38 protein-coding genes are annotated in these 50,008 nt (G+C 74.6%); 12 read left to right on the top strand and 26 right to left on the bottom strand.

Features of this window, described 5'->3' with window-relative positions; all coding sequences use genetic code 11:
- Positions 1-138 precede the first annotated feature (138 nt).
- The 4 genes from ACFWIS_RS28290 to ACFWIS_RS28305 all read right to left on the bottom strand — a co-directional run bounded on the left by ACFWIS_RS28290 (position 139) and on the right by ACFWIS_RS28305 (position 4,015).
- Positions 139-594, bottom strand: a complete 456-nt coding sequence (locus tag ACFWIS_RS28290) for a MaoC family dehydratase (protein ID WP_380458314.1) — start codon at positions 592-594, stop codon at positions 139-141.
- A gap of 72 nt (positions 595-666) precedes the next feature.
- Positions 667-2,166: a long-chain fatty acid--CoA ligase gene (locus ACFWIS_RS28295; protein WP_380458312.1), complete on the bottom strand. Its 1,500-nt coding sequence runs from the start codon at positions 2,164-2,166 to the stop codon at positions 667-669.
- A gap of 40 nt (positions 2,167-2,206) precedes the next feature.
- Positions 2,207-3,100, bottom strand: coding sequence for an amidohydrolase family protein (locus ACFWIS_RS28300; RefSeq protein WP_380458310.1), 894 nt, complete (start codon positions 3,098-3,100; stop codon positions 2,207-2,209).
- A 12-nt stretch (positions 3,101-3,112) separates the two neighbouring features.
- Positions 3,113-4,015 carry an SDR family NAD(P)-dependent oxidoreductase gene (locus ACFWIS_RS28305; protein WP_380458308.1) on the bottom strand — a complete coding sequence of 301 codons (903 nt, stop codon included), beginning with the start codon at positions 4,013-4,015 and terminating at the stop codon, positions 3,113-3,115.
- Positions 4,016-4,138: 123 nt separating this feature from the next.
- Here ACFWIS_RS28305 and ACFWIS_RS28310 point away from each other — a divergent pair, with 123 nt between their 5' ends.
- Both ACFWIS_RS28310 and ACFWIS_RS28315 read left to right on the top strand, forming a co-directional pair.
- Positions 4,139-4,951, top strand: a complete 813-nt coding sequence (locus tag ACFWIS_RS28310) for a PaaX family transcriptional regulator C-terminal domain-containing protein (protein WP_380458306.1) — start codon at positions 4,139-4,141, stop codon at positions 4,949-4,951.
- Positions 4,952-5,273: 322 nt separating this feature from the next.
- The gene (locus ACFWIS_RS28315; protein ID WP_380458304.1) at positions 5,274-5,747 is read left to right on the top strand and encodes a DIP1984 family protein; all 474 of its coding nucleotides are present in this window, start codon (positions 5,274-5,276) and stop codon (positions 5,745-5,747) included.
- Between the two features lie 328 nt (positions 5,748-6,075).
- Here ACFWIS_RS28315 and ACFWIS_RS28320 read toward each other — a convergent pair whose 3' ends face one another.
- The 5 genes from ACFWIS_RS28320 to ACFWIS_RS28340 all read right to left on the bottom strand — a co-directional run bounded on the left by ACFWIS_RS28320 (position 6,076) and on the right by ACFWIS_RS28340 (position 11,930).
- Positions 6,076-6,843, bottom strand: coding sequence for a 3-oxoacyl-ACP reductase (locus ACFWIS_RS28320; RefSeq protein WP_380458302.1), 768 nt, complete (start codon positions 6,841-6,843; stop codon positions 6,076-6,078).
- Between the two features lie 5 nt (positions 6,844-6,848).
- Complete coding sequence (locus ACFWIS_RS28325; RefSeq protein ID WP_380458300.1) at positions 6,849-8,222, bottom strand: aldehyde dehydrogenase family protein; 1,374 nt, start codon at positions 8,220-8,222, stop codon at positions 6,849-6,851.
- A 92-nt stretch (positions 8,223-8,314) separates the two neighbouring features.
- Positions 8,315-9,040: a gamma-glutamyl-gamma-aminobutyrate hydrolase family protein gene (locus ACFWIS_RS28330; RefSeq protein WP_380458298.1), complete on the bottom strand. Its 726-nt coding sequence runs from the start codon at positions 9,038-9,040 to the stop codon at positions 8,315-8,317.
- On the bottom strand, positions 9,037-10,395 hold the full coding sequence (locus ACFWIS_RS28335; RefSeq protein ID WP_380458296.1) for a glutamine synthetase family protein: 1,359 nt from the start codon (positions 10,393-10,395) through the stop codon (positions 9,037-9,039). Before ACFWIS_RS28335 ends, ACFWIS_RS28330 begins: the two co-directional genes overlap by 4 nt.
- On the bottom strand, positions 10,392-11,930 hold the full coding sequence (locus tag ACFWIS_RS28340; RefSeq protein ID WP_380458318.1) for an amino acid permease: 1,539 nt from the start codon (positions 11,928-11,930) through the stop codon (positions 10,392-10,394). The genes ACFWIS_RS28335 and ACFWIS_RS28340 overlap by 4 nt, the downstream gene beginning before the upstream one ends.
- 373 nt (positions 11,931-12,303) lie before the next feature.
- Between ACFWIS_RS28340 and ACFWIS_RS28345 the strand changes: the two genes are divergently transcribed.
- The 3 genes from ACFWIS_RS28345 to ACFWIS_RS28355 all read left to right on the top strand — a co-directional run bounded on the left by ACFWIS_RS28345 (position 12,304) and on the right by ACFWIS_RS28355 (position 14,189).
- Positions 12,304-13,047, top strand: coding sequence for a FadR/GntR family transcriptional regulator (locus ACFWIS_RS28345; RefSeq protein WP_380524029.1), 744 nt, complete (start codon positions 12,304-12,306; stop codon positions 13,045-13,047).
- 182 nt (positions 13,048-13,229) lie between these two features.
- Positions 13,230-13,535: a hypothetical protein gene (locus ACFWIS_RS28350; RefSeq protein ID WP_380458292.1), complete on the top strand. Its 306-nt coding sequence runs from the start codon at positions 13,230-13,232 to the stop codon at positions 13,533-13,535.
- Between the two features lie 321 nt (positions 13,536-13,856).
- Positions 13,857-14,189: a hypothetical protein gene (locus tag ACFWIS_RS28355; protein WP_380458290.1), complete on the top strand. Its 333-nt coding sequence runs from the start codon at positions 13,857-13,859 to the stop codon at positions 14,187-14,189.
- 168 nt (positions 14,190-14,357) lie between these two features.
- Here ACFWIS_RS28355 and ACFWIS_RS28360 read toward each other — a convergent pair whose 3' ends face one another.
- Together ACFWIS_RS28360 and ACFWIS_RS28365 are read right to left on the bottom strand one after the other, a co-directional pair.
- On the bottom strand, positions 14,358-15,911 hold the full coding sequence (locus ACFWIS_RS28360; protein WP_380458288.1) for an alpha/beta hydrolase: 1,554 nt from the start codon (positions 15,909-15,911) through the stop codon (positions 14,358-14,360).
- Positions 15,912-16,374: 463 nt separating this feature from the next.
- Positions 16,375-17,517 (bottom strand): GDSL-type esterase/lipase family protein, encoded by a 1,143-nt coding sequence (locus ACFWIS_RS28365; RefSeq protein ID WP_380458287.1) that lies wholly within the window; start codon positions 17,515-17,517, stop codon positions 16,375-16,377.
- Between the two features lie 270 nt (positions 17,518-17,787).
- Here ACFWIS_RS28365 and ACFWIS_RS28370 point away from each other — a divergent pair, with 270 nt between their 5' ends.
- The 3 genes from ACFWIS_RS28370 (at position 17,788) to ACFWIS_RS28380 (ending at position 21,950) form a co-directional block, all read left to right on the top strand.
- Positions 17,788-19,251: a hypothetical protein gene (locus ACFWIS_RS28370; RefSeq protein ID WP_380458285.1), complete on the top strand. Its 1,464-nt coding sequence runs from the start codon at positions 17,788-17,790 to the stop codon at positions 19,249-19,251.
- 78 nt (positions 19,252-19,329) lie between these two features.
- The gene (locus ACFWIS_RS28375) at positions 19,330-20,574 is read left to right on the top strand and encodes an AAA family ATPase (RefSeq protein WP_380458316.1); all 1,245 of its coding nucleotides are present in this window, start codon (positions 19,330-19,332) and stop codon (positions 20,572-20,574) included.
- Positions 20,571-21,950 (top strand): VWA-like domain-containing protein, encoded by a 1,380-nt coding sequence (locus ACFWIS_RS28380; protein ID WP_380458283.1) that lies wholly within the window; start codon positions 20,571-20,573, stop codon positions 21,948-21,950. Before ACFWIS_RS28375 ends, ACFWIS_RS28380 begins: the two co-directional genes overlap by 4 nt.
- Positions 21,951-22,104: 154 nt before the next feature.
- Here ACFWIS_RS28380 and ACFWIS_RS28385 read toward each other — a convergent pair whose 3' ends face one another.
- The 8 genes from ACFWIS_RS28385 to ACFWIS_RS28420 form a co-directional block, all read right to left on the bottom strand.
- Complete coding sequence (locus tag ACFWIS_RS28385) at positions 22,105-24,939, bottom strand: condensation domain-containing protein (RefSeq protein WP_380458281.1); 2,835 nt, start codon at positions 24,937-24,939, stop codon at positions 22,105-22,107.
- Complete coding sequence (locus tag ACFWIS_RS28390; RefSeq protein ID WP_380458279.1) at positions 24,936-26,720, bottom strand: non-ribosomal peptide synthetase; 1,785 nt, start codon at positions 26,718-26,720, stop codon at positions 24,936-24,938. Before ACFWIS_RS28390 ends, ACFWIS_RS28385 begins: the two co-directional genes overlap by 4 nt.
- 188 nt (positions 26,721-26,908) lie before the next feature.
- Positions 26,909-28,702 carry a non-ribosomal peptide synthetase gene (locus ACFWIS_RS28395; protein WP_380458277.1) on the bottom strand — a complete coding sequence of 598 codons (1,794 nt, stop codon included), beginning with the start codon at positions 28,700-28,702 and terminating at the stop codon, positions 26,909-26,911.
- Between the two features lie 29 nt (positions 28,703-28,731).
- Positions 28,732-29,907 carry an acyl-CoA dehydrogenase family protein gene (locus ACFWIS_RS28400; RefSeq protein WP_380458275.1) on the bottom strand — a complete coding sequence of 392 codons (1,176 nt, stop codon included), beginning with the start codon at positions 29,905-29,907 and terminating at the stop codon, positions 28,732-28,734.
- Positions 29,904-32,990, bottom strand: a complete 3,087-nt coding sequence (locus ACFWIS_RS28405; RefSeq protein WP_380458273.1) for an amino acid adenylation domain-containing protein — start codon at positions 32,988-32,990, stop codon at positions 29,904-29,906. Before ACFWIS_RS28405 ends, ACFWIS_RS28400 begins: the two co-directional genes overlap by 4 nt.
- Positions 32,991-33,250: 260 nt before the next feature.
- Positions 33,251-34,510, bottom strand: a complete 1,260-nt coding sequence (locus ACFWIS_RS28410) for a non-ribosomal peptide synthetase (RefSeq protein ID WP_380458271.1) — start codon at positions 34,508-34,510, stop codon at positions 33,251-33,253.
- Between the two features lie 41 nt (positions 34,511-34,551).
- The gene (locus ACFWIS_RS28415) at positions 34,552-35,973 is read right to left on the bottom strand and encodes an MFS transporter (RefSeq protein WP_380458269.1); all 1,422 of its coding nucleotides are present in this window, start codon (positions 35,971-35,973) and stop codon (positions 34,552-34,554) included.
- A gap of 464 nt (positions 35,974-36,437) precedes the next feature.
- Entirely contained in the window at positions 36,438-37,538 is a 1,101-nt protein-coding gene (locus tag ACFWIS_RS28420; protein ID WP_380458267.1) for a PP2C family protein-serine/threonine phosphatase, read from the bottom strand.
- Positions 37,539-37,877: 339 nt separating this feature from the next.
- On the opposite strand from ACFWIS_RS28420, the gene ACFWIS_RS28425 reads away from it, so the two are divergent.
- Positions 37,878-38,000 carry a hypothetical protein gene (locus ACFWIS_RS28425; RefSeq protein ID WP_380458265.1) on the top strand — a complete coding sequence of 41 codons (123 nt, stop codon included), beginning with the start codon at positions 37,878-37,880 and terminating at the stop codon, positions 37,998-38,000.
- A 266-nt stretch (positions 38,001-38,266) separates the two neighbouring features.
- On the opposite strand, the gene ACFWIS_RS28430 is transcribed toward ACFWIS_RS28425, so the two are convergent.
- Positions 38,267-39,412, bottom strand: a complete 1,146-nt coding sequence (locus ACFWIS_RS28430; RefSeq protein ID WP_380458263.1) for an erythromycin esterase family protein — start codon at positions 39,410-39,412, stop codon at positions 38,267-38,269.
- A gap of 93 nt (positions 39,413-39,505) precedes the next feature.
- Between ACFWIS_RS28430 and ACFWIS_RS28435 the strand changes: the two genes are divergently transcribed.
- The gene (locus ACFWIS_RS28435) at positions 39,506-40,279 is read left to right on the top strand and encodes a TioE family transcriptional regulator (protein ID WP_380458261.1); all 774 of its coding nucleotides are present in this window, start codon (positions 39,506-39,508) and stop codon (positions 40,277-40,279) included.
- Positions 40,280-40,589: 310 nt separating this feature from the next.
- Here ACFWIS_RS28435 and ACFWIS_RS28440 read toward each other — a convergent pair whose 3' ends face one another.
- From ACFWIS_RS28440 to ACFWIS_RS28465, 6 genes are all read right to left on the bottom strand, one after another.
- Complete coding sequence (locus ACFWIS_RS28440) at positions 40,590-43,736, bottom strand: bpX6 domain-containing protein (RefSeq protein WP_380458259.1); 3,147 nt, start codon at positions 43,734-43,736, stop codon at positions 40,590-40,592.
- On the bottom strand, positions 43,736-45,421 hold the full coding sequence (locus ACFWIS_RS28445; protein WP_380458257.1) for a hypothetical protein: 1,686 nt from the start codon (positions 45,419-45,421) through the stop codon (positions 43,736-43,738). The genes ACFWIS_RS28440 and ACFWIS_RS28445 overlap by 1 nt, the downstream gene beginning before the upstream one ends.
- Before the next feature lie 109 nt (positions 45,422-45,530).
- Positions 45,531-45,938: a hypothetical protein gene (locus tag ACFWIS_RS28450; RefSeq protein WP_380458255.1), complete on the bottom strand. Its 408-nt coding sequence runs from the start codon at positions 45,936-45,938 to the stop codon at positions 45,531-45,533.
- Entirely contained in the window at positions 45,935-47,146 is a 1,212-nt protein-coding gene (locus ACFWIS_RS28455; RefSeq protein ID WP_380458253.1) for an AAA family ATPase, read from the bottom strand. Before ACFWIS_RS28455 ends, ACFWIS_RS28450 begins: the two co-directional genes overlap by 4 nt.
- Positions 47,147-47,227: 81 nt before the next feature.
- Complete coding sequence (locus tag ACFWIS_RS28460) at positions 47,228-47,434, bottom strand: hypothetical protein (RefSeq protein WP_380458251.1); 207 nt, start codon at positions 47,432-47,434, stop codon at positions 47,228-47,230.
- Between the two features lie 52 nt (positions 47,435-47,486).
- Entirely contained in the window at positions 47,487-47,819 is a 333-nt protein-coding gene (locus ACFWIS_RS28465; RefSeq protein ID WP_380458249.1) for an NUDIX domain-containing protein, read from the bottom strand.
- Between the two features lie 221 nt (positions 47,820-48,040).
- Here ACFWIS_RS28465 and ACFWIS_RS28470 point away from each other — a divergent pair, with 221 nt between their 5' ends.
- Both ACFWIS_RS28470 and ACFWIS_RS28475 read left to right on the top strand, forming a co-directional pair.
- Complete coding sequence (locus tag ACFWIS_RS28470; protein WP_380458247.1) at positions 48,041-48,271, top strand: hypothetical protein; 231 nt, start codon at positions 48,041-48,043, stop codon at positions 48,269-48,271.
- Positions 48,272-48,423: 152 nt separating this feature from the next.
- Positions 48,424-49,899, top strand: coding sequence for a glycoside hydrolase family 43 protein (locus ACFWIS_RS28475; protein ID WP_380458245.1), 1,476 nt, complete (start codon positions 48,424-48,426; stop codon positions 49,897-49,899).
- Positions 49,900-50,008 lie beyond the last annotated feature (109 nt).

Genomic DNA, 50,008 nt, shown 5'->3' on the forward strand with positions numbered 1-50,008 from the left:
GGCGCCCGACAATACGTTGCCCAATAGGGGCCCGCCCCCGGCCGGCGCCTGCGGGGCTTGAACCCCCCCGCCCCGCCCCGGGAACGGCTATAGCGGCCACCCCGATCGGGGTGGCCGCTCTCGCCGTTCGGGCCGCGCTCAGGCGTAGAAGCGGTAGACGGCCTGGGCCACCACTGCGGGCTTGGCCTCGCCGTCGATCTCGATCGTCAGGTCGACGGTCACCTCGGCCCCTCCCTTCACCTCGGTGACCGAGGCGATCGCGCCATGGGCGCGGATCTTGGCGCCGACCCGGACGGGGGCGGGGAAACGGACCTTGTTGAGGCCGTAGTTGACGGCCATCCCGACGCCCTCGACCTGCAGCAGTTCGCTCCACAGCGGGATGAGCAGCGAGAGGGTCAGATAGCCGTGGGCGATCGGGGCGCCGAACGGGCCACTCGCGGCGCGTTCGGGGTCGACGTGGATCCACTGGTGGTCGTCGGTGGCGTCCGCGAAGGTGTTCACCCGGCTCTGGTCGATCTCCAGCCACCGGCTGTGGCCGAGGTCGGCGGAGCCGAGGGCGAGCAGGTCGGTGAGGCCGTGGACGGTGCGGGGCACGTGGGGTCCTTCCTGACGGGCGCGCCCGGGGCGCGCGAGGAGCGGGTCAGCACTGCCCGTGGGCGGCGCGGGTCAGCCCTGCCCGTGGGCGGCGCGGATCGGCCCCTTGAGGAGCTTTCCCGCGCCACCGTGGGGCAGCGCGTCGGTGAAGCGCACGGATTTGGGGATCTTGTAGCGGGCCAGCCGGCCGTCCAGATGGGCGAGCAGGTCCTCGGCGCTCGCGGTGGCACCGGGCCGCAGGACCACGACGGCGCGGCCGACCTCGCCCCACTTCTCGTCGGGGACGCCGAACACGGCGCACTCGGCGATCGCGGGGTGTTCCAGCAGGGCGTCCTCCACCTCGGCCGGGTAGATGTTCTCCCCGCCGGAGATGATCATGTCCTTGAGCCGGTCCACCAGCCGGATATGACCGGCCTCGTCCTGGACGGCGATGTCACCGGAGCGGAACCACCGGCCGTCGTGGTACGCGTCGGCGGTCTCCCGTGGCAGCTGCCAGTAGCCGGGCGTGACGTTGGGGCCGCTGACCACCACCTCCCCGGGCTCGCCCACCCCGGCCTCCGCACCGGAGGAGGAGAGCAGGCGGACATCGGTGAAGAAGTGCGGCGTGCCCGCGCTGCCCGCGTGCTCCAGGGCGTCCGCGCGGTCGAGCAGCAGCACTCCGGGCGCCGCCTCGGTCATGCCGTAGCCCTGGACGAACGCCAGGCCGAGGTCGAGGTAGGTACGGATGGTGCGCGCCGGTACGGGCGCGCCGCCGCAGAGCAGGTTGCGCACGCTGCTCAGGTCGGCCTCGGCCCAGCCGGGCGCCTGGGCCATCGCCTCGTACATCGCCGGGACGCCGAACAGGCAGGTGACCCGGTGCTCGGCGATCAGCGCGAGGGTGCGTTCGGCGTCGAACCCCGCTTCGAGGACGACCGTGCCCCCCTTGAGCAGGGTCGGCAGGCAGGTCATGTTGAGCGCGGCGGCGTGGAACAGGGGTGCGCTGACCAGGGTGACCTCGCGGCCGGACAGGTCGACGTCGACCACTACGTTGAGGCTGTTCCAGACGAGGTTGCCATGCGTCAGCAGGGTGCCCTTGGGGCGGCCCGTGGTCCCCGAGGTGTACATGATCATGCACAGGTCATCGTGAGTCACCGGCAGGTCGAGCGGCTCGTCGGGAGCGCCTGCGAGCAGCGCCTCGAACTCCTCCCCCTCGACCTCCCACACCTTCGATTCCTGTGCCAACTCTCGCAGTAGGTCTAACTCCTGACGTACGGTCAGGAGAATGCGGCTACCGCAGTCGCGGAGCTGGTAGCTCAGCTCCGGCGGAGCCAGGCGGGTGTTGAGCGGAACCATGACGGCGCCCAACTGCCCTGCGGCGAAGAGGGTCTCCAGGAAAACAGGATGGTTGGGCCCGAGGAACGCCACCCGGTCGCCGCGGCGCACTCCCCGCCGGTGCAGCAGGTGGGCGAGCCGACTCGACCTGCGGTGCAGCTCGGCGTAGCTGGTGGACCGGCCCTCGTGGACCAGGGCGGTGAGGTGCGGCGTCTTGCGTGCCCGGCGCGCGGGCCAGGAACCGATGCCTTCGTTGTGCAACGCGGGACTCCCCCTGTCTGTTTCGGTGCCGCCGGCCGCGTCACTGCCGCTTGTCGAGGCCGAGCAGGCGGGCGGCGTTCTCCTTGAGGATCTTCGGCCGCACCTCGTCCTTGATCGGCAGCTGCGCGAAGTCGGCCAGCCAGCGGTCCGGGGAGATGAGCGGGTAGTCGGAGCCGAACAGCACCTTGTCCTGGAGCAGGCTATTGGCGTACTTGACCAGCTGCGGCGGGAAGTACTTCGGCGACCAGCCGGACAGGTCGATGTAGACCTGCGGCTTGTGGGTCGCCACCGCCAGCGCCTCGTCCTGCCAGGGGAAGGAGGGGTGGGCGAGGATGATCGGCATGCCCGGGAAGTCCGCCGCGACGTCATCCACCAGCATCGGGTTCGAGTACTTCAGGCGGATCCCCCCGCCGCCCGGCGCGCCGGCGCCGATACCGGTCTGCCCGGTGTGGAAGACCGCGATGGCACCGGCCTCCTCGATCGCCTCGTACAGCGGGTAGGCGAACCGGTCATTGGGGTGGAACGCTTGCACGTTCGGGTGGAACTTGAAGCCCCGGACCCCGAACTCCTCCACCAGCCTGCGGACTTGGCGGACTCCCGCCCGGCCCTTGTGCGGGTCGATGCTGGCGAAGGGGATGAGCACGTCGGGGTGGCGGCGGGCCGCCTCGGCGATCTCCTCGTTGGGGACGGCCGGGGTGCCGGTGGCGGCCTCGGCGTCCACGGTGAAGACCACGCAGGCCATCCTGCGCTCACGGTAGTGCGCGGCGATCTCCGGCAGGGTCGGCCGGCGATGGTCCGCGTGGAAGTAGGCGCCGGCCGCGGCGTCGAGTTCCTCGGAGAGCGAGCCCTGGCCGTTCTCCGAGATCTCGGCGTGGGTGTGGACGTCGATGGCGACGAGTTCGTCGAGCAGCAGACGAGGTCCCTGAGAAGTCATCGGGCGGCCGCCTCAGATCCGCGGAGCCGGTATGCCGAAGGTCTCGGGCACCCGTCCGACCGAGACCGGCCAGGCCGCGGCGATCGCGTCGGCGCTCCATCCGCCGTCCGCGTAAGCGACCGAGACCTCCTGCGGGTGCGACCACAGGGCGAGCTTGTCGCCGCCGATGCCGACGCACTGCCCGGTGATCCCGGCGGAGGCGTCGGAGGCGAGGTAGACGACGAGGGAGGCGACATCCTCGGCGGTGCCGAAGCCCTCGCCCTTGCGCAGGCTGTCCGGCAGCGGAGTGCCGTGCTGCTCCAGCGCCTCGACGTACGGGGCGAAGGCAGGGATGGTCCTGGTCATCGCGGTGGCTGCGACCGGGATCACCGCGTTGGCGGTGATCCCCGCCTTCGCCAGCTCCATCGCCCAGGTGCGCACCATGGCCGCGATCCCGGCCTTCGCGGCGGCGTAGTTGGTCTGGCCGAAGTTGCCGCGCTGGCCCGCCGGGGAGCCGGCGACGATGACGCGTCCGCCCTCGCCCTGCTCGCGCATCCGGGCCACGGCGGCCCGGACGCAGGTGAACGTCCCGCGCAGGTGGACCTGGACGACCGTGTCGAAGTCCTCGTCGCTCATCTTCCAGAGCACCCGGTCGCGCAGGACGCCGGCGTTGGTCACCATCACATCCAGCCGACCGAACGCCTCCACCGCGCGCGCGGTGAGCGCCTCGGCGGTCTCCGTGGTGCCCACCGCGCCGACCTCGGCGACCGCGCGCCCGCCGGTGGCCTCGATCTCCTTCACCGCGCCTGCGGCGGCCTCCGCGTCCACGTCGTTGACCACGACCGCCGCGCCTGAGGCGGCAAGCGCCTTGGCGTAGGCGAGCCCGAGGCCGCGACCGCTGCCGGTGACCACGGCGACCTTGCCGTTCAGATCCATGGGGACTTCTCCTTCGGGGCGTGACACTGCGGCTAAACTTAGGCACGTGAATGTCGGCCGTCAAGTAATTGCCTAATATCGGGGTGGTCCGCACAGCACGGGCACTGGTCCTAGGCTGTGCCCGTGATCGACCTTGACCCCGCTCCGCGCCCCCAGTCGCTAATGCTCACCTTCTTCGGCATCCACGTCCTGGGGCGAGACGTCGCCCTGTCCTCGGGCTGCGTCATCGAGATCTTCGGACGGGTCGGCGTCACCGAGGAGGCCGTCCGCTCCACGCTGACGCGGATGGTCAACCGCGGCCTGCTCACCCGGCACCGGCAGGGGCGGAAGATGTACTTCGGGCTCACACCACGCGCCGTGGCCGTCCTGAAGGACGGTCACGACCGGGTCTGGAGCACGGGCGCGGTCAACCGGGACTGGCGCGGGCAGTGGACCCTGGTCGGCTTCTCCCTGCCGGAGGCGTGGCGCCGCCAGCGCCACGACCTCCGCTCCCGGCTGACCTGGGCCGGGTTCGGGCCGCTCCAGAACGGGCTGTGGGTGGCACCGGGCGTGGTGGACGTCGCCGAACTGCTCGGCGACCTCGGCCTCGACGCCCACCTGCGGGTGTTCCGGGGCACGGTGCTGGCGCCGACCGAGGTCTCGCAGGTGGTGGAGTCCGCCTTCGACACCGAGGCCATCGCCGACGGCTACCGCGCGTTCCTGCACCGGTGGAGCGGCCGCACGACCGAATCCGACGACCCCTTGCGCCGACAGCTGCTCGTCCACGCCGACTGGCTCGAACTCGTACGCCGGGATCCACTGTTGCCGGCCGAGCACCTCCCGGCCGACTGGCCCGCGATCCGGGCGGAGGAACTGTTCCACACCATCGCCCGGGAGGTCGCCGACGCGGCGGCCCACGAGGCCGCGCAGCGGGTGGACGCGATCGCCACGACGTGACCTCCCGACCGTCCCCGTAGCGCCGCGCGCTCCGGCCGACCTGATCGAGGGGCTGCTGTCGGACCTGCGAAAGAAGAACGCATGGACGATGTCCGCACGAGCGGGCCAGCTCACCCCCTCGCGGATCCAGCAGTTCCTGAACGCGGCGTCGTGGTCGGCGGACGCGCTGCTGGACGAGCTGCGCGCCCATGTGGCCGTACCCGGCGAGCGGGGGCGGGGTGCAGGTGTTCGTCGATCGGCCGGACCCACCCCCCACCGTGCTGATCCGGCACCGACGTGCATACTTGCCGGACGATCAGTAGGACATAGAGGTGATGACGCGGTGAAACTGGCTGAAGCGCTCGCCCAGCGCGCGGCTGCGACGCGGCGGGTGGAGCAGTTGCGGGCGCGCGTCGTCGGCAACGCCCGCTACCAGGAGGGCGAGGAGCCGGCCGAGAACGCGGCGGAGGTCCTGGCCCAGGCCGGAGAGGTGCTGGACGAGCTGGAGCGGCTGATCCGTCAGATCAACCGGACCAACTCGACCGCCGTCATCGAGGGTGGCGGCACCCTTACCGACGCCCTCGCCCGCCGCGACGTCCTGCGGCTGCGCCACTCGGTGACCACCGCGGCGGCCGACGCCGCCTCCGGACGCGACCAGCGCGGAGCCGTACGGCAGCTGCGGTCCGAACTCAGGATCCTCTCCGCCCTGCCGGTCGCCGAGCTCCACGCCCAGGCGGACGCCCTGGCCAAGGAGATCCGCGAGGTGGACACCCTGATCCAGCGCACCAACTGGGAGATCGACCTGATCGAGGACTGACCCCACGGGCTGGGTGTGGGAAGCAGGTAGTCGCCACGGAGGCGTGCACACACCGCGGGCCGGCGGTTCATCCGGTCCTTGGTGCGCGAAGAGCAGCGCAGGGGTTCGATTCCTCACCGACACTGCAGCTCAGCACCGCGTACAAGTGACGGTGCACACCGCACAGTTCATCACCATGTGCAGATCCGGGCGACGAGGGCGGGAACGGGGCGCCCCACACCCGGAGCGAGGGCCGTGCACACCAGCACGGCCCTCGCTCCTTCTCTCCCGGGAACCCCCGGGAACCCCGGAGCCCCCCGGAACCCCCCGGAGGCCGCGACGACGGGTGCTACTGCGGGGTCACGTAGGCGCCGGAGATGCCGCCGTCGACGAGGAAGGTGTTGGCGGTCATGAAGGAGGAGTCGTCGGAGGCGAGGAAGGCCACCGCGGCGGCGATCTCCTCGGGCTCGGCGAAGCGGCCCAGCGGGATGTGGACCAGGCGGCGGGCGGCCCGCTCCGGGTCCTTGGCGAAGAGCTCCCGGAGCAGCGGGGTGTTCACCGGGCCGGGGCAGAGGGCGTTGACGCGGATGCCCTCGCGGGCGAACTGCACGCCCAGTTCGCGGGACATCGCCAGCACGCCGCCCTTGGAGGCGCTGTAGGAGATCTGCGAGGTGGCCGCGCCCATCACGGCGACGAACGACGCGGTGTTGATGATCGAGCCCTTGCCCTGGCGCTGCATGTGCGGGATCGCGTACTTGCAGCACAGGTAGACGCTGGTGAGGTTGACCTCCTGGACGCGCTTCCAGGCGTCCAGGCCGGTGGTGAGGATGGAGTCGTCGTCCGGCGGGGAGATGCCCGCGTTGTTGAAGGTGATGTCGAGGCGGCCGTACTCGTCGACGGCGCGCTGGAAGAGGTCGCGCACCGCGGCCTCGTCGGTGACGTCGGCCTGGATGAACAGGCCGCCGACCTCGTTCGCGGCCTTGGCGCCGGTCTCCGGGTCGAGGTCGACGCAGACCACCTTCGCGCCCTCGGAGGCGAAGCGGCGGGCGGTCGCCAGGCCGATGCCGCTGCCGGCGCCGGTGATGACGGCCACGCGGCCGTCGAGTCGCTGGGTCATGCTGATCATTCCTCCGTGGAGATGAAGACGTTCTTGGTCTGGGTGAAGGCGTCGAGGGCGTCCGGGCCGAGCTCGCGGCCGAGGCCGGACTGCTTGAAGCCGCCGAACGGCGTGGTGTAGCGCACCGAGGAGTGCGAGTTGACGGAGAGGTTGCCGGCCTCGACGCCGCGCGAGACCCGCAGGGCGCGGCCGAGGTCCCTGGTCCAGAGGGAGCCGGACAGGCCGTACTCGGTGGCGTTGGCGATGCGCACGGCGTCCTCTTCGTCGCGGAACGGGACGACGGCGACGACCGGGCCGAAGATCTCCTCGGTGTAGGCGCGGTCGTCGTGGCGCACGGGGGCGAGGACGGTCGGCGGGTACCAGAAGCCGGGCCCGTCCGGGGCGCTGCCGCGGAAGGCCACGGCCGACGCGTCCGGGACGTACGAGGAGACCCGCGCGCGGTGGGCGGCCGAGATCAGCGGGCCCATCTCGGTCTTCTCGTCGGCCGGGTCGCCGACCCGCACGCCGCGCACGGCCGGCTCCAGGAGCGCCATGAAGTCGTCGAACACGGAGGCCTCGACGAGGATCCGGGAGCGGGCGCAGCAGTCCTGGCCGGCGTTGTCGAAGACGGCGTAGGGCGCGGTAGCGGCGGCCTTGGCGAGGTCGGCGTCGGCGAAGACGATGTTGGCGCTCTTGCCGCCGAGTTCGAGGGTGACGGGCTTCACCTGGGCGGCGCAGCCCGCCATGATCTCCTTGCCGACCCGGGTCGAGCCGGTGAAGACCACCTTGCGCACGTCGGGGTGGGTGACGAAGCGCTGTCCGACGACCGGCCCGCGGCCGGGCAGGACCTGGAGCACGCCCTCGGGGATCCCGGCCGCCAGCGCGAGTTCGGCCAGGCGCAGCGCGGTGAGCGGGGTGAGCTCGGCCGGTTTGAGGATGACGGTGTTGCCGGCGGCGAGCGCCGGGGCGAGGGCCCAGGCGGCGATCGGCATGGGGAAGTTCCAGGGCACGATGACCCCGACGACGCCGATCGGTTCCTGGAAGGTGACGTCGATGCCGCCGGCGACGGGGATCTGTCGGCCGAACAGGCGCTCGGGGGCGGCGGCGTAGTACTCGATGACGTCCCGCGCGTTGCCCGCCTCCCAGCGGGCGTTGCCGATGGTGTGCCCGGCGTTGGCGACCTCCAGGGCGGCGAGGTGCTCGCGGTCGGCGTCGACGGCGGCGGCGAAGGCGCGCAGCAGCCGGGCACGATCGGCGGGGGCCACCCGGCGCCAGGTGTCGAAGGCGGCGCGGGCCCGGGCGACGGCGGAGTCGGTCTCGGCGAGGCCGGCCAGTTCGACGGTGGTGATCACCTCCTCGGTGGCGGGGTTGACGACCTCGAAGAGGTCCGGTTCGGTCATCGGGCGGTCTCCCTCTGGCTGGCGGACTGGCTTGCGGACTGGCCGGCGGACTGGCCGGCGGACTGGCCGGCGGACTCGCTGATCGTGAGGAACTAGCGGGCGGTGACGGACTGGCCGGCGGTGACGAGCGCGGCGGTGACGAGCGTGTGGAACAGGCGCAGGTCGTCCGGGTCGGTCTCCGGGTGCCACTGGACGCCCAGGGCGAAGCGGTGGCCGGCCAGTTCGAGCGCCTCGACCGTGCCGTCGGCGCTGTGCGCGGTGGCTCGCAGGCCGGTGCCGATCCGGTCGACGGCCTGGTGGTGGTAGCAGGAGACCTCGGTGGCGGGCCCCAGGACGGCGGCGAGCCGACTGCCGTCCGCCAGGGCGACCCGGTGTCGGACGTAGCGGGCGGGGGCGGTCTGGTGGCTGTCGTCGGGCAGGTGCTGGAGGAGGGTCCCACCGAGTTCGACGTTGAGCAGCTGCATGCCGCGGCAGACGCCGAGCAGCGGGAGGTCCCGGGCGAGGGCGGCGCCGAGCAGCCGGCTCTCCCAGTCGTCGCGGGCGTGGTGGGGCGGGCCGGTGCGCGGGTGGGGGGCCGCCGCGTAGCGGGCCGGGTCGACGTCCGGTCCGCCGGCGAGGACGAGTCCGTCCAGGGCGTCGAGCAGGTGGCCGGCCGCGCCGGGCTGGGGCGGCAGCAGCACCGGGGTGCCGCCCGCGCGGACGACGGCGTCGACGTACGTCTGGGGCACGAGGGAGGCGCGCTGGTTCCAGACGGACCAGGCGGCGTCGTCCTGGTAGCTGCTGATGCCGATCAGCGGTCGGCGATCCTCGCGGGTCACAGCCGCTCGAATCCGCGGCGCCGCTCCCAGTCGGTCACCGCCCTTTGGTAGGAGGCGAGTTCGGTGCGCCCGGCGTGGGTGTAGTGCCGGACGACGTCCTTGCCGAAGGCCTCGGTGGCGACGGTGCTGCGTTCGAAGGCGTCGACCGCGTCGCGCAGGGTGGCGGGCACCCGGGGCGCGTCGGAGGCGTAGGCGTTGCCGGTGAACTCCGGCTGGAGTTCGAGCTGTTGCTCGACGCCGTGCAGTCCGGCGGCGATCAGGGCGGCGACCGCGAGGTAGGGGTTGACGTCGCCGCCGGGGACGCGGTTCTCGAAGCGCAGCGACGGGCCGTGGCCGACCACGCGCAGGGCGCAGGTGCGGTTGTCGCGGCCCCAGGCGATGGCGGTGGGCGCGAAGCTGCCGGGGACGTAGCGCTTGTAGGAGTTGACGGTGGGGGCGAACAGCAGGGCGAAGTCGGCGAGGCAGGCGAGCTGGCCGGCGAGGAAGTGCTCCATGGTGCGGGAGAAGCCGTGCGGGCGGTCGCCGGCGAAGACCGGGGCGCCCTGCTCGTCGCGCAGGCTCAGGTGGATGTGGCAGGAGTTGCCCTCGCGTTCGTCGTACTTCGCCATGAACGTGAGGCTGCAGCCCTCCTGGACGGCGATCTCCTTGGCACCGGTCTTGTAGACGGCGTGGTTGTCGCAGGTGGTGAGGGCGTCGGCGTACTTGAAGGCGATCTCGTGCTGGCCGAGGTTGCACTCGCCCTTGGCGGACTCCACGGTCAGGCCGGCGCCGGCCATGCCGTTGCGCAGGCGGCGCAGCAGCGGCTCGATGCGCCCGGTACCGAGGATGGAGTAGTCGACGTTGTACTGGTTGGCCGGGGTGAGCCGGGCGTAGTCCTTGTCCCAGGCCTGTTCGTAGCTGTCCCGGAAGACGATGAACTCCAGCTCGGTGGCGGCCTGGGCCTGCCATCCGTAGCCGGCCAGACGGTCGAGCTGGCGCTGGAGGACCTGGCGCGGGGAGACGGCGACCGGGGTGCCGTCGTGGTGGACGACGTCGCACTGGACCATGACGGTGGCGGGGTGCCAGGGGATGGACCGCAGGGTGGCGAGGTCGGGGCGCAGCGTCAGGTCGCCGTAGCCGTTCTCCCAGGAGGAGACCTCGTACCCGTCGACGGTGTTCATGTCGACGTCGACGGCCAGCAGGTAGCCGCAGCCCTCGGCGGCGCCGGGCACGACGTCGTCGAGGAAGTACTCGGCGGCGACGCGTTTGCCCTGGAGGCGCCCCTGCATGTCGGTCATGGCGAGCACGACGGTGTCGACGGACCCGTCGGCGACGCGGCTGCGCAGTTCGTCGAGGGTGAGCCGGGGGGTGGTCATCGGGTCTCCGGTTCGGTGTCGGACGCGGACGGTACGGGCGGTACGGGCGGCGCGGACAGTACGGGCGGCACCGGCGGTACGGACGGCGCGGACAGCTCGGTGCCGAAGTGGGGCCGGGCCCCGAGCTGGGACTCGCCGCCGAGGTGCGGCCCCGTGAACCAGTGCCGGGCGGAGGCCAGCCACCACACGCCGGCGAAGCCGACGACCACGGCCACCGCGACCGGGGTGTAGTTGAAGCTCTCGGCGGTGATCGGGCTGGCGGTGGGCAGCATGAACAGGACGGTGATCACCGCCGTCCAACCGACGGCGACCACGCCGATCGGCCGGCTCCAGCGGCCCAGGTGCCAGGGGCCGCGCGGGAAGTCCTCGCCCTGGCGCAGCCGCAGGTACACCGGGATGACGTAGGAGATGTAGAGGCCGATGACGGAGATCGAGGTCACGGCCGTGTAGGCGGTGTTGTTCCAGAGCGCGGGCAGTCCGAGCAGCAGCGCGCCACCGGTGGCCAGCCAGACCGCGTTGGTCGGCGTCCGGGTGCGCGGGGAGATGCGGTGCCAGAGGCGGGAGCCGGGCAGCGCGCCGTCGCGGGAGAAGGCGTAGATCATGCGGGAGTTGGCGGTGACGGAGGCCATTCCGCAGAAGAACTGGGCGCCGATGACGATGAGCAGCAGGAACTGGGCGCCGCCGGAGCCGATCGCGTCGATGAAGATCTGCGCGGGCGGTACCTGGGTGTCGCTGTTGAGCGCGCCGTCGTAGTCGCGGATCGCGAAGGTGATGCCGAGCAGCAGGATCCAGCCCGCCACCAGGGAGACGGTGATGGCGTTGACGATGCCGCGCGGACCGGAGCGGGCGGCGTCCTGGGTCTCCTCGGTCATGTGCGCGGAGGCGTCGTAGCCGGTGAGGGTGTACTGGGCCATCAGCAGGCCGAGCATCGCGACGTAGAACTGGCTGTGGAAGCCGGTCCGGTTGACGAACTCGGTGAGGACGAAGGAGGCGGAGGCGTGCCGCTCGGGGAGCAGCGCGAGCGCGCCGACGATGATCGCGACGCCGATCAGGTGCCACCACACGGACACGCTGTTGAGGACGGCGACCAGGCGCACCCCGAAGGTGTTGAGCAGGCCGTGCACCAGCAGGATGACCGCGAAGATCTCCATGGTGTGCGCGGGGGTGGCCGCGACGCCGAAGCGCAGCTCCAGGGACGCGTTGGTGAAGAAGGCGGCGCCGTAGTCGACACTGGCGGTCACCGCGACCTGGCCGAGGAAGTTGAACCAGCCGGTGAACCAGCTCCAGGCCGGGCCGTGGCTACGGCTGCGGGTGAGCTTGGCGGACCAGTAGTAGAGCCCGCCGGCCGTCGGGTAGCTGGAGCAGATCTCGGCCATCGCGAGGCCGACGCAGAGCGTCAGCAGGCCCACCACCGGCCAGCCCCAGATGATCAGGGCCGGGCCGCCGGTCTTCATCCCCGTCCCGTAGAGGGTCAGGCAGCCGGACAGGATCGAGACGATGGAGAACGAGACGGCGAAGTTGGAGAAGCCCGACATCGAGCGGGCCAGCTCCTGGGTGTAGCCCAGCTCGCGGAGGCGTTGTTCGTCGGCGGAAACCGGGGAGGAGTCCACCGGAAACACGACGGAGCCAGGGTGGTCGGGTGAGCGTGCGTCGGTCATGGGCACCCCTGGGGGTTGAGGGTGTGCCGGGGTGCGCGCGGCCACGACGGCGTGGCGCACCCGCCCCGGCGGGTTCGACGGTCGAACGGCTCTTCGGAACAGCTCTTCGGACAGCTCTTCAATGGTCTAAAGTCAGACCATTGGGTGGGTGAGCAGCATCGTTCCGGCTGGACGGTGGCCACGTCAAGGGCGGGACGGGAACGAGTGCGGGATATCCGTTCACAGGTACGATTCCGGCGTGGACGTGGACGTGGACGTAGCACGTGAGCAGGCGCGGCTCGACTGGGAGGCCGGGGCGATCTTCCGCCCGATCCGGACCGGCAACGCCTTCGAGGAGACCGTCGAACGGCTGCTCCAGGCGATCAAGCTCGGCGTCTTCGGCCCCGGCGACCGGCTGCCCGCCGAACGCGACCTCGCCGCCCGGCTCGGCGTCAGCCGCGAGACCCTGCGCGAGGCGCTCCGAACGCTCCAGCAGGCCGACTGCGTCGAGCCCCGCCGCGGCCGCTACGGCGGCACCTTCGTCACCTACCGGATGCCCGAACCGGACGTCGCCGACCTGCGCCGCGCCGCCCGCGACCTCGGCGGCGCGCTGGAGGACGCGCTGACCTACCGGCAGGTCCTGGAGGTCGGCGCCGCCGAGGCCGCCGCCCGGCGCCCCCTCTCCCCCGAGCAGCGCGCCCACCTGCAGGACCGGCTGACCGAACTGGACGGGGCCCCGGCGGAGCAGTACCGCCAACTGGACTCGCGCTTCCACCTCGCCATCGGCGAACTCACCGGCTCCCCCGCACTCGCCGCGGCCATCGCCGAGGCCAGGATGCGCCTCAACGACCTGCTGAACGCGATCCCCATGCTGGACCGCAACATCGAGCACGCCGCCGAACAGCACCGCGCCATGGTCCGGGCGATCCTCGACGGCGACGGCGACGCCGCCCGCCGCGCCACCGAGGAACACCTCGCCGCCACGGCCTCCCTGCTGCGCGGCTTCCTGGCCTGACACCCCGGAGCCACCGCCCAGCCGGCCCCGACCGGGGTCCTATCGGCACCGGGCCGGGCAATGACGGTCAAGGCTGAAGACAGGCATCCGCTCGACGCTCCGCTCTCCAGTACTCCAGTACTCCAGTACTCCAGTACTCCAGCCGTGGATCGTGACCTTGTCGGTCCTTCATGATGGTGCTCATGACCGGTGAGCCCTTGTACGTGTCCCTCGCTGAACTGCGCAGGTCGTTCGACGTGCTCCTGAGCCATGTGGAAGCCGCCGCGGCGGGCGATACCGTCGCCCTGGACAAGGACTACTTCTGGTCCATCCCCTCGGACGAGCTGTACGACGTCGCCAGGGAGCCTGGAGCCCCGACGATCGGGCAGCTCTCGGAATCCTGGCAGCATCTGAGGGATCTGCTTGCCGACCAGGACCGTGCTCTGGGATACCACTTGGTGTGGCTCGCCGACGTCCTGCGGGCGATGGGCCAGGACTTTCCGGCGTAGTCGCCTCCGGTCGCAGGGCTTGATCGTCATGGTTGCGGAGCTGCTTGCCGCCGGTAGCGGCTGTCGCGGGCTCGGGCTTGGTGTCGGCGTCGCCACTGCTACGTCCGGCCGACATGTCGGCCGGCACCGAACAGATCTCGCCACTTCAATCGTTCGACCACCATGAGGATTTGACATCACTTTTCCTGTTCAAGGGTCGAACATGGAAGAGTGTTTGCATCGGAATTGCCTCCTTCTGGCCATTTCATCGCAGCCTGCTACCGCCTCCACCATTCGCAATCCTAGGGTTATTCCATCCGATCCATTTGGACGCGAAGGAGGATGATCATCATGCGCACTCGGAAGCGAGTCGCGGCGTTCGCCCTGGCCACGGCCCTGGCCGGTGCGGGATTCGTCGGCATCTCCTCGACGTCGGCCTCCGCCACCACGACGGCGTTGAGCTGCAGCAACAAGCAGTTCTTCACCGGAAGCGGCGGTCATGCGGGCGCGTCGATCAGGTGCACCGGCGGGCCCTTCGTTGCGGATGTGACGTGCTACAAGCCGGGTTACGGCCGGTACCACCACTACGGCAACCGCGTCGAAAGCGGTGGAACCTCGACCGTCTGGTGCGACCTGAACGCCACCGCGGAGAACGTGACGGGCCGCGCCTCCTGAGTTCCTGAGACCGAGGAACCGGAGCGCCTGCACCGCAGGATGAACTTCGAAGGCCCGGAAGGACGAACGCGGCGCCGCACCCCCGAGGGTGCGGCGCCGTTCCGCTGCTGACAACGACCGCACGACGGCGCAGCGGCGCAGCCGGGATCAAGCAGACCGAGAAGCGCGTTACCGGCCGCCGCAGGTCAGGTCCCCGGCGGGCAGCCGGCCCGTGGTCAGGTACTGCGTGACGACCGCGTCCGCGCAGGACGGGCCGTTCACCACCACGCCGTGGCCCTCGCCGTCGGCCACCGTGACCATCCGCGAACCGTGCAGTGCCCGACGCATGCCCTGCGCCATGGCCAGTGGCGTCCGCGGGTCCCACTGGTTCTGCACGATCAGCGCGTCGACGCCGTTGTTCACCACGGTGGCCGGTTCGCCGGCCGACGACTTCCAGAACGCGCACGGCTGGACGTTGGCTCCCAGGTCGCCGGCCAGCGGGTACTTGGCCCGGTCCCGGATCGCGTCCCGGCGGTACTGCTCGGGATCGCGCGGCCAGTTGCGGGCGTCGCCGCAGGAGACGGCCCACACGACGGCCACCGGGTTGTCCGCCGGGACGTCCGCGGTGAACGCTCCGGCCCCCGTGCCGGCGTCGGACACCGCGGATCCGGCCGTTCCGGGCGCTGACGGTGCCGATGTCGCAGCGGCCGCCGTGGCCGGGGCGGGCGCTCCTCCCGCGGCTGCCGCGTTCAGCGCGACGATCCACGGGGTCACCGTCTCGACGTGGACGAACGCGGCGTACTCGGACCGGATCGCACCGCCGTCGAGCGCCCCGCCCTCCACCGGGACGGGCGTGCGGTCGGCGCGGGCGATGAGCTCCCAGTACGTCCTGCGGACCTGCGCCGGAGTCCGGCCCAGCCCGTACGTGGCGTCGCGCGCGGCGGCCCACTCGGTCCACCGGGTGAAGGCGAGTTCGGCCCCCGCCGCCCACCCCCGGAACGTTCCTCGCCACGCGAGCGCGGGGTCGAGCGCACTGTCGAGCACGAACCGGTCCGAGCGCTGGGGGAACATCTGCGTGTAGACGGCGCCCAGATAGGTGCCGTACGAGTGCCCGAAGTAGGAGATCCTCCGCTCCCCGAGTGCCGCCCGCACGACGTCCATGTCCCGTGCCGTGTTGCGGGTGGTGATGTGCGGCAGCAGGTCCCCCGCCTTGGCCCAGCACTTGTCGGCCACCGACCGGGCCCGGGCCACGTCCTTCGCGAAGGTCCGCGCGCCGTAGGGGTGGAAGAAGGTCTGCTCATCGCCCGTCAGGTCGCAGCCGATCGGCGAGCTCTGCCCGACTCCGCGCGGGTCGAAGCCGATCAGGTCGAACCGTGCGCGCACCTGCGCCGGGAGCAGCGGCTCCATCTCCACGGGCATGGTCAGTCCCGGACCACCCGGACCCCCGGGGTTCATCAGCAGTACGCCGTGCCGCTCCTTCGGGTTGCTCGCCGCGACCCGCGACACCGCGAGGTCGATCGCGCGGCCCCCCGGGGCGCCGTAGTCCAGCGGCACCTTGACCTTCGCGCACTCGAACGCGGCCGGCCGGCCCGGGTCGCAACGCTCCCAGCGGAGTTCCTGCTGCGCGTACCGCTGGAGCGGATCCCCCGCCGCGAACGCCGTCGCGGGGGTGAGCGCCGCCATCACGCTGGTCAGCGCGCCGACCGTCAGCGCGGAGATCGTTCGTCCGTCTCGCAGAACCATGCCAGTCCTCTGTGCATCAGGTGTCTCGAATTGCCTCCAGTCTCCGTATCGCCACCTCCGTTGCTCGTACGACGCCGGGATGGACTCCCGATCCGACCGGAGGTTGAGGCCGACGCGCCGACCTGCGACCTGACTCCTATGTCCGGCCGTTCACCGCTCAGGGTCGACGACCGATCAGCTGACCGCCGATGACCGCCCCGTGGGCACCCCGACCTGCAGCGCGGCTACGGCGCGCACCGCGCGGGCCCGTCGGGCCACTGGGCTCGGCGTCCCCGCTCCCCGGGTTCGCCGGACCGACGGCGGGCTTCCCCGACCCCTAGGGGTTCGGGGGCCGGAACCCGGTGGCTCGCCGGGATGCCGGGCCGGCACGCGGTCGGCTGGTCCGGGCATGCCGACGGGTTCGGGATCCCCGGCCTCCTCCGGCGCCGCAGTTGACGGCACGGGCAGCCTGCGGCCGCTGCCGTCAGAGCGTCAGGGGGCCGTCCGGGCCGAGGGCGAGGTGGGCGAAGCGGGTGGCGATGAGGCGGTGGGCCTCCGGGGAGGGGTGGAGGGCGTCGGGGAGGGGGTGGGTGTCGTGGTCGGTCTCGCCGTAGAGGGTGAGGCCGTCCAGGTAGTGGAGGTCGGGGTCGCCGTCGGCGGTGCGGGCTTCGACGATGCGGGCGAGTTCGGCGCGGATCACCGTGAGGGTGAGGCGGCCGGGGGCGGGGTCGCCGGTGGCGCGGAAGCGGAGGGTGCCGCTGGTGAAGTCGGGGGCGAGGGGGCCGGGGGTGTGTTCCTGGATGGGGCAGAGGAGGGGGGAGACGACCAGGAGCGGGGTGGTGGGGTGGCCGTCGCGGATGGTGTCGAGGAAGCCGTGGACGGCCGGGGTGAAGGCGCGCAGGCGCATCAGGTCGGCGTTGACGAGGTTGATGCCGAGCTTGAGGCTGATCAGGTCGGCGGGGGTGTCGCGGATGGCGCGGGCGGTGAAGGGGTCGAGCAGGGCGCCGCCGCCGAAGCCCAGGTTGGTGAGGTCGAGGCCGGCGGCGAGGGCCGCGAGGGCGGGCCAGGTGCCGGTGGGGTGGGTGGCGTTGGAGCCGTGGCTGATCGAACTGCCGTGGTGCAGCCAGCGGTTGCGGGTGGCGGCGGGTACGGGGGTGAGGGGCGCGTCGGAGTCGACGGCGATGAGTTCGGTGGTCTCGGTGTGCGGGAGCCAGATCTCGACGGTCTTGTCGCGGGCGGGCAGGCCGGTGAAGTGGGCGGTGCCGGGCGGGCCTTCGGTGAGGGTGGTGCGGCCGGTGGTGAGGTCGACGGTGCGCAGGTTGCCGCCGGGGACGGTGGCCTGGGCGTGCGGTCGGCCATCGACGAGGAGGTCGTAGACGCCGTCGGGCAGGCTGGGCACGCCCGGGTAGGCGCGCTTGGTGGGGACGGCGTGGAGGGCCAGCGTGGTGGCGCGGGTGCGGAAGGCCAGGCGGACGCCGGAGGGCTGCGACTGGGCCATCGCCAGCTGTTCGTCGGGGATCTGGCGGCGGGCGCGGGCGGGCAGCCGGTGCGGGAGCAGGCCGCGGCCGGTGTGCTCGACGTCCAGATGGCCGTGCAGGAGGGACTCGGTGACGGGCGTGGTGATCATGGTGCTTCTTCGTTCGGTGGGACGGAGGCGCGAAGCGCGGAGGCGGGGAGTGCGGAGGTGTGGAATGGCGATCCCCCCACTCCCTAATATGAGTATGAGGTTGCCTAGAGGGATTAGGCAAATAATGGAAATGCATAGGGAGCGCTCGGCCCGCCGGGCAGGCCGGCAAAAGGGTGTGGCGCGGCGGCCGGGGCAGGCACTATGCTCCCCGGCGATGAAGACTTTCGCTGCTCTCGGATCGGAGGTCCCGTTCGCCCAAGGTGAGTGCTGATGCTCACTCACACCGCGAACGAGGACGACTCCCGCTTCTCCTTCTGGCGGCGCGTACGCGAGTACGCCGTGCCGCCCTCCATGATCGAAACCGCCACCGCGCGCCGACTGGCCGGCGACTGGGCCGGGGCCTGCGCCGCCGCCAACGTCGAGGTGGACTTCCGGCTGCGGGACGTCTCGCGCACCCATGGTCGGCAACTGGCCGACCGGGTACGCGAGGACCTGCGCCGACTGGCACCGGACCTGCTGCGCTGGCACCTGCCCAGAACCGCACCCGACGGACTGCTGCGCGCCGGGCTGACCGTACCGCTGGCCCGCTACCCGGCCGAGCGGCCGGTGCACCTGGTGGTCCGCACGCCGCCCGCCTGGGCGGAGTACGGACAGCGGATCAGCCTGGCGCTCTGGGACGGCTCGGACCCGAGCTCCGACCCCAACTCCGGGCCTGGGCCCGGATCCGCCCCGCACCCCCGTCCGCGCCCCAGCCGCCGCTACCGGCTCGACCTGCACCGGCACCTGTGGGACGCGGATCGCAGCGGTGAGTTGGCGCTGCGGGCCGCGGCCGATCCGCTGACCGGCCTGCCGGACTGCGCAGCCGATCCACCAACCGGCCTGCCGGTCACGGGAGTCGGCCCGCGCGGCCTGCGCCTCGCCGTCGACCGCTGGGCCGCCGAGGCCGAACTGCTGCTGCGCGCCGAGGGACTCCCCCCGGGGCCCGTCGCGGTACGGCTCGGGCGGCACCGACGGCTGGTGCTCCGGCCCGGCACCGGCACCGGCACCAGCACCAGCACCAGCACCAGCACCAGCACCAGCGTCGAGGACGCCACCGGGGACGTCCGGGCGCTGCCGCTGCTGCCGGACGCGGCGACCTGGGTGCCGCCCGACGTCGACCTGCTGCGCAGCGGGGCGATCACGCCGGACCGGCTGCATCCGCTGGTCGCGGCCGCGCTGGCGCCCGGGCACCGGGCCGAAGCACAGCCCCAACCACCGCCCGGGCACCGGGTGGTGGAGTGTCGCGGCGCCCGGCACCGGATCGCGGTGATCGACGGGAAGCTCACCGCGATCGACCACGACCCGGCCCAACTGCGCCGCGAGGAGCTGCTGGTCGCGCTGTCCGGCACCCCCTTGCCCTGTCTGCGAGCGATCGACCAGGCGCACCGCGAGCCGGCCGAACTGGCCGGTGTGCGCGAGCGGTTGAACCACGGCGACACCGCCGGGGCGCTGGCCGTGCTGGAGGGCCTGCTCGGCCCCCGTGCGGCGCTGCGCGACGGCCCGCTGCGGGACGAGCTCGCGGCGGCGGCGGAACGCCGGGTCGCCTACGGCCTCTACCGGTCCGGCCTGACCCTCGACCGGCGGGCCAGGGCCGTGGAGGCCATGACCTCCTACGAGCTCTACCGGTTCGGCCGGTCCCGGTACCAACGCCGCGGCTACCCGTTCCCGCGGCCGCCCCGCCTCGCCACCCGCTGAAGCGCGCGAAGACCCGCGCGGAACCCACTGACTTCCTCCGACCTCCCAAGGTGATCCCCCATGCCCACGACCATGCCCATGCCCACGTCCGCACCGGTGCCCACGCCCACCCACGCCCGGCTCGACGTCGCCCGCCACCTGCTCGACCTGCTCGGCGACACCCGCACCGAGCCCCGCGCCGACGACCAACTGGAGGCGCTCACCCTCGCCGTGGCCGCCGACCTGCCGGTGCTGCTCTGGGGCGAGCCCGGCATCGGCAAGACCGCCGCCCTCAACCAGCTCGCCGAGGCCCTGGAGCTGCCGCTGACCACCGTCATCGCCAGCGTCCACGAGCCCTCGGACTTCTCCGGTCTGCCCATCGTCGGCGACGACCCGGCGCAGCAGGGCGTCCCGCTGGCCCCGCCGGACTGGGCGGTGCGGCTGGTCCGGGCCGGCCGCGGGCTGCTGTTCCTGGACGAGCTGTCCACCGCGCCGCCCGCCGTCCAGGCCGCGCTGCTCCGGCTGGTCCTGGAGCGGCGCATCGGCGCGCTCCAACTGCCGCCGGGCGTCAGGATCGTGGCCGCGGCGAACCCGCGCTCCTCGGCGGCCGACGGGTGGGAGCTGAGCCCACCGCTGGCGAACCGGTTCGTCCATCTGCAGTGGGTGCACGACCACGAGGTGGTGGTGCGCGGGCTCGGCGGGGTGTGGCCGGTCGCCACCCTTCCGCGGCTCGATCCGGCGGAGCTGACCGGCGCGGTCGCGCTCGCCCGCCGGGCGGTCTGCGAACTGCTGACCGTTCGACCGGAGTTGGTGCACCGGATGCCCACCACCGAGACCAAGCGGGGCGGGGCCTGGCCGTCCCCGCGCAGCTGGGACATGACGCTGCGGCTGATCGCCTTCGCCACCGCGGCCGGCTCCTCCCGGGAGGTGCTGTCGCTGCTGGTCCGGGGCACGGTCGGGGACGGCCCCGGGCTGGAGCTGATGGCGAGCATGGACCGGATGGACCTGCCGGACCCGGAGCAGCTGCTCGCCGACCCTGCGCACGCGGTGCTGCCCGAGCGCGGGGACCTTCGCCAGGTGGTGCTGGACGGGGTGGTGGCCGCGGTGCGCAACCGGCCGGAGCGGGCGCGCTGGGACGCGGCCTGGGCGCTGCTGGTGCGGGCGATGGCGACCGGCGCACCGGACGTGCTGGTCGTCCCGGCCACCACGCTGGCCTCGCTGCGCCGGGAGGACTGGGAGGTCCCGGCGGCGATCGAGCACCTGGCCTCGACGGTGGCGCTGTCCCGGCGGGCCGACCGCGCCGCGGTGCGCGTCGCCGCCCGGACCGACGTGACGGTCCGATGAGCGCGGGCGGCACGCCGCCGGACACCGGCTGGAGCGCCCGGCCCGCCCCCACCCCGCTGGACGTCGGCAGGCGTGGCAGAGCGCTGACCGCCCGCCGACCGGGCGCAGCGGCCTCCGCCCCGCCGGCCCTCCGCCCACCGGGTCTCCGCCCACCGGACGCCCGCCCACTGGACCTCGGCAAGCTGTACGCCGCCCGGCTGCAGGCCGTCCGGGCCCGTCCCTACCTGGCGACGGCCCTGTTCGCCCTGCACCTGGTGGAGTCCCGGCAGGTGCCGACGATGGCCGTGGACCGCCACTGGCGCTGCTACGCCTCGCCCGGCTTCGTCGAGCGCACCCCGGTGGAGGACCTCGCCTCGGTCTGGGTGCACGAGGTCTCGCACCTGCTGCGCGACCACCACGGCCGCAGCGACCGCCTGGCCGGCGAACTCGGGCTGACGGGCTCCGCGGACCGGCTGCGGATGAACATCGCCGCCGACTGCGAGATCAACGACGACGCCTTCGGGGACGGCCTGGTCACGCCGGCCGGCGCGCTGACGCCGGCGCTGCTCGACCTGCCGGCGGGCGAGCTGATGGAGGACTACGTCCGCGGCTTCGGCTTCGACCTGCGCCGCTTGAACCTGGCCTGGCTGGACTGCGGCAGCGGCGCCGACGGCGTGGACCGCCCCTGGGAGCTGGGCCCGGACGGTGCCCACGGACTGACCGCCCAGGAGCAGGACGCCGTGCGCTTCCGGGTCGCCGAGGGCATCCGGGGCCGCCCGGGGAACGCCCCGGCGGGCTGGCGGCGCTGGGCCGAGGAGGTGTTCCACCCGCCGCAGCCGTGGCGGCAGTTGCTGGGTGCGGCTTTGCGCTCGGCGGTGTCCGGGCCGGGCGCGGGCGGCGACTACAGCTACGGCCGCCCGGCCCGCCGCTCGGTCGGGCTCCCCGGTGTGGTGCTGCCGAGCCTGCGGCGGCGTCCGCCCCGGGTCTCGGTGGTGATCGACACCTCGGGTTCGGTCTCCGACCAGGAGCTGGGCAGCGCGCTGCTGGAGGTCGCCGCGATCGGGCGGGCGGTCGGCGGGCGGCACGACCTGGTCACCGTGCTGTCCTGCGACGCGGCCCTCCAGACGGCCACCGCGCTCTGCCGGGCGGCCGGCATCCCGCTGGTCGGCGGCGGGGGCACCGACCTGCGGACGGGCTTCGCGGCGGCGCTGCGGACCAGGCCGCAGCCGGACGTCGTGGTGGTGCTGACCGACGGGCAGACGCCGTGGCCGGCCGTCCCGCCGTCCTGCCGCACGGTGGTGGGGCTGTTCCGGCGGCCGGCCCGGTACAACGAGAACAACAGCGAGTACCGGCCGGACACGCCGCCGGGCTGGGCCCGGGTGGTCCACATCGGCTGAGGCCGGGGACGGCGCCCGGAGGCCTCCGCCCGGACACGGGCGCGCCGGCCGCGCGCCGGCGGCTCGTGGACGACCGAGGGACGCATCCGGGCCGACTCACCCGGCGGGACCGGGCGGAGGAGCACCGAGCACCTCCGCCCGTCGTCAGGAGCCGTCAGCCCACCATGGCGGCCAGCACGCTGCGCCAGTCCTCCCCCGGCTCCGGCCGCAGCGCGGCGGCCAGGGTCTCGGCCCGGTAGTGCCACGGGCGCCGCAGCTGCGGGTCGGCGTCGGGGCGGTGCTCCACCGTGCCGGCCGTGCCGAGCAGTCGGATCAGCTCGGTGCCGAACTCCGCCCAGGACACGTGCCCGGTGATCGCGTTGACGATCCGGCCGGCGGCGGGGCCGTCGGGCAGGGCGCAGGCGGCGAGGGCGCGGGCCAGGGCGGCGGAGTGCACCCAGGCGGCGCCGTTCCACTCGCCCTGGTCGCCAGCCGGCAGGACGATCGGCCGGCCGGCCAGCGCGGCCTGGTAGAGGTCGCCGGTGGAGCCCCAGCGCAGCTGGTCGCGCAGGCGGTGGTGCGGCCCCCAGACGATCGGGGCGCGCACCACGGTGGCCGGGCCGCGGCCGGTGGCTTGGGCGGTCTCGAACAGCATCCGCTCGCAGTCGAGCTTGGCCTGCCCGTACGGGGAGACCGGTGCGCCGCTGGGGCCGCCCTCGGCGACCTCGGTGCCGGCCGGGCGCCCGTAGGCGTCGATGCTGCTGACGAAGACGAACGGGCCGCCGGACCAGCCGTCCAGCAGGGCGCGCATCGCGGCGACGTCGGTCTCGTGCTCGGTGAAGGTGCAGGCGGAGTGGATGACGGCGTCCACGCCCTTGACGGCGCGCTGGAGGCTGTCCGGGTCTCCGAGGTCGCCCTCGGCGATCTCGGCACCGTGCAGGGCCGGCAGGTGGGCCGACTCCGGGCGGACCAGGACGCGTACCGGCCGGCCCTGGGCCATCAGCTCCTGCAGGACGGCGGCGCCGACGCCGCCGGTGGCGCCGGTGAGCAGCACGGTACCGGTGCGGGGCTCGCCGCTCGGCCGGGCGCCGGTGCGGGTGAGAGCGGAGCGGCGCTCCTCCTCGCGGGCGGCGAGCAGGGCGGCGAGGGCGCGCGGGGTGCGGTGTTCCAGGACGTCGAGGCCGGTGAGCGGCACTCCGAGCCGGGTGCGCAGGCGTTCGGCGAGCTGGACGGCGACCAGCGAGTGGCCGCCGAGGGCGAAGAAGTCGCCGTCGGCGGGCGGGACGCTGCCGAGCAGGTCGCCGAAGGTGGCGCGGACCAGTTCGAGCGGGCCGGGCCGGTCATCGGCGGTGGGCGCCGGGGCGGGAGCGGCCCCGGGCAGCCGGTCGCGGTCGACGGCGCCGTCCGAGCCGCGCGGGATCCGGTCCAACAGGGTGACGGCCAGCGGCAGTTCGGCTGCCGCGACGGAGCGCCGGAGCAGCGAGCGCAGGTCGGTGCCACTGGGGGCGACCGGGCCGCGCACCACCGCGTAGGCGAGCGGCGGGCCGTCGGCGGTCTCGACCACGGCCGCGTCGGCAACCCCGGGGGCGGCCGACAGCGCCGCCAGCACCGGGTGCCGGACGGTGGAGACCAGGAGTTCGCCGGGCAGTTCGGCGAGCGGACGGTCCTCGCCCTCGCCCTCGGCCACGGCCCGGAGCACGGCGGCGAAGGCCTCGGCCAGCCGGGCGGCGGTGGCCTCGTCCAGCGCCGCCTGGTCGTGCTGGATCAGGCAGCGCGGCCGGGGGCCCTCCTCCAGCACCAGGGTGAGGTCGAACTTGGCGAGTTCCAGGTCGAGTTCGACGTTCTCGGCGTCGAGGCCGGGCAGCGTCAGCGGGGCGGCGGGCTGGACCAGGTCGCAGCTGACCGAGAGCAGCGGGGTGCCGTCGGCGCCGCGGGCCGCCGCGCCGAGCCGCTCGACCACCAGGTCGAAGGGCACCTGGTGGTGCTGCTGGGCCTCCAGCAGGGCGCCGCGCACCAGGGCGAGCGCCTCGGCGAAGGACTCCTCCCCGGCCAGTTCGGCCCGCACCGCGAGGGTGTTGACGCCCAGGCCGACGGTGCGGCGCAGCTCGGGCCGGGCGCGGTGGCCGCTGGCGCAGCCGAGGGTGAGGTCGTCCTGCCCGGCAGCGGTGCGCAGGGTGGCGAAGGCGGCGGCGAGGACGACGGCGAACAGGGTGGCGCCGTGCCGGGCGCCGAGCTGCCGCAGGCCCTCGACGGTGGCGGCGTCGAGCGGTACGGCGTGCAGCCCGGCGCGGCGGTCGCGGGCGCCGGGGGCGACGGGCCGCAGCAGCGACAGCGGCCGGGCGCCGGCCAGCTGGCCGGCGAGGGCGTCGGCGGCGGCGGTGAGTTCGGCGCCCCGGGCGCGCTCCTGACGGGCGTACTCGGCGTACGGCAGGCCGGGCTGCGGTAGTCGGGGCTCGACGCCGTCGCGGGCGGCGGCGTACAGCTCGGCGAGGTCGGCGGCGAGGACGGGCAACGAGCCACCGTCGACAGCGATGTGATGAATCGTCAGCAGCAGGGTGTGGTCCTCGGGCGCGTGCCGCAGCAGCAGAGCGCGCAGCACCGGCCCGTCGGTGAGGTCGAACGGGCGGGCGGCCTCAGCCGCCAGCTGCTCCGTGCCGTCGGCGGAGGTGTCCACGACGGCCAGCGGCACCGGTCCGGCCGGCTCGATGTGCTGGTAGGGCTGCTCGCCCCGGCGCGGGTAGCGGGTGCGCAGCACGGCGTGCCGCTCGGTGAGGCCGGTGAGCGCGGTGGCCAGGGCCTCCCGGTCGAGCGGTCCGCGCAGCCGGGTGGCGATCGGGACGTTGTAGAGGGCGCCGCCCTGGCCGAGGTGGTCCATCAGCCACATCCGCTGCTGGGCGTGGGAGAGCGGGGCCGGGCCGGTGTCGGCGGCCGTCGGGTGCTCCGGTGTGGCGGCGGCGGTGGTGCGGCGGTTGCGGGCGCGGCGGAGCAGGTCGTTCTGGTCGCTGGTCATCGCTGGGGTGCTCCCGGGGTGTCGTCGGCGGCCCGCAGGGCGCGCTCTAGCAGTTCGGCCTGGCCGGCCACGGTGGGGTGGCCGAGGAAGTCGGCCAGGGACAGGTCGATGCCGAACTCCCCGGCCAGGTCGTCGACGACCCACATGGCGAGCAGCGAGTGGCCGCCCTCGGCGAGGAAGTCGGCGGCCGGGTCGGTGATCGGGCGTTCCAGGGCGCGGCTCCAGGCCTCGGCGACGACCTTCTGGATCGGGGTGAGTTCGGCCTCGGTCGTCGCGCGGTCCGCCGAGGGGTCCGGGGCGGTGGCGAGCGCCCGCCGGTCGACCTTGCCGCTGCCGGTGAGCGGCAGCTCGGCGAGGACGGCCCAGGCGGTGGGCACCAGGTGGGCGGGCAGCCGTTCGCCGAGCCGGGTGCGCAGGGTCTCGACGGCCACCCCGGCGCCCTCGGCGAGGACGACGCAGGCGGTGAGCGCGGCGTCGGGCTGTCCGGCCCGGCGGACCACCACGGCCGCCTCGGCGACCTCGGCGAACCGCAGCAGTGCCTGCTCGACCTCGCCGGGCTCGATCCGGAAACCCCGGACCTTGACCTGGTCGTCGGTGCGGCCGTGGAACTCCAGTGCGCCGTCGGCGCGTTGGCGCACCAGGTCGCCGCTGCGGTAGGCGCGGCCGCTGCCCGGGAGGTCCCGGAAGCGCTCGGCGGTCAGCTCGGGCCGGTTGAGGTAGCCCTGGGCGAGCCGTCCGCCGCCGATCCAGAGTTCGCCGACGGTGCCGGGCTCGACCGGCGCGAGCCGCTCGTCCAGGACGAGGGCGCGGGCGCCGCCGAAGGGCCGCCCGATCGGGACGGGGCCGCCCTCGCAGTCGGCCGGGGTGATCCGGTGCGCGGTGGTGAAGGTGGTGGCCTCGGTGGGCCCGTAGACGTTGTACAGCTCCAGCCAGGGGAAGGCCCGCAGCACCGCCCCGGCGTACTCGGGGGCGAGCGCCTCGCCGCCGACGGCCAGGGTGCGCAGCACGCCGAAGATCCGGGACTGCTTGGCGGCCAGGTGGTGGAAGAGCGCGGTGGTGATGAAGGCGGTGGTGGCGCCGAACCGCTCGATGTCGCGGACGAGCTCCTCGGCGCTGGGCCGCTCGGCCTGGGAGACGGCGGCGGCCGCGCCGCGGGCGAGCGGGGCCCAGAGTTCGAAGGTGGCGGCGTCGAAGGAGGGGGTGGAGTGGAAGAGCACCCGGTCGCGCGGGCCGAGGGCGAGGCCGTCGGGGGCGGTGACCAGTTCGGCGACGGCGCGGTGCGGGACGAGCACGCCCTTGGGGCGACCGGTGGAGCCGGAGGTGTAGTAGAGCAGCGCGGGCGCGTCCGGCTCGGAGGCGTCGGGCGCCGCCGCCCCGGTCTCCTCGGTGCCGCGCTCGGTGAGCACCAGGGTGCGTTCGGCGGGCAGTCCGGCGTCGGCGAGCAGCGCCTTGTCGCCGAGGACGAGCCGTACGTCCGCGTCCCCGGTCATTTCGGCGATGCGCGGGCGGGGGTAGGCCGGGTCGAGCGGGACGACGAGGGCGCCGGCCCGCCAGACGGCGAGTTGGGCCACGGCGAACCTGGCGGAGCGGGCGCACAGCAGGCCGACGGCGCTGCCGGGGCCGATCCCGCGGGCGGCCAGGACGGCGGCCAACCGGCCGGAGGCGTCGAGGAGTTCGCGGTAGGTGAGGTAGGTGTCGCCGTCGGTCAGGGCGAGCGCGGTCGGGTGCTGCTCGGCCTGCCGGGCGACCAGGGCGGGGAGGGTGGGGCGGGCGGGCGTCATGACGGGTTCCCTTCCGGGCGCCCCGGCGGTGAGGCCGGGGCGCCGCTGTTCAGGACAGGAGGTACGGCGGGGCGGGGCCGGACGGGTCGACGGCGACCTCTGCCGCGGTGCACGGCGGCAACGCCCGGGCCCCGCCGGGGCGGCCCGTACCCGGGGTGCGGGCCGCCCCGCACACGGAGTACGGGCCGCTACGCGAGGGACGCGCTGGGCATCCGCTCCTCCACCAGCCGCGCGACCGCCCGCAGGTCGGGCTGGCGCAGCAGCAGGGGGGCGCGCAGCCGCACGCCGTACTCCCCCTCCAGGGACTCCAGCAGTCGGGCGGCGGCGAGCGAGTTGCCGCCCGCGGCGAGGAAGTTGTCGCCCGGGCCGAGGTCGGCGCGGCCGATCAGCTCCCGGCAGAGCTTCAGCACGGTGCGCTCGACCGGGGTCTCACCCTCCTCGCCGACGGCCTCCGGGGCGGGCGGCTCGGCGGCGAGCAGCGCCGCGCGGTCCACCTTGCCGTTGGCGTCCAGCGGGAAGGTGTCGACCAGCCGGACCGCCGAGGGCACGGCCTGCTCGGGCAGCCAGGGCCGGACGGCCTCCAGCAGGCTGCCGGGCTCGGTGTCCGTCCCGGTCTGCACGAAGGCGAGCAGCCGGACGCCGGTCTCCGCCGTCTCGGCGGCGACCACGGCGCGGCGCACCCGGGGGTCGCGCTCGAAGGCGGCCTCGACCTCGGCGGGTTCGATCCGCACCCCGCTGACCTTGACCTGGTCGTCCAGGCGCCCGTGGAACTCCAGCACGCCGTCGGCGCGCATCACCACCCGGTCGCCGGTGCGGTAGACCCGGTCGGTGCCGTCCACGCCGGGCGGCACCTGGACGAAGCGGCGGGCGGTCAGCTCGGGGTCGAGGTACCCGGCGGCCAGGCCCCGGCCGCCGATCCGCAGCTCGCCGGCCGTGCCTCTGGGCACCGGGCGGCCCTGCTCGTCGGTGACCAGCAGGACGGCGCCGGGGATCGGCAGGCCGATCGGCGGCGCGCCGGCGCCGTGGTCGCCGCCGGGTGCCATGGTGTGCACGGTGGTGGCGACGGTGGCCTCGGCGGGGCCGTAGGCGTTGTGGACGGTCGCGGTGACCTCCGGCCCGGGGGCACGGCGCAGCCGGTCGCCGCCGATCACCAGGTGGCGCAGGGCCGCCAGCCCGGCCGGCCAGGGCCGGTTGAGGATCGGCTCGGCCAGCGGGGTGGGCAGCAGGGCGGTGGTGATGCCGGCCTCGCCCAGCCAGTCGGTGAGCGCACCGGAGTCCCAGCGGACGGCCTCGGGGGCGACCACCAGCGCGGCGCCGGAGGTGAGGGTGGCCCACAGCTCCATGACGTGCGGGTCGAAGGCCACCCCGATCAGCAGGCTGTGCCGCTCGCCGGGGCCGAGGCCGGTCAGCTCCCGGTACCAGTGCAGCAGCGCGCCGAGGGCCGGCTCGGTGACGGCGACGGCCTTGGGGGTGCCGGTGGAGCCGGAGGTGAGGACGGCGTAGTGGGTGCCGACGGGCACGCTGACCTGCCCGCCGGGCGTCAGGGCGGCGACCACGCCGGCCCCGGGCTGGTCCGCGGTGGGCAGGTCCAGGGCCAGCCGCTCGCCGCCGGGCGGCAGCACGGCGGGCTCGCCGACCAGGCAGACCGGGCGCAGCTGCTCGGCGACGGCCTGCAGCCGCTTCTCGCCGGGGCGCGGGCCGAGCGGCAGGTGGACGGCGCCCAGCTTGGCTATGCCGAGGGTGACGGCGACCAGCGCCGCCGAGTGGCCCAGGCAGACGCCGACCAGGTCGCCCGGGCCGACCTTGCCGCGCAGCGCGGTGGCCACGGTGTCGGCGAGGCGGTCGAGTCCGGCGTAGTCGTAGGTGTGCTGGCCGTCGATCAGGGCCGGCGCCTGCGGGGTGCGCTGCGCCTGGCCGGTGAACAGGTCGAGGACCGCGCCGTCCTGGTGGGGACGGCCGTAGCCGATGCTCAGGGATTCCATCATCGTCTCCAAGTACGTACGAGAAACCGTCAGTTCAGGCCCATGGAACGAGCGATGATCACCTTCTGGACCTCGGAGGTCCCCTCGATGATCGTGGTCATCCGGACGTAGCGGTACAGGAATTCCAGCGGGTGGCCGCGCACCCAGCCGGTGGCGCCGTGGACCTGGAGCGAGCGGTCCACCGCGCGCACGGCGGTCTCGGAGGCGGTCAGCTTGGCGAGCGCCGCGTTCTCGGGCGACTCGGTGCCCTCGTCGACCAGCCGGGCGCAGGCGAGGGTGAGCAGCTTGGAGCACTCCACCTCGGCGCGGGTGGCCACCAGGTGCTCCTGGATGTGCTGGTACTCGCCGATGACCTTGCCGAAGGCGCGCCGCTCCCGGGCGTACTCCACGCCGGCCCGCAGCGCGTACTCGGCGATGCCGTTGCACATCGCGGCGACCACCAGGCGGCCGCGGGAGAGGCTGTCCATGGCCAGGGCGGTGGCCGCGGCGATGCCCTCCTCGCCGCCGATCACGGCCTCCGGGCCGACGGTGACCTGGTCGAGCAGCAGCTCGAACAGCGGCTCGCCGGACATTCCCTCGTAGCGCTGGCCGATCCGCAGACCGGGCTGGTCCATCGGCAGCACGAAGGCGGTGGCCCCGGCGCTCGGGCCCTTGCCGTCACCGAGGTCGGTGGCGGCGACCACCAGGGCGATCCCGGCGTGTTCGGCGTTGCTGACGAAGGTCTTGCGCCCGTTCAGCACCCAGCCGTCGCCGGTGCGCACGGCGGCGGTGGTGAGGCGGAAGGCGTCCGAGCCGGCCTGCGGCTCGGTGAGCGCCAGGCAGCGGGTCTGCTCGCCGCGCACCAGCGGGACGAGGTGCTGCTCGACCTGCTCGGGCGTGCCGTGCCGCAGCAGCGGGCTGGGCCCGTCGGAGCCGGCCAGCGCGTACGGGGCGAGCACGCAGCCGCTGCGCCCGGCGGCGTGGTGCAGCAGCACGACGGCGGTGAACGGCATGTCGGAGCCGCCGAGTTCCTCCGGGTAGTCGCCGGCGTAGAAGCCGAGCGCGGCGGAGCGCTTGCGGACGTAGGCCCGCAGGTCGGTCGGGACCTGGTCGGCGGTCTCGGGCAACTCGGCGGCGAGCGGCACGAGTTCGCGGCGGATGAAGCTCTCGAAGGCCTCGACGATCTCGCGGTGGCCGTCCTCCAGGACAGCGGAGGGGGCCGTCACTTCGACTCACCCGTGAGGACGCGGGCCTGGTCGGCCAGCACCGCGTGGCGGAACAGGGTGCGCAGCGGCGGGCGGCTGCCCAGGTGCGGCTCCAGGAAGGCGGCCAGCTGGGCGGCGAGCAGCGAGTGGCCGCCGACCTCGAAGAAGTGCGAGTCCGCGCCGAAGCGGTCGTGGCCGAGGACCTCGCGCCAGGCGGCGGCGATCAGCTCCTGGCCGGGATCGTCGAAGGTGCTGGGCGCGCTCTCCGGCTCCTCCGGGGCCTCCTGGACCAGCCGGGCCAGGGCGGCGCGGTCGGGCTTGCCGCCGGGCAGGGTGGGCATCGCCTCGACGGCAGTCCAGCTCGCCGGGACGAGTCCGCCGGGCAGCCGGCGGGCGAGCGCGGCGTGCAGCGCGGCCTGGTCGGGGCGCTCGGTGCCCTCCAGGAAGCCGACCAGGCGGGGGCCGGTCTGCGGGTCGGTGTGCAGCACCACCGCGCAGGAGCGGCCGCCGAGTTCGGCGGAGGCGGCGGCCTCGATCTCCTCCAGCTCGATCCGGTGGCCGCGCAGCTTGATCTGGTTGTCGGCCCGGCCGAGGAAGCACAGCCGGCCCTCGGTGTCGCGGTAGCCGCGGTCGCCGGTGCGGTAGACCCGGGCGCCGCCGAGCGCGGGGACGGTGACGAACCGGGCCGCGGTGGGCTCCGGCAGGCCGATGTACCCCTCCGCCAACAGCCCGCCGCTGACGGCGAGTTCGCCGACGCAGCCGTACGGGAGCGGGCGCAGCGTCTCGTCCAGCACGTGCAGGCGCACGCCGTCGAGTTCGGCGCCGAGCGGGATCTCGCCGTCCGCGGCGACATCGGCCTCGGTGACCTGGTGGACGGTGGAGGTGACGGTGGCCTCGGTGACGCCGTAGGCGTTGAGCACCGTGGTGGCCTCGGTCAGCCCGGCCAGCGCCCGGGCGGGCAGCCGCTCGCCGCCGAGGACGAGCAGTCGCGGCGACCAGCGGCCGTCGCGCAGCGCCTCGCGCAGATCCTCGCGGACGGCGAGCAGGTAGCTGGTGGGCAGGTTGGCGACAGTGACGCCGCGGGCGGCGAGCACGGCGACCAGCTCGGGCCCGGTGGGCACCTCGCGCTGCGGCACCACCAGCGCGGCGCCGACCGCGAGGGCGGGCAGCACCTCCTCCAGCGACACGTCGAAGGACGGCCGGGCGAACAGCAGCACCCGGTCGGCGGCGGTGAGTTCGTAGCGGGCGGCGATCGCGGCGACGTACCCGGCGAGCGCCTCGCGGCCGACCAGGACGGGCTTGGGCACACCGGTGGAGCCGGAGGTGTGGATGATGTACGCGCCACCCTCCAGGGCGGCGGCGGGCTCGGCCTTCGGGAAGGCGGGGCCGTCCAGCAGCGCCGGGGTGACGCCCTCGGCCGGCAGCGCGAGCGCGCTCTGCCGGGTGGCGAGGACGAGCGCGGGGGCGAGCCGCTCCAGCAGCAGGCCGAGCCGGGCGGCCGGGTCCTCGGTGGACAGCGGCGCGTGCACGGCGCCGAGGCGCAGGCAGGCCAGCAGGGCGACCACGCTGTCGGTGCCGCGCGGCAGCACGGCGGCCACCGGCTGGCCGGCGGTGACCCCGGCGGCGCGCATCCGGTCGACCAACTCGCCGACGCGCCGGTCGAGTTCGCCGTAGGTGATGCGCTCGGCGCCGGCCAGCAGGGCGAGCGCGGTCGGGTCGTGGGCGGCGGCCGGGTCGAGCCCGACCGGGGCGACGGGGGCGGCCGGCTCGGCCTCGGGCGCGGGGGCCAGCTCGGCGAGCACCGTCCCGGGGCTGTCCAGGTAGCGGCGCAGCAGCTCCAACAGGCGCTCGGAGAGCAGCACCGCCCTGGTCTCGCCGAACAGGTCGGCGTCGTAGTCCCAGATCAGGGTCATCCCGGCGGCGCCGTGCTTCTCGCCGACCACCCGGCGGTCGTCCGGCAGCAGCACCAGGTCGAGGTCGAAGCGGGTGGTGCCGGTGTTGAAGCCCTCGTACAGCGAGACGTCGAGGCCGGGCGCCTGGACGTCCGGCAGCGCGGCGTCGTGGGCGCTGAACATCACGTTGAACAACGGGTTGTCGGCGCCGCTGGTGTGCAACCCGAGGCGGCGGGTGAGCTCCTGGACCGGCAGGTCCTGGTACGGCAGGGCGCGCATCAGGACGTCGGTCACCTCGTCCACCGCGTCGGTGCCGGAGGCGGACGGGTCCAGCCGAAGGCGCAGCGGCACGGTGTTGACGAACATGCCGACGGTGCCCTCGAAGCCCTCCGGGCGGTTGCCGACGGCGGTGCCGACGGTCACCTCGTGGTGGCCGCTGTGCCGGCGCAGTAGTTCGGCGAACAGGGCGAGCAGGGTGCTGAACGGGGTGTGGCCGTCGGCCTTGCTGCGCTCGCGCAGCCGCCCGGCGAGGTCGGCGCCGATCGCCTGGCGCAGCTGTCCGCCGCGGTGGCGGCGCTCGACGCCCGGCCGGGCCAGTCCGGGCAGGGTGACCTCGCGCGGGGCGTCGGCCAGCTCCTTGGTCCAGAAGGCGAGGGCGCGCTCGCGGGCCTGCGGGTCGGGCCCGGTGCGGGCGTGCTGCTCGTAGGAGGGGGCGGTGGCCAGCTCGTAGGGCTGGTCGAGGACGTGGGCGCGGTAGACGGTGAACAGGTCGCGCAGGAAGATCGCGAAGGAGTGGCCGTCGTGGACGAGGTGGTGCTCGACGTGGATCAGCCGGTGGTGGTCGTCGGCGAGCTTGACCAGGTGCCAGCGCAGCAGCGGCGCCCGCTCGGTGTCCAGCGGCTCCTCGGCCTCGGCGGCGAGCAGCGTGCGGAACGCGGCCTCCGGGTCGGCCTCGGCGGAGTAGTCGCTGTGCCGCAGCTCCGGCGGGCAGTCCTCGGCGACCCGCTGGCCGGGCAGGCCCTCCGGGCGGGCCACCAACTCCAGCCGCAGGCCCGGGTGCTGGGCCAGGGTGGCGGCGAGCCCGGCGTGCAGGGCGTCCCGGTCCAAGGTGCCCCACAGGTCGAGGACGCCGGTGAAGTTGTAGGCGCGGCTGCCCGGCTGCATCTGCTCGTGCAGCCAGACGATCTCCTGCGACGGAGAGAGTGCGAACATGGATGATTCCCTTGTGTGGTGGGCGTGTCGGCACTTCGGTGGCCGGTTGCGGGCGTGGGGTGGTCCCGGGCGCGGCCGGTGGGGGCGGGCGGCACCGGGGTGAGGGTGCGGCCCGGGGCTTCGGGGAGCGGAACCGTCGGGGGACGGTGGACTTGGGCGGCCGGAGCCGGAGCGGGCCCGGAGGACGCGGGCCCGGAGGACGCGGGCTCGGAGGACGCGGGCTCGGAGGACGCGGGCTCGGTGGACCGGGAGGAGCGGGCCTAAAAGAGGTGGCGGCGCAGGACTGCGAGCAGGTCGGCGAAGGCGGCCTCGGCGTCGGCGGCCGGGAAGCGCTCGCTGTCCCAGGCCAGGCGCACCGTCAGCTCGTCGCCGTGGGAGGCGGAGACGGCCATCGGAGCGGCGAGCGGACGCCCCGCGAGGTGGACCTCCCGGCCGGGCACCCCGCCGAGCACCAGCGCCGGGCGGCGCTGGAGGTCCTCGAAGGTGAGCATCGCGTCCAGCGCGCCCGACCAGGGGGACCCTGCGATGCGGGCGGCCCGGACCACCTCGTCGAACGGCGTGCCGGCGTGGTCCAGGTCGTCCCACCAGTCGTCGCAGAGCGCCTCCAGGTCGGTGGCGGGCTGCGTCGGCACGGCGTGCACCAGGGTGTTGAGGAAGCACCCGAGCGCGGCGGGCGCCCCGGGCGGGCGGCCGCCCCACGGGTAGCCGAGCGCGAGCGGGCCGTCCGCGCGGTGCAGCCGACGGGCGGCGGCGCCGACGGCGTCCAGCAGGGCGGGGAAGACGGCGCTGCGGGCGGCCGCCTCGACGGCGGGCAGCCGCTCGGTGAGCATGCCGGTGACCGTCGCGGCGCCGCCACCCGCCCCGACCATGCCGCCGAGCCGGCGCCCCCAGTGGGCCTGGGCGGCCGGCCCGGCGGCGGACTCCTCGGCGGCCAGCTGGAGCTCCACGGCCTCCCGGAAGTCGGCGACGGCCTGCGCGGCGGGACCGGGCGCGGGCTCCTCGTCGCGCCGGTACGCCTCGGTGAGCTCGCCGACCAGCACCCCGAGCGACTGCTCGTCGCAGGCCGCGTGGTCCAGCGCGAGGGCGAGCAACTCCTCGCCGCCGTCCGGCTCCCGGGCCACCAGCAGGCGCAGCGCGGGCCCGTCGACGGGCCAGTCCAGCAGCGCCTCGCGCAGCACCGCGTGGGTGCTGCCGCCGGGGGCGACGGGGATCCGGGCGACCTCGACCGAGGGGCCACCGGTGCGCAGGACGGGCGTGCCGCGCACGATCGCGAAGGCGCCGCACAGCGCCGGGTGACCGGCCGCGACGGAGGCGGCGGCCCGGCCCAGCCGAGCCAGGTCGAGAGTGCCGCCCGGGTAGGCGAAGAACAGTGGGGCGACGTCGGAGCGGGTCAGCGGCGCGAGTCGACGCGTGATCAGGAACCGACGCTGGGCGCCGGTCAGCGGGAGCAGCTCCACCGGGGAGTCGGCGGCGGCGGAGCGGTACCGGGCGAGGTAGGCGGCGGTGATGCTGGCGTGCACGGAACGGTCTCCGGTTTCCGGTGTCGGCTCGGGTCGGGGGGTCAGTGGGCGGTGGGGCTCGCGGCGGGGTGCCGGGCGGCCTCCTCGTCCTGGGCGTCACGGGCGTCCTGGGCGTCACGCGAGTCCTGGGCGTCCTCGGCGCCGACGGCGTGCGAGGCCTCGGCGGCGCCGGCGGCGTCCTGGGTGTCATCGCCGGCCACGGCCCGGGGTTCGGCCGGGGCCGTGGGCAGGTCGCGCATCCGGCGCAGCGGCGAGAGCAACAGCGGCACCGGCACCAGCAGGAAGCCCGCCGCGCACAGCCACAGCGCGGCGCGCGGGCCGGCCCAGTCGGCGACGAGCCCGCCGCCGAGGGCGCCGATCGGCATCGTGCCCCACACCAGGAAGCGCATGGTGGCGTTCATCCGCCCGAGCAGTTCGGGCGGGCAGACGCTCTGCCGGAAGCTCACCTGGGCGACGTTGTAGGCCACCGCACCGAACAGCACCACGCCGGAGGCGAGGCCGAACAGCAGGGCGCCCGAGCCGCCGGCGGCGAGCGGCCACAGCAGCGCGAACGGTGCGCTCACCACGGTGGCCAGCCAGATCAACCGGGCCTGTCCGACCCAGCGGGACAGCTGCCCGGCGCACAGCGCACCGGCCAGCCCGCCGACGGCGGAGGCCGACAGCAGCGCGCCGATGGCCCCGGGCGACAGGTCGAGCACCCGCACCCAGAAAACCGTCTGGACGGCCATCAGCACGGCGGCGAACAGGTTGGACGTCGCGGTGGCGGCGGCGATCGCCCGCAGCAGCGGGTGTCCGAGTACGAAGCGCACGCCTTCGGCCACCTCGGCGCGCAGCGAGCGCCCGGGCTCCGGCTCGGGCCGGGGCTCCTCGACCTTGATCCGGGTGAGCAGCAGGGCGGAGGCGAGGTAGCCGCAGGCGTCGGCCACGATGGCGAGCGGCGCGCCGAGAAGTTGGACCAGCCCGCCGCCCAGGCCCGGCCCGGCGATCTGCGCCGAGGACCGCACGGTCTCCAGCGCGCCGTTGCCGGCCACCAGTTGCCCGCGCGGCAGGACGGCGGGCAGGAAGGACTGGTGGGCCACGTCGAAGAACACCGTGGCCACCCCGGTGATCAGCGCGACCAGGTAGAGCTGCGGCATGGTCAGCACGCCGAACGCCGCCGCCGGCGGGATCGAGCCCACCGCGAGGCAGCGCACCACGTCCGCGCGGATCAGCACCGGGAGCTTGCGCATCCGGTCCAGCCAGGCACCGGCCGGCAGGCCGACCAGCAAGAAGGCGGCGGTCTCGGCCGCGGTCAGCAGGCCGACCTCGAACGGGGTGGCGTCGAGCACCACCACCGCCACCAGCGGCAGGGCTACCAGCGTGACCTGACTGCCCGTCTGGGCCGCCGCGGCTCCGGTCAGCAGGAGCCGGAAGTCGCGGTGGCCGAACAGACGGGCCTGGCGGGGGTGAGGCTTCTCGTTCATCAATGCGACTCTCGGTCACACATTCGACACGGGGCAAGCACCTGGTCCGTTTCCGGACGAACCTGGGGTCGGCCGGATCCCGCCACGGCCGGAACGGCCCCTTGCACCTCCCCTACGGGCCCTTATGCCCCGGCCCCGATCCGGCCCGCGCCCGCCCTGGCCCGTCCGCCAAGGCACCACGGCCCACCGGGACGTCCGGCCGGGACCACGACCAGGGAGTCCATTTCGCCGTCCGATATCCGGACGCCCGTTTTCCGGCCACCGGAGCCGACCGCTCAACTTGGCCGGAATCCATGAGGTAGCTGCCTTCCGTAACCCCATCGTGATATCGGCGTGACCGTTCGGAGCCATCAACGGGCCCTGCGGGCTGCTTCTCGGTGGCCGGTCGGCCACTCACCGCGACCGGCCCGGCGGGGTTCCTCGCGCCCCTCCCCGCTCCCGCGCGCCCGGGTCGGCGGTCGCCCTCACGCCCCGCCGTCGTCCCCGCGCCGGGCCACCGCGAGCACCGCCATGTCGTCGTCCCGCGGGCCGCCCGTCCACCGGGCCACGTCCGCCACCAACGCCTCCACCGCCGCCCGCGCCCCGGCGAACGGCCCGAGCGGGGCCAGCCCGCGCACCGGGTCGTAGAACTCCCCCGCGGCGTCCCGCGCCTCCGTCACCCCGTCGGTCACCAGCAGCAGCGTGCACCCCGGCGGGAACGGCCTGGTCTCCACCGCCGGGCGCGGCATCCCCAGCCCGCCCATCCCCAGCGGCAGCCCCGGATCCGCCGCGTCCCACCGGCACACCGTCGGCCCGCCGGCCCCCAGCAGGTACGGCCCGGGGTGACCGCAGTCCAGGGTCCGGGCCACCGCCTCCCCCGGCGGCAACTCCACCAGCAGCGCCGTGATGAACCCCTCCAGCCGCAGCTCCTCGCTCAGCTGCGCGCTCTCCCGGGCCAGCGTGCGCTCCAACGCGTCCGCCAGCGCCCCGAGGTCCGGCTCCCGGTGCGCGTCCTCCCGGAACGCCCCCAGCAGCACCGACACCGCCCCCACCGCGTGCAGCCCCTTGCCCCGCACGTCCGCGATCAGCACCCGCACCCCGTACCGCGTGGCCTGCAGCGCGTACGCGTCACCGCCGATCAGCGCCTCGTCCTGGGCCGCCCGGTAGCAGGCGGCCACCTCCAGCCCGGCCACCAGCCCCGGCGGCTCCGGCAGCACCGCCCGCTGCGCCGCCTCCGCCACCGACCGCACCCGCGCCAGCCGCCGCCCCTGCTGGGCCACCACCCGGTTCACCCCGATCCCGAGCAGGGCCGCGAGGGCCGTGTTCACCAGCTCCAGGTAGCCGTCCTGGGTCCCGATCGACCCGTCCCGCACCAAGAGCACCAGGATCCCGGTCACGTTCGCCAGGGCCACCACCACGGTGTCCCGCAACGTCAGGAGCGCACCCGCCAGCACAGCGGCCGCCGCCAGCATCGGATCGCCCCAGTAGTCGGTCGGATCCAGCGAGTTCCACACCAGCCCGCCGACGATCAGCATCCACGGCGCGACCCGCACGTACGGCGGCCACTGCACGGACCTCGGGGCCATCGGCTACCTGGCTTCCGTCTCGCCCCCGCGCTCTCCCCCCGCCCTCCCCCTCTGCACCGATCGTAGGCACGGGCGGCAGCGGGCCGCGCGCGATGGCGGGAACGGCGGCCCCACCGGGCAGCCGGGGATGCACCGCCACCACCGGGGGGCCGGCTCGTCCGGCTCGGCGCGGGCGGCGGCCAGGCCCCGAACCCCCGGGCGATCGGCCGGCGATCGGCCGGCGGAGCCGAGGCACCGGCCGTCCGCGTCGTTCGATCCTTACGCACCCACCGCCGCCCGCATGGTTATCATGTCCATGCGGAATCATCCGCGACGCGGGTACCGCACAAGGGGGCACTCATGCGACCGAACGCACTCGTGAAGACGCTCGCCACCGCCACGGCCGTGGTCGGACTCGCCGTCGCAGGCCTGGCCGGCGCCGGGGCCGGGGCCGCGTTCGCGCGGTACTGCGACTCCCTCTGACCAACGGCCACTGACCTTCGACTCCCCACCCCCGGCCCCTCACCTCCGGCCTCCGGCCGCGCACCGGGATCGGACGGGCACCCCTGACGGCGCCGAGGGCGCGGGAGTCGAGGACCCGGGACCGGATCGGCCGGCGTCAACGGCCGGTCCGGTCCCGCGCCGTTCCGGCCGCCGTTCGTCGCTCCCCGGTCGCCCTTCCCCCGCCGGCACCGCCGCCCTGGTCGCCCACCTGAGGGCCGCCCACCCGGGGCCGTGACGGACAGGCCCTACGCCACAGCCGTTCCGTCGGCGATGTGCAGTACTGCGGCCGCGCCGTCGAGGGTCTCCGGGTCGAGCGGGAAGTAGCCCTGGCGCGGGGTGCTGTCGGTACGGGTCTCGGCTGTGCCCGAGACCGGCGGGGTCGTCAACCGCCAATCGCTGGACCGGGATTGCAGTCGCGCCTCGTACGTCCCCGGGGCCGGCTCGCCCAGCCCGATCGCCGTGCTGCGCCCGAGGCTCCCGGCGATGAACACGTAGCGCTCCGCCAACAGCGAGCCGGCGATGTGGCCGGCGCCGTTCCAGCCGCAGTCCAGCTCCCCCTGCGACCAGGCGCTCGGGTTCCTCTGGAGGTGCCGATTGTGGGCGAACACCAGGGTCGGGCCGCGCCGGGCCTCGATCTCGCGGATGTCGAGCAGGTTCTGCGCCATCAGGGCGTCCCGCATCCTGATCAGGCCGGAGATCCGGGCGCTCGTCCCGAGACCCTGGACCGCCGACTGCGCGTGGTAGCGCAGCAGTCCGAGTCCGGCCTGCAGCTGGGTCCGGGCCCGGAGCCACTCGGTGCGCGAGCCGGCCGCGATCAAGTCCGGTGCTCCGACGTAGAGTTGGTTGAGCAGGTCGTCGGCGGTGCGGCGCAGCCGCTCGGCCTCGGGAGTGGCCCCGGGTGAGGCGGCGGCGTCCAGGATCGCCTCCTCGCGCTCCCAGCGCTCGTCCTCCCCCGTCAACGCGGCGATGTCGAGGTCGAGTCGCAGGTAGTCACGGGCGTGTTCGAGGTAGCGGCGCGGACTGGGGGCCGTGGTGTTCTCGGTCGGGATGTCGAAGCCGTGGAAGGCCAGTCGCTCACCGGCCTCCCGGTCGCGGTTGAACTCCCGCATCCAGGTGAGGAGTCGGCGGTTTCCCGGTTGGGCACCGAAACCGTGGGTGAAGCCTTCGGCCAGTGCCGCGTCGAGGGTGCCCGCGCCGTGCCGGACGTAGTCGTCGACGGCCAGCGCGGCCACCCGGTCGGTCTCCAGGGCGATCGAGCGGAAGCCCCGTGCCACGAGTTGGGCGAACAGCCGGTTGCGGACCAGCCCGAAGGCGGGTTCCTGGTGCGTCGGCTCGCCGAGCGCCAGCAGTTCGCAGGAGGGGGTGAGGAAGTCTCGGATGTCCTGGCTCATGGACCTCAAGCGTATCCTTGATAGATCGGTTGAGACTTTTCGTGTCTCAGCCCGGCTTTTTCGACAAGAAGTCTCAAACCGAAGGTCACCGCCGTGCGCCCTGCCGACCTCGCCCGCGAGCACGGCCTCTCGACCCAGGCCGTACGCAACTACGAGCGCGACGGCTTCCTCCCACCCGCCGAGCGGACCCCCAGCGGGTACCGGATCTACACCGAGCGGCACGCCGCCGCCCTGCGGGCCTTCCTCGCCCTGGTCGCGGCGTTCGGGCACCCGACCGCGGCCCTGGTGATGTCCGCCGTGCACGCCGACCGGCCGGACGAGGCGCTGGCCGCCCTCGACCGGGGCCACGCCCAGCTGCTGCGCGACCGGGAGACCCTCGCCTCCGTCCGCCGGGCGGTCGAGGGCCTGACCGCAGCACCACCGCAACCGGCCACCACCCCGGCGACCACCACCCCCGGCCCGCTCAGCGTCGGCGAACTCGCCCGCCGACTCGGCCTCACCCCCGCCACCCTGCGCACCTGGGAGACGGCGGGCATCCTCACCCCGGCCCGCGACCGCCCCGGCGGCCACCGCTCCTACCGCCCCGAGGACGTCCGCGACGCCGAACTGGCCCACCTCCTGCGCCGCGGCGGCCACCCACTCGCCCACATCGCCACCGTCGTGCACCAGATCCGCACGGCAGGCGGCACCGCCTCCCTCGCCGCGGCCCTGGACGACTGGCAGCAACGCCTCACCACCCGCGCCCGCGCCATGCTCACCGCCGCAGCCCGCCTGGACGCCTACCTGTCCGGCGACCACGCCCCGCCGAACACCCCGCCCGATCGCGTTGACGGGGGACGGGAACGATCGACGGCGTCGCCCGCCTGACGATCAGGAAGTGGCTCGACACCGAGTCCGCGCCGCAGCCGGGCACGGAGCTCCTCAGCAGCAGCCCGCAGGTTCGAACCCCGTGCCTACGCCAACAGCCACGGCCGACTGCTGTTGCGCAGCCACCCGGACCCGGACCACCCTGCGGACGAACCGGCCGGCTTCTCAGACGGCGGTCGGGAGGGTCTCGATCCAGCAGTCCGCGACCTTGCGCGCGATCATGGCGTCCCGGATCCCGAGGATCTCGGCAACCCGGCATCGAGACCGAGTCGCTCGCGCGGCGACGAGCGACACCTGCCCGCCCCCGGCGTCAGTCCGTCGTGACCCGCAGGTCGGCCAGCAGCTCCGTGCCGTCCGTACGCACCGCCAGCACCCGCCCGGAGCGGTGCCAGCAGGTCAGCGCCCCGGCGTGGGCGCGCAGCAGCACCGGCGGCTCGGAGGCCGCGGGCAGCACGGCGGTGAAGGCGGCTCCGGAGGGGCCGCCGACGGTGGCCCGCAGGCCGTCCTCGGTGTGTTCGGTGAACGCCCAGTGGGTGCCGTCGGCGCTGAGCCGCACCGGCGGTGGCGTGACGGACGACGGGGCGGTGACGGTCTGCTCCGCCCGCCCCCGGCCGGTCCAGGCGAGCACGCTCGCCCCGGGGGCCTCGCCCGGCCGGACGCTCAGCAGGCGGCCGTCGGCAAGGGCCACCCGGTCGCTGTCGGCCGCGTCGAGCTCGGCCTGGTCGCGGGCGCGCAGCTCCCAGTCGGGCTGGTCCCAGCGCCACAGTTCGGTCAGCTCGACGGTGTGCCGCCCGGCCCGGGTGCGGACCACCGCGGCGCAGCTCGCGGCGGTCCGGGAGATCCGCCCCACCGTCCGCTGGTCGCCGCCGAGTTCGCGGTGGACGACGGTAGGCCGGGCGGCGCGGGTGTCGAGCACGGCGATGCCGTCCTCGTCGACGGTGAGCAGGTGGCGGCCGTCGTAGGAGGGGACGACCTCCCGCACCCGCAGCGCCGTCCAGCGCGCGACCCGCCGGGTGGCGAGGTCGAGCCGGAACACCTCGCGGACGGCACCGTAGCGGCTGACCAGCAGCGCGGTGCCGCCGTGGTCGGCGAGCACCAACTGCTCGGCGGGCACGTCCCAGCGGGCTCGGGCGCGGCCGTCCGGTCCGAGCAGCCGTACGCCCGCGTGGCCGCAGGCCACCAGCAGCAGGCCGGAGTCCAGCCGGGCCGCGTCCAGGACGGGCAGCGTGCCGGGGCGGTCGGCGGCGGTGACGGCGAGCGCCCCGCCGCTGCCGGGTACGGTCCGCCGGGGCTTCGGCAGGTCGGCGGCGACCAGCGGGTCGGCGCGCTTCAACAGCCGCGTGTGGACGGTGCTTTCGGAGCGCACGACGGTGTGGCCGCCCAGTCCGCCGGTGCGCACCAGGCCGCGCAGGGCGACGGTGGCGAGCTCGCGGTCGACGGCCGGGTCGGCACAGGGCAGTTCGGCGAGGGCGGCGAGGGCGGCCGCCCGCTCGGCGCGCGGCGCGGCGGTGTCCGGCGTCGTCACGTGCGGCCCGACGCGGCTCGGCTCGGCCGCGGTGAGCGCGGCGCGGACCGGCTCCACGACGTCCTCGCCGAGCGCGAGCAGGTGGACCAGTGCCCGGCCCCGGACTGCGCCGCCGAGTTCGGCGGCCTCCCGGAGCTCCGGCAGCACACCCGGGCGCAGCGTCTCGTCCGGCCAGGCGGCCTCGACGGCGCCCAGCCGGTCGCCGGCCCGGCGACGGTCGTCGACCCAGGCGGCGCGCAGCTCGCGGGCGGCCGTCGGGTCGGTCGCGGTGAGCCGCTCGACGGCGGCGGCGAAGGCGCCGCGCCGGTGGGCGATCCGCACCGCCCGGTCCCGGTTCCCGGCCCGCCAGTGCAGCCGGACCACCAGTTCCGCGGCCAGGCCGCGCCCTTCGGCGAGTTCGGCGGCCTCGGCGGTACGGCCGTGCCGGTCCAGCAGGGCGACGGCCTCGGCGGGCACGACCAGCAGGTCGGCGAGCACGTACGCGGCCTCGTCGGTCCGCCCGTCCCGCTCCAGGGCCTCGGCGGCCTCCCGGTAGAGGCCGGTCAGGTACTCGTGCACGGTCGGCCCGCTGAGCGGCGAGGCCATCGGCGTCCCGTCGCGCTCCCGCGGGCTGGGCCGCAGGGCGCCCAGGAAGCGCTCGGGCAGGCGCAGCGTCAGCAGGCTCCGCTCCGGGCCGCCGTCGGCGCCGCCGGCCAGCCGCACGGCGTCGCGCAGGGCGTCCTCCCACCGGCGCTGCCGGAAGGAACGGGCGAGCCGGTGCAGGTAGCGGGCGTGGCGTTCCCGGACGAGCAGCCCGACGGGGCTGCGCAGGGCGAGCCGGGCCAGCCACTGGGCACCGGGGAGCCAGAGGCGGCGGCGCCGGGCGCCGGGACCGGCGGCTCCGCCGGTCTTCGCTCCGCCCTCCTGCGCCTCGGCGGCGGCGAGGACGCGTTCGGCGACGGCGGGGAGCGTCGGCAGCACGCGCACGGCGACCCCGATCGCCCCGAGGAGGATCAGCAGGCTCCCGCTGCCGACATCGCCGGTCGTCAGGGCGGCGACGCCGAGCAGCACGAACAGGACGAACGGCGTGACGGGCGCCCGGCCCTGCCGTCCACGGGCGGTGCCACCGCGCGCCGCCGCGCCCAGGGCACGGGCCCTGCCGGGCCGACCGGGCCCGGCGGGCCGCGCGGGCCGAGGTGGCCCGCCTCGCCAGCGGACCGTACGGGGGCGGGAGTTGCCGCGGTACGCCAGCCCGATGAGCGCGCCGATGGCCAGCGGCAGCAGGACCAGCGGCAGGTTGGTCACCCCCGGCACGCCGCCCTTCACGACCACCGAGGCCAGCACCGACAGCACCAGCGCGAGCAGCAGCCCGGCCACGAGCCCCGAGATCCGGCGCGCCTTCGCGACGCCCGGAGGCTGCTCCGTCAGCAGCCGCCCGGCCCGGCGGCTGCGCCCGAGGACGCCGGCCGCGGCCCGCAGGTCCACGGCGGGCGGGCGCGACAGGTCGGTCACGACCGGCTCGGCTTCGACGGGGGTGCCGACCGGGCCGAGCCGGTGGAGGGTAAGCCCGGACGGGTCCAGCCAGTCCGAGGGGTCCACCGGGAGCAGTTCGGCGATGAGTCGACGCTCCGTCAGACTGCCTCTGGTGATCACCAGTTCACCGGTCTCGCCGGTCTGCCCCGGGCTCGTCGCCAGCGCCCGGCCGACGGCGTGCAGCGGCGCTCCGGGAGCCCGGTCGGTACGGGTCCGCACCGGCCGGGGCAGCTGCAACAGCCAGCGTCCGTCCGGCAGTTCGCTCAGCCGGGCACCGTCCTGCCAGTGCGCGAGGACGCGTGCGGCCGCCTCGGCGGCGCCGATCAGCGGCACGTCGAGGAGGAACCCGGCCGCGTCGACCACCGGACCCCCGGTCGCGGCGCCACCCGGCACGCGGCCGCCGATCGTTGAACTGCTCATCACTCGGTGCTCCTGATCACGGCGTGGGTGCGCCCGTCGGCCGCGCTCGCGACCACCACCCGTCCCGGGCCGGTCTCGGCGGCGAGCAGCGGCAGCCGGGGGTGGACGGCGGGGGCGGTCGCACCGCCGGACAGCGCGGTGAGCGTACGGTCCACGCGGACCCGGACGGCGTCCGCCCGGACGGCGCGGACCAGCCCCGCCGCCAGGGTGCGGGTGATCAGCACGGGCGTGAAGCCGTCCTCGACCAGCCCGATCACCTCGGCCCGCCCGTCCCCCAGCTCGATCCGGCCGCTCTTTCCCCGACTCGACCGGACCTCCCAGGTCCGCCCGTCCTCGGACCAGCCAAGGGCACCGCCGCCGTGCACCAGGTGCGGCGCCCCGGCAGCCTCGGCGGGCAGTTGGACGGGCGCCAGCCGGGGCTCCCACGCGCCCATGAACGGGTGTCCGCCCTCGGTGGAGAGCACAACTCCGTCGGTCGACACCCGCCCGCCGGGCTCGATCCGGCGCCAGCGGCCGGCCACCGGCAGCACCAGGGCGTCGCCCTCGCGCAGCAGGGGCAGCACCGGCTGGGCCATCAGCTCGGCGAACTCCGGGGAGCCGAGCTCGGGCAGGCCGACGGCCGCAGACTTCACCCGATAGCCCTCGGAGTCGCTCAACTCCCTTCCGCTCACGTAGAGTTCCAGCCAGTCGTTCCGCACGTACAGCGCCAGCAGGCGCCTGCCGATGCGCCCGGCCGCGACGGCCTGGCCGGGCAGCTTGTGGCGACGCGCCCGGGCGGCCCCGTCGACGGTACCCCCGCCCGACAGCCCCAGTGCGACCAGCACGGAGGGCCACCGGCCGCGCACCAGCAGGGTGGCCGCGCCACTGGTGAAGGCGGGCAACGCCCCGCCGACGGCCGGCAGTTGGGCGGCCAGCTGGGCGGTGGACCGGAACCCGCTGCCGCGCAGGGCCCGGACGGCGACCCCCACCGGGGGCAGCGGCAGCTCGACGGCCGGCCCGCCGTCCACCCGGACCGCAACCCGGGAGGCGCCCGCCTCGCTCCAGCCCGCCTCCTCGCTCGCCACCGTGCGCCGCCGGGCGGGCAGTCGAGCCGCCAGCCGGGGCGAGGCGAGCAGCCAGCACTGCGCGGCCGGGTCCAGCGCCCGCTCCGCGTACGCTACGTCCTCGGGTTCGGGATCGGCGTGCTGCCGGGCCTTGAGCCAGCGCGGCAGCAGCTCGCCGAGGTCCCCGCCGATCAGCCGCCCGGGCGGATCGCCCAGCACCCCGACCAGCAGTTCACTGCCCCGGGCCGCCGCCCGCCGGTGCAGCACCAGCAGCGCGGCCAGCTGGACCAGCCGCGCCGCACCCGCCTGAGCCGGCCCGGCGTCCACCAGCACGACCACCTGGCCACGGCTCCTGGTCTCGCGCAACTCCGTTTCCAGTTCGAGCAGTTCGCCCTCGCTCCAACGCCGCAGGAACTCCTCCGGGAACTCCTCGGCGAGCAGCCACTCGGAGGTCAGCAGGCGCTCCGGCCGCCGACCGCGGGCCAGACCGCCGTAGCCGTCCGGCTCGCCCTCGGCCCCGATGACGGTCTCACGGGCGTCGATCAGGGCGTCCAGGCGGCGCAGCAAGGGGCCGAGCGCCGTGGCGAGTTCGGGGGTGAGCACGGACAGCGCCCCGGCCCACGGGGCGAGCGCGTTGGTCATCCCCGGCCCACCCGGGCCGGCCGCTCGCGCCGCTCTTCCGCTCTCCGTGCCGTTCACCGTCGTCCGGATCCTCACTGCTCTCGTGCTCGTACGTTTGCCGAACCTCCGGTCACCGCTCCGCCGGTTCCAGGAAGCGGTCCAGGTCGGCGGGCCCACAGCCCGGCACCGGACGGTCGCCGACCAGCGCGTGGCCGGGCACGAGAACGCACAGCTGCCCCTCCTCCGCCCCCAGGGCCGCCCGCCACAGCGCTGCCCCGGGCCGCGGGCGGGCCGTCGTCGGCACCAGCACGCCGTCCTCGCCGCCCAGGTAGCGGGAGCCGTCGGCCCAGGGCAGGTCCGGCGCCTCGCCGAGGACCAGCAACGCCGTCCCGTCGGCCGCCACTGCGAGCCGGTGCCCGGCCGCCAGCCGGTCGCGCGTCGCGGCCGCCAGAGCGGGGACGGCGCTCCCGAGGGCCAGCACGGCCGCCGGCTCCAGCGGGGGTTCACGACGCTCCCAGCGGAGCGCGACGCCGGTCACGACGGGGCGCCCGCCGCGACCGCCGACACCGCCGCGACCAGGCCGGCCCGGACCTCGGCCAGCGGCGCGGGCAGGTCGGCCGGGTCGAAGCCGGCGTCGATCTCGCGCAGGACGGCTTCCAGCCGCAGCCGGGAGTCCTGACCCTCCGGCAGTCGGCCGTGCTCGGCGAGCAGTGCGGCGCCCGTACGCTGCAGGCGTTCGGCGCGGGCGGCGGTGCTGCGGGAGAGCTCCTCGGCGGTGTGGGCCAGGCTGCGGTTGGCGGCCCGGTCGATCAGGTCGGCGAGGGTCTCACGGGCGAGCACCTGGGTGTCGGCGGTGGGGGCGACCAGCGGCAGGACCCAGAGGTCGCGGACGGAGGCGGCGGTACGGCCGTCCAGGACGGCGGCCGCGGCGACCAGGTTCTGCGAGCGCACGGCCCGCCGGTCGCTGACCGGGACGCCCGCCGAGCGCAGGCGGCGCAGCGCGGTGGCCAGCAGTGGGGTGACGGCGTCGAGGTCGCAGCCACGGGCGGCGGCGGTGAGCCGGTCGAGCGCGCCGAGCAGGTCGCCCCCGTGAGCGGGCGCGGCCGGGCGGCGGCCGGATTCCAGGAGCTCCTCCAGCCGGGCGTCGACGACGGGTTCGACGAAGACCCGGGCGAGGAACCGGTCGGCGAACGCGGCCAGCGCCGGGTCCTCGGGCAGGTGGTTGGCAGCGCCGACGCAGATCCGCAGCGGGCTGGCGAGCGCGGTGCCGCCGCGCCGGAAGACCCGTTCGTTGAGCAGCCCGAGCAGGGTGTTCAGGACGGCGGTCGAGCCGAGGAAGACCTCGTCCAGGAAGGCGATCTCGGCCTCGGGCAGCATCCCGGCGGTCTCGAACTCGACCCGCCCTTCCCGGAGCCTGCGCAGGTCGACCGGCCCGAACAGCTCGTTGGGCTCGGTGAAACGGCCCAGCAGGTACTCGAAGTACCGCCCGCCGAGCTGCGCCGCCACCCGCCGCACCGCCTCGGACTTCGCCGTCCCGGGCGCCCCGACCACCAGCAGGTGCTCCCCGGCGACGGCGGACAGCGCCACCACCTCGGCCACCGTCTCCCGCCCGACCATGCCGCGCCCGGCGGCGGCCACCGCGGCGGCGACGCGCTCGGCATCGGCGAACAGCGAGGCCGCGGACGGTGTGGACGGTACGGCGGTGGAGCCCGGTATCGGAGCGGCGGCGGCAGTGGTCTCGGTCACGAGCACCGGAGTCTACGGGGGCCCGGCCCCGCCTCACCAGCGGGATTCCGCCCCCCGCTCACGGGCTGCGCCGCGCCTCCGTCACGGCTGCGCCGTCTCCGGGATGCGGTGCAGCCGGAACGCGTCCGCGAGTCCGGCCTCCGCCGGCGCGCGGGCCGGGCCGCGGGCCGTGGTGCGTCCCTGGGCGAGGACGAAGTCGGTGGTGCCCAGGTCCGGCAGGCTCGGCAGTCCCGGCTGGTCGGGCACCGGCCGCAGGCCGGCCGGGACCAGGCCCGGGGCGTGCGGCACCACCCCGAGGCCGGCCGGCAGGGAGGCCGAGGTCGACCCGGCCTCCCCGGGTTCATACCGGCCAGTTGTGGTGCAGCAGACCGCCCGGGTCGCTCAGGGCTCCGCGGATTCTGGCGGCCGGGTAGGGGATCAGGCCCTCGGGGAGGTCGTCCGCGGCGAAGAAGCGCAGGTCGAGGCGCATCTCGGGTTCGCGATTGACGGCCTCGCCCGCCCACTCCGCGGCGACGAAGAACAGGCCGAGGCGCAGCGTGGTGGGGTCCTGGCGGTGCAGGACGGTGTAGGCGAGGCGGAGGTGTTCGGGGTCGACCAGGAGGCCGGTCTCCTCCTCCTGTTCGCGGGCGGCGCCGCCCTCGGCCGGCCTCTCGCCGGGGCCCGAGCTTGCCACTGGGGGCGTGCCACTGGCCGTAGCCCGTACGGGCCTCCGCACTGGGAGAGCAGGATCTTGCCGTCGGGGGTGCGGACGACCACGTGGACGTCGACCACCCGCGGCGGGGTTGATGTGCTGGTACTCATGTTCTCTCTGACTCCCGCGTGGGCTCATGGTGTTGGTCGTCCGGACTGGGGGGCCGCCGCCAGGACGGCCCGTGCGGTCCGGACGGACGTCAGGTGCGTGGTGTCGATGATGGGGAGCCGGTCGGCTACTCCTGCGGCGCCCCGCTGGAGGAAGGACGTGAATGGTGGCGCCGACACATGGCGCCGCCCGACGACGCCTCGACCTTTGCCGTCTCCGAGGTCGTGGTCCGCCCCGACCGGCGGAAGCTGGGCATCGCCGAGCAGACCCACGAGGAGCTGCTGTCCGGACGAAGCGAAGCCTCGCCGCTGATCAAGATTGGGTAACGGCGGATCCCGGGTCTTGTCCGCCCAAAATGTGAACGTTAACAATCGCTCAGGAGCGTAACGCGGCGTCACCTCCGAGGGAGCGAGCTGCCCCCGCGGCCAGCGTTCCCCCCTTCGGCCCGTCGGCGCCGGCAGAACGACAGGAGACGTCCATGTCCGCGCTTCGCGCACGGTTTTCGGCGGGGGTGCTCGCCTTCTGCCTCCTCTTCACCGCCCTCGCCCTGGCCGCACCGCAGCGGGCCGCTGCCGCACCCCCGCCCACACCCGCACCCGCACCCGCCGCCGCTGCCGCCACGCCCGGGTACCTGATGGTGCACTTCATCGGGGAGGGGGCGACCGGTCAGCAGACGTACCTCTCGCACAGCACGGACGGCGTGCACTGGAACGACCTCGACGGCGGCGCGATGGTCCTGCGGTCCACGGTCGGCACCGGGGGCGTGCGTGACCAGGCGCTGGTGCGCTCCCCCGACGGGAGCCGGTACTGGATCCTCGCGACCGACCTGTGCATCGGCTGCGGGCAGAACTGGGACCAGGCCCAGAACAACGCCAGCCGCAACATCGTGGTGTGGGAGTCGACCGACCTCGTCACCTGGTCGAAGCCCTGGCTGCTCGACGTCGCCGGTGCGATCCCCGACGGCCGCAACGCCTGGGCGCCCGAGGCGATCTGGGACCCGGAGACCAACGGCTACGTCCTGTACTGGGCGACCAACGCGACCCTGAACGGCGTGCTGAAGCACCGCATCTACGCCGCCCGCACCACGGACTTCCACACCATCACCACCCCGCAGCTGTACATCGACCGCCCCGGCACCCAGGGCGTCATCGACACCCAGATCATCGAAGTGCCCTCGGGCGTCGGCGACTTCCGCTACGTGCGGGCCTCCGGCGACGGACAGATCACCCTTGAGGGCAGCGACTCGATCCTCGGGACGTGGACCGACCTCGGCAACCTCTCCGGCATCGGCCTCACCGGCTCCCAGGTCGAGGGCCCGATGTGGATGAAGTTCAACGGCACCGACAAGTGGGCGCTCTACCTCGACCAGTACGCCACCAACCGCGGCTACATGCCGGTCGTGACCACCGACCCGTCCAAGCCGGCGGCCTACCACCGGCAGGCGTCGACCGACTACGACATGGGCGGCACGAAGAAGCGCCACGGCTGGATCCTCAACCTGACGGCCGCCGAGGAGAGCCGCGTGCTCGCCCGCTGGCCCGGCACCCCCGCCCAGCGGATCCAGTCCTTCAACTTCCAGGACCGGTACGTGCGGCACGCCAACTTCGACGCGCGCATCGACCCGAACGTCGACCCGCTCGACGACTCCCGATTCCGCCTGCGCCCGGGCCTCGCGGGCACCGGAACCGTCTCCTTCGAGTCGGTGAACTTCCCCGGGTACTTCCTGCGGCACGTCAACTACGAGTTCCAGCTGGTCCACAACGACGGCACCACGCAGTTCGCCGAGGACGCTACCTTCCGCCAGGCCGCCGGGCTCGCCGACCCGACCTGGTCCTCGTTCCGGTCGTACAACCACCCCGACCACTACATCCGGCACTACGCGTTCGAGTTGAGGCTCGACCCGATCACCACCGCGACCGCCCAGAGCGACGCCACCTTCCGCGTGACCAGCTGACCCGACCTGCGTGCCGGCGCGCCTCCGAGGCGCGCCGGCCCCGCCCTGTTCAGCCCCCACCAGGAAGCACCCCCGAAGAAACGATCAAGGCAAGCACAGCAGGCGGCAA

This window comes from Kitasatospora sp. NPDC127060, assembly GCF_042724935.1.
In the GTDB taxonomy this organism is placed as follows: domain Bacteria; phylum Actinomycetota; class Actinomycetes; order Streptomycetales; family Streptomycetaceae; genus Kitasatospora.

Bases quoted from the DNA above. Each gene is read 5' to 3' on its own strand.
- ACFWIS_RS28325 (WP_380458300.1), bottom strand. From the start codon at position 8,222: ATGACCGAACCGGACCTCTTCGAGGTCGTCAACCCCGCCACCGAGGAG.
- ACFWIS_RS28305 (WP_380458308.1), bottom strand. From the start codon at position 4,015: ATGGATCTGAACGGCAAGGTCGCCGTGGTCACCGGCAGCGGTCGCGGC.
- ACFWIS_RS28340 (WP_380458318.1), bottom strand. From the start codon at position 11,930: ATGTCGGGCTTCTCCAACTTCGCCGTCTCGTTCTCCATCGTCTCGATC.
- ACFWIS_RS28415 (WP_380458269.1), bottom strand. From the start codon at position 35,973: ATGAACGAGAAGCCTCACCCCCGCCAGGCCCGTCTGTTCGGCCACCGC.
- ACFWIS_RS28320 (WP_380458302.1), bottom strand. From the start codon at position 6,843: ATGACCCAGCGACTCGACGGCCGCGTGGCCGTCATCACCGGCGCCGGC.
- ACFWIS_RS28390 (WP_380458279.1), bottom strand. From the start codon at position 26,720: ATGACGCCCGCCCGCCCCACCCTCCCCGCCCTGGTCGCCCGGCAGGCC.
- ACFWIS_RS28445 (WP_380458257.1), bottom strand. From the start codon at position 45,421: ATGACCAACGCGCTCGCCCCGTGGGCCGGGGCGCTGTCCGTGCTCACC.
- ACFWIS_RS28360 (WP_380458288.1), bottom strand. From the start codon at position 15,911: ATGGTTCTGCGAGACGGACGAACGATCTCCGCGCTGACGGTCGGCGCG.
- ACFWIS_RS28335 (WP_380458296.1), bottom strand. From the start codon at position 10,395: ATGACCACCCCCCGGCTCACCCTCGACGAACTGCGCAGCCGCGTCGCC.
- ACFWIS_RS28405 (WP_380458273.1), bottom strand. From the start codon at position 32,990: ATGTTCGCACTCTCTCCGTCGCAGGAGATCGTCTGGCTGCACGAGCAG.
- ACFWIS_RS28425 (WP_380458265.1), top strand. From the start codon at position 37,878: ATGCGACCGAACGCACTCGTGAAGACGCTCGCCACCGCCACGGCCGTG.
- ACFWIS_RS28375 (WP_380458316.1), top strand. From the start codon at position 19,330: ATGCCCACGTCCGCACCGGTGCCCACGCCCACCCACGCCCGGCTCGAC.
- ACFWIS_RS28395 (WP_380458277.1), bottom strand. From the start codon at position 28,702: ATGGAATCCCTGAGCATCGGCTACGGCCGTCCCCACCAGGACGGCGCG.
- ACFWIS_RS28475 (WP_380458245.1), top strand. From the start codon at position 48,424: ATGTCCGCGCTTCGCGCACGGTTTTCGGCGGGGGTGCTCGCCTTCTGC.
- ACFWIS_RS28440 (WP_380458259.1), bottom strand. From the start codon at position 43,736: ATGAGCAGTTCAACGATCGGCGGCCGCGTGCCGGGTGGCGCCGCGACC.
- ACFWIS_RS28355 (WP_380458290.1), top strand. From the start codon at position 13,857: ATGATCATCATGCGCACTCGGAAGCGAGTCGCGGCGTTCGCCCTGGCC.
- ACFWIS_RS28370 (WP_380458285.1), top strand. From the start codon at position 17,788: ATGCTCACTCACACCGCGAACGAGGACGACTCCCGCTTCTCCTTCTGG.
- ACFWIS_RS28430 (WP_380458263.1), bottom strand. From the start codon at position 39,412: ATGAGCCAGGACATCCGAGACTTCCTCACCCCCTCCTGCGAACTGCTG.
- ACFWIS_RS28380 (WP_380458283.1), top strand. From the start codon at position 20,571: ATGAGCGCGGGCGGCACGCCGCCGGACACCGGCTGGAGCGCCCGGCCC.
- ACFWIS_RS28365 (WP_380458287.1), bottom strand. From the start codon at position 17,517: ATGATCACCACGCCCGTCACCGAGTCCCTCCTGCACGGCCATCTGGAC.
- ACFWIS_RS28300 (WP_380458310.1), bottom strand. From the start codon at position 3,100: ATGACTTCTCAGGGACCTCGTCTGCTGCTCGACGAACTCGTCGCCATC.
- ACFWIS_RS28385 (WP_380458281.1), bottom strand. From the start codon at position 24,939: ATGACCAGCGACCAGAACGACCTGCTCCGCCGCGCCCGCAACCGCCGC.
- ACFWIS_RS28350 (WP_380458292.1), top strand. From the start codon at position 13,230: ATGACCGGTGAGCCCTTGTACGTGTCCCTCGCTGAACTGCGCAGGTCG.
- ACFWIS_RS28420 (WP_380458267.1), bottom strand. From the start codon at position 37,538: ATGGCCCCGAGGTCCGTGCAGTGGCCGCCGTACGTGCGGGTCGCGCCG.